General features: G+C 40.3%; 58 protein-coding genes (1 of these 58 running past the window's edge). 28 read left to right on the top strand and 30 right to left on the bottom strand.

From position 1 onward, the window contains the following. Window positions 1-427 precede the first annotated feature (427 nt). The 4 genes from ACX17N_RS11385 to ftsY all read right to left on the bottom strand — a co-directional run bounded on the left by ACX17N_RS11385 (window position 428) and on the right by ftsY (window position 4,078). On the bottom strand, window positions 428-1,093 hold the full coding sequence (locus ACX17N_RS11385) for a YccT family protein (RefSeq protein ID WP_458892689.1): 666 nt from the start codon (window positions 1,091-1,093) through the stop codon (window positions 428-430). Window positions 1,094-1,330: 237 nt separating this feature from the next. Further along, entirely contained in the window at window positions 1,331-1,924 is a 594-nt protein-coding gene (locus ACX17N_RS11390) for a nitroreductase family protein (protein WP_458892690.1), read from the bottom strand. Between the two features lie 184 nt (window positions 1,925-2,108). Beyond that, window positions 2,109-2,795 (bottom strand): nitroreductase family protein, encoded by a 687-nt coding sequence (locus ACX17N_RS11395; protein WP_458892691.1) that lies wholly within the window; start codon window positions 2,793-2,795, stop codon window positions 2,109-2,111. A 179-nt stretch (window positions 2,796-2,974) separates the two neighbouring features. Beyond that, entirely contained in the window at window positions 2,975-4,078 is a 1,104-nt protein-coding gene (ftsY, locus tag ACX17N_RS11400; RefSeq protein WP_458892692.1) for a signal recognition particle-docking protein FtsY, read from the bottom strand. 217 nt (window positions 4,079-4,295) lie between these two features. Here ftsY and ACX17N_RS11405 point away from each other — a divergent pair, with 217 nt between their 5' ends. Next, the gene (locus ACX17N_RS11405; protein ID WP_458892693.1) at window positions 4,296-5,636 is read left to right on the top strand and encodes a M16 family metallopeptidase; all 1,341 of its coding nucleotides are present in this window, start codon (window positions 4,296-4,298) and stop codon (window positions 5,634-5,636) included. A gap of 21 nt (window positions 5,637-5,657) precedes the next feature. Further along, window positions 5,658-7,244 (top strand): M16 family metallopeptidase, encoded by a 1,587-nt coding sequence (locus tag ACX17N_RS11410; protein ID WP_458892694.1) that lies wholly within the window; start codon window positions 5,658-5,660, stop codon window positions 7,242-7,244. A 333-nt stretch (window positions 7,245-7,577) separates the two neighbouring features. Here the strand turns inward: ACX17N_RS11410 and ACX17N_RS11415 are convergent, their stop codons facing one another. After that, window positions 7,578-7,940 (bottom strand): hypothetical protein, encoded by a 363-nt coding sequence (locus ACX17N_RS11415; protein ID WP_458892695.1) that lies wholly within the window; start codon window positions 7,938-7,940, stop codon window positions 7,578-7,580. 218 nt (window positions 7,941-8,158) lie between these two features. On the opposite strand from ACX17N_RS11415, the gene ACX17N_RS11420 reads away from it, so the two are divergent. From ACX17N_RS11420 to ACX17N_RS11430, 3 genes are all read left to right on the top strand, one after another. Then, on the top strand, window positions 8,159-8,392 hold the full coding sequence (locus ACX17N_RS11420; protein WP_458892696.1) for a hypothetical protein: 234 nt from the start codon (window positions 8,159-8,161) through the stop codon (window positions 8,390-8,392). Window positions 8,393-8,529: 137 nt separating this feature from the next. Next, complete coding sequence (locus tag ACX17N_RS11425; RefSeq protein ID WP_458892697.1) at window positions 8,530-8,904, top strand: DUF2750 domain-containing protein; 375 nt, start codon at window positions 8,530-8,532, stop codon at window positions 8,902-8,904. Window positions 8,905-9,047: 143 nt separating this feature from the next. Continuing rightward, the gene (locus ACX17N_RS11430) at window positions 9,048-9,479 is read left to right on the top strand and encodes a CBS domain-containing protein (protein WP_458892698.1); all 432 of its coding nucleotides are present in this window, start codon (window positions 9,048-9,050) and stop codon (window positions 9,477-9,479) included. 62 nt (window positions 9,480-9,541) lie between these two features. Here ACX17N_RS11430 and trpB read toward each other — a convergent pair whose 3' ends face one another. The 9 genes from trpB to ACX17N_RS11475 form a co-directional block, all read right to left on the bottom strand. Then, window positions 9,542-10,750, bottom strand: a complete 1,209-nt coding sequence (trpB, locus tag ACX17N_RS11435) for a tryptophan synthase subunit beta (protein WP_458892699.1) — start codon at window positions 10,748-10,750, stop codon at window positions 9,542-9,544. A 64-nt stretch (window positions 10,751-10,814) separates the two neighbouring features. After that, the gene (locus tag ACX17N_RS11440) at window positions 10,815-12,002 is read right to left on the bottom strand and encodes a vWA domain-containing protein (RefSeq protein WP_458892700.1); all 1,188 of its coding nucleotides are present in this window, start codon (window positions 12,000-12,002) and stop codon (window positions 10,815-10,817) included. A 12-nt stretch (window positions 12,003-12,014) separates the two neighbouring features. After that, window positions 12,015-12,866 (bottom strand): AAA family ATPase, encoded by an 852-nt coding sequence (locus ACX17N_RS11445; RefSeq protein WP_458892701.1) that lies wholly within the window; start codon window positions 12,864-12,866, stop codon window positions 12,015-12,017. 20 nt (window positions 12,867-12,886) lie between these two features. Continuing rightward, complete coding sequence (locus ACX17N_RS11450; RefSeq protein ID WP_458892702.1) at window positions 12,887-13,270, bottom strand: hypothetical protein; 384 nt, start codon at window positions 13,268-13,270, stop codon at window positions 12,887-12,889. A 20-nt stretch (window positions 13,271-13,290) separates the two neighbouring features. After that, on the bottom strand, window positions 13,291-13,593 hold the full coding sequence (locus ACX17N_RS11455; RefSeq protein WP_458892703.1) for a YcgL domain-containing protein: 303 nt from the start codon (window positions 13,591-13,593) through the stop codon (window positions 13,291-13,293). A gap of 130 nt (window positions 13,594-13,723) precedes the next feature. After that, entirely contained in the window at window positions 13,724-14,863 is a 1,140-nt protein-coding gene (locus ACX17N_RS11460) for a ribonuclease D (protein ID WP_458892704.1), read from the bottom strand. Window positions 14,864-15,103: 240 nt separating this feature from the next. Further along, on the bottom strand, window positions 15,104-15,700 hold the full coding sequence (recR, locus tag ACX17N_RS11465) for a recombination mediator RecR (protein WP_458892705.1): 597 nt from the start codon (window positions 15,698-15,700) through the stop codon (window positions 15,104-15,106). Between the two features lie 56 nt (window positions 15,701-15,756). Continuing rightward, entirely contained in the window at window positions 15,757-16,086 is a 330-nt protein-coding gene (locus ACX17N_RS11470; RefSeq protein WP_458892706.1) for a YbaB/EbfC family nucleoid-associated protein, read from the bottom strand. 38 nt (window positions 16,087-16,124) lie between these two features. Then, window positions 16,125-17,312, bottom strand: a complete 1,188-nt coding sequence (locus ACX17N_RS11475; RefSeq protein WP_458892707.1) for an O-succinylhomoserine sulfhydrylase — start codon at window positions 17,310-17,312, stop codon at window positions 16,125-16,127. 143 nt (window positions 17,313-17,455) lie between these two features. Between ACX17N_RS11475 and ACX17N_RS11480 the strand changes: the two genes are divergently transcribed. The 5 genes from ACX17N_RS11480 to ACX17N_RS11500 all read left to right on the top strand — a co-directional run bounded on the left by ACX17N_RS11480 (window position 17,456) and on the right by ACX17N_RS11500 (window position 21,619). Further along, window positions 17,456-18,547 (top strand): alpha/beta fold hydrolase, encoded by a 1,092-nt coding sequence (locus ACX17N_RS11480; protein ID WP_458892869.1) that lies wholly within the window; start codon window positions 17,456-17,458, stop codon window positions 18,545-18,547. A 10-nt stretch (window positions 18,548-18,557) separates the two neighbouring features. Then, on the top strand, window positions 18,558-19,430 hold the full coding sequence (locus tag ACX17N_RS11485) for an NAD(P)-dependent oxidoreductase (protein ID WP_458892708.1): 873 nt from the start codon (window positions 18,558-18,560) through the stop codon (window positions 19,428-19,430). Between the two features lie 86 nt (window positions 19,431-19,516). Next, window positions 19,517-19,786, top strand: a complete 270-nt coding sequence (locus tag ACX17N_RS11490) for a YARHG domain-containing protein (RefSeq protein WP_458892709.1) — start codon at window positions 19,517-19,519, stop codon at window positions 19,784-19,786. A gap of 44 nt (window positions 19,787-19,830) precedes the next feature. Beyond that, complete coding sequence (locus tag ACX17N_RS11495) at window positions 19,831-20,250, top strand: HIT family protein (RefSeq protein WP_458892710.1); 420 nt, start codon at window positions 19,831-19,833, stop codon at window positions 20,248-20,250. Between the two features lie 253 nt (window positions 20,251-20,503). Next, entirely contained in the window at window positions 20,504-21,619 is a 1,116-nt protein-coding gene (locus tag ACX17N_RS11500) for a porin (RefSeq protein ID WP_458892711.1), read from the top strand. Between the two features lie 42 nt (window positions 21,620-21,661). On the opposite strand, the gene ACX17N_RS11505 is transcribed toward ACX17N_RS11500, so the two are convergent. Together ACX17N_RS11505 and ACX17N_RS11510 are read right to left on the bottom strand one after the other, a co-directional pair. Then, window positions 21,662-23,062 (bottom strand): methylenetetrahydrofolate reductase C-terminal domain-containing protein, encoded by a 1,401-nt coding sequence (locus tag ACX17N_RS11505; RefSeq protein ID WP_458892712.1) that lies wholly within the window; start codon window positions 23,060-23,062, stop codon window positions 21,662-21,664. A 130-nt stretch (window positions 23,063-23,192) separates the two neighbouring features. Further along, window positions 23,193-23,663: a DUF6231 family protein gene (locus tag ACX17N_RS11510; RefSeq protein WP_458892713.1), complete on the bottom strand. Its 471-nt coding sequence runs from the start codon at window positions 23,661-23,663 to the stop codon at window positions 23,193-23,195. Between the two features lie 32 nt (window positions 23,664-23,695). On the opposite strand from ACX17N_RS11510, the gene ACX17N_RS11515 reads away from it, so the two are divergent. After that, window positions 23,696-24,568, top strand: coding sequence for a DUF2797 domain-containing protein (locus tag ACX17N_RS11515; RefSeq protein ID WP_458892714.1), 873 nt, complete (start codon window positions 23,696-23,698; stop codon window positions 24,566-24,568). 59 nt (window positions 24,569-24,627) lie between these two features. Here the strand turns inward: ACX17N_RS11515 and ACX17N_RS11520 are convergent, their stop codons facing one another. The 3 genes from ACX17N_RS11520 to ACX17N_RS11530 all read right to left on the bottom strand — a co-directional run bounded on the left by ACX17N_RS11520 (window position 24,628) and on the right by ACX17N_RS11530 (window position 27,500). Continuing rightward, window positions 24,628-26,496 (bottom strand): SurA N-terminal domain-containing protein, encoded by a 1,869-nt coding sequence (locus tag ACX17N_RS11520; RefSeq protein WP_458892715.1) that lies wholly within the window; start codon window positions 26,494-26,496, stop codon window positions 24,628-24,630. Between the two features lie 131 nt (window positions 26,497-26,627). Next, window positions 26,628-26,900 (bottom strand): HU family DNA-binding protein, encoded by a 273-nt coding sequence (locus ACX17N_RS11525; protein ID WP_004976639.1) that lies wholly within the window; start codon window positions 26,898-26,900, stop codon window positions 26,628-26,630. Window positions 26,901-27,068: 168 nt separating this feature from the next. Then, on the bottom strand, window positions 27,069-27,500 hold the full coding sequence (locus ACX17N_RS11530; RefSeq protein ID WP_458892870.1) for a phasin family protein: 432 nt from the start codon (window positions 27,498-27,500) through the stop codon (window positions 27,069-27,071). 230 nt (window positions 27,501-27,730) lie between these two features. Here ACX17N_RS11530 and ACX17N_RS11535 point away from each other — a divergent pair, with 230 nt between their 5' ends. The 8 genes from ACX17N_RS11535 (at window position 27,731) to fdx (ending at window position 33,887) form a co-directional block, all read left to right on the top strand. After that, window positions 27,731-28,381, top strand: coding sequence for a hypothetical protein (locus tag ACX17N_RS11535; protein WP_458892716.1), 651 nt, complete (start codon window positions 27,731-27,733; stop codon window positions 28,379-28,381). Between the two features lie 112 nt (window positions 28,382-28,493). Then, on the top strand, window positions 28,494-28,970 hold the full coding sequence (locus ACX17N_RS11540; protein WP_458892717.1) for an Rrf2 family transcriptional regulator: 477 nt from the start codon (window positions 28,494-28,496) through the stop codon (window positions 28,968-28,970). 1 nt (window position 28,971) lies between these two features. After that, a complete protein-coding gene (locus tag ACX17N_RS11545; protein ID WP_458892718.1) occupies window positions 28,972-30,189 on the top strand; it encodes an IscS subfamily cysteine desulfurase in 1,218 nt (405 codons plus the stop codon). A 101-nt stretch (window positions 30,190-30,290) separates the two neighbouring features. Continuing rightward, entirely contained in the window at window positions 30,291-30,677 is a 387-nt protein-coding gene (gene iscU / locus ACX17N_RS11550) for a Fe-S cluster assembly scaffold IscU (protein ID WP_458892719.1), read from the top strand. A gap of 36 nt (window positions 30,678-30,713) precedes the next feature. Beyond that, window positions 30,714-31,034, top strand: coding sequence for an iron-sulfur cluster assembly protein IscA (gene iscA / locus ACX17N_RS11555; protein ID WP_458892720.1), 321 nt, complete (start codon window positions 30,714-30,716; stop codon window positions 31,032-31,034). An 89-nt stretch (window positions 31,035-31,123) separates the two neighbouring features. After that, entirely contained in the window at window positions 31,124-31,639 is a 516-nt protein-coding gene (gene hscB / locus ACX17N_RS11560) for a Fe-S protein assembly co-chaperone HscB (protein WP_458892721.1), read from the top strand. A 34-nt stretch (window positions 31,640-31,673) separates the two neighbouring features. Further along, window positions 31,674-33,533: a Fe-S protein assembly chaperone HscA gene (hscA, locus tag ACX17N_RS11565; protein WP_458892722.1), complete on the top strand. Its 1,860-nt coding sequence runs from the start codon at window positions 31,674-31,676 to the stop codon at window positions 33,531-33,533. A gap of 15 nt (window positions 33,534-33,548) precedes the next feature. Continuing rightward, window positions 33,549-33,887, top strand: coding sequence for an ISC system 2Fe-2S type ferredoxin (gene fdx / locus ACX17N_RS11570; RefSeq protein ID WP_458892723.1), 339 nt, complete (start codon window positions 33,549-33,551; stop codon window positions 33,885-33,887). Window positions 33,888-33,959: 72 nt separating this feature from the next. Here the strand turns inward: fdx and ACX17N_RS11575 are convergent, their stop codons facing one another. From ACX17N_RS11575 to ACX17N_RS11590, 4 genes are all read right to left on the bottom strand, one after another. Then, window positions 33,960-35,366, bottom strand: coding sequence for an adenylate/guanylate cyclase domain-containing protein (locus ACX17N_RS11575; RefSeq protein WP_458892871.1), 1,407 nt, complete (start codon window positions 35,364-35,366; stop codon window positions 33,960-33,962). Window positions 35,367-35,489: 123 nt separating this feature from the next. After that, entirely contained in the window at window positions 35,490-35,924 is a 435-nt protein-coding gene (locus tag ACX17N_RS11580; RefSeq protein WP_142768650.1) for an HIT domain-containing protein, read from the bottom strand. 223 nt (window positions 35,925-36,147) lie between these two features. Beyond that, window positions 36,148-39,606 (bottom strand): transcription-repair coupling factor, encoded by a 3,459-nt coding sequence (mfd, locus tag ACX17N_RS11585; RefSeq protein WP_458892724.1) that lies wholly within the window; start codon window positions 39,604-39,606, stop codon window positions 36,148-36,150. Window positions 39,607-39,773: 167 nt separating this feature from the next. Then, on the bottom strand, window positions 39,774-40,130 hold the full coding sequence (locus ACX17N_RS11590) for a hypothetical protein (protein ID WP_458892725.1): 357 nt from the start codon (window positions 40,128-40,130) through the stop codon (window positions 39,774-39,776). 741 nt (window positions 40,131-40,871) lie between these two features. On the opposite strand from ACX17N_RS11590, the gene putP reads away from it, so the two are divergent. Next, window positions 40,872-42,383: a sodium/proline symporter PutP gene (gene putP / locus ACX17N_RS11595; protein WP_458892726.1), complete on the top strand. Its 1,512-nt coding sequence runs from the start codon at window positions 40,872-40,874 to the stop codon at window positions 42,381-42,383. A 49-nt stretch (window positions 42,384-42,432) separates the two neighbouring features. Here putP and ACX17N_RS11600 read toward each other — a convergent pair whose 3' ends face one another. Next, window positions 42,433-42,924, bottom strand: a complete 492-nt coding sequence (locus ACX17N_RS11600; RefSeq protein WP_458892727.1) for an Lrp/AsnC ligand binding domain-containing protein — start codon at window positions 42,922-42,924, stop codon at window positions 42,433-42,435. A gap of 118 nt (window positions 42,925-43,042) precedes the next feature. On the opposite strand from ACX17N_RS11600, the gene putA reads away from it, so the two are divergent. The 3 genes from putA to ACX17N_RS11615 all read left to right on the top strand — a co-directional run bounded on the left by putA (window position 43,043) and on the right by ACX17N_RS11615 (window position 48,570). Further along, window positions 43,043-46,792, top strand: a complete 3,750-nt coding sequence (putA, locus tag ACX17N_RS11605; protein ID WP_458892728.1) for a trifunctional transcriptional regulator/proline dehydrogenase/L-glutamate gamma-semialdehyde dehydrogenase — start codon at window positions 43,043-43,045, stop codon at window positions 46,790-46,792. 226 nt (window positions 46,793-47,018) lie between these two features. Continuing rightward, entirely contained in the window at window positions 47,019-48,101 is a 1,083-nt protein-coding gene (trmA, locus tag ACX17N_RS11610) for a tRNA (uridine(54)-C5)-methyltransferase TrmA (protein ID WP_458892729.1), read from the top strand. A 241-nt stretch (window positions 48,102-48,342) separates the two neighbouring features. Next, complete coding sequence (locus ACX17N_RS11615) at window positions 48,343-48,570, top strand: hypothetical protein (RefSeq protein ID WP_458892730.1); 228 nt, start codon at window positions 48,343-48,345, stop codon at window positions 48,568-48,570. A 62-nt stretch (window positions 48,571-48,632) separates the two neighbouring features. Here the strand turns inward: ACX17N_RS11615 and ACX17N_RS11620 are convergent, their stop codons facing one another. Next, on the bottom strand, window positions 48,633-49,400 hold the full coding sequence (locus ACX17N_RS11620; RefSeq protein ID WP_458892731.1) for a phosphodiester glycosidase family protein: 768 nt from the start codon (window positions 49,398-49,400) through the stop codon (window positions 48,633-48,635). 137 nt (window positions 49,401-49,537) lie between these two features. Between ACX17N_RS11620 and ACX17N_RS11625 the strand changes: the two genes are divergently transcribed. Further along, window positions 49,538-50,074: a lecithin retinol acyltransferase family protein gene (locus ACX17N_RS11625; protein ID WP_458892732.1), complete on the top strand. Its 537-nt coding sequence runs from the start codon at window positions 49,538-49,540 to the stop codon at window positions 50,072-50,074. A 132-nt stretch (window positions 50,075-50,206) separates the two neighbouring features. Here ACX17N_RS11625 and ACX17N_RS11630 read toward each other — a convergent pair whose 3' ends face one another. Continuing rightward, the gene (locus tag ACX17N_RS11630; RefSeq protein WP_458892734.1) at window positions 50,207-51,931 is read right to left on the bottom strand and encodes a glutamine--tRNA ligase/YqeY domain fusion protein; all 1,725 of its coding nucleotides are present in this window, start codon (window positions 51,929-51,931) and stop codon (window positions 50,207-50,209) included. A gap of 167 nt (window positions 51,932-52,098) precedes the next feature. Between ACX17N_RS11630 and ACX17N_RS11635 the strand changes: the two genes are divergently transcribed. Next, the gene (locus tag ACX17N_RS11635; protein WP_016166314.1) at window positions 52,099-52,608 is read left to right on the top strand and encodes a peptidylprolyl isomerase; all 510 of its coding nucleotides are present in this window, start codon (window positions 52,099-52,101) and stop codon (window positions 52,606-52,608) included. 83 nt (window positions 52,609-52,691) lie between these two features. Continuing rightward, a complete protein-coding gene (locus ACX17N_RS11640) occupies window positions 52,692-53,411 on the top strand; it encodes a UDP-2,3-diacylglucosamine diphosphatase (RefSeq protein ID WP_458892735.1) in 720 nt (239 codons plus the stop codon). Between the two features lie 65 nt (window positions 53,412-53,476). Here the strand turns inward: ACX17N_RS11640 and hpaI are convergent, their stop codons facing one another. Then, on the bottom strand, window positions 53,477-54,274 hold the full coding sequence (gene hpaI / locus ACX17N_RS11645; protein ID WP_458892872.1) for a 4-hydroxy-2-oxoheptanedioate aldolase: 798 nt from the start codon (window positions 54,272-54,274) through the stop codon (window positions 53,477-53,479). 241 nt (window positions 54,275-54,515) lie between these two features. Here hpaI and nfsB point away from each other — a divergent pair, with 241 nt between their 5' ends. Beyond that, window positions 54,516-55,169 carry an oxygen-insensitive NAD(P)H nitroreductase gene (nfsB, locus tag ACX17N_RS11650; protein ID WP_458892736.1) on the top strand — a complete coding sequence of 218 codons (654 nt, stop codon included), beginning with the start codon at window positions 54,516-54,518 and terminating at the stop codon, window positions 55,167-55,169. A 100-nt stretch (window positions 55,170-55,269) separates the two neighbouring features. Further along, window positions 55,270-55,500 (top strand): hypothetical protein, encoded by a 231-nt coding sequence (locus ACX17N_RS11655; RefSeq protein WP_458892737.1) that lies wholly within the window; start codon window positions 55,270-55,272, stop codon window positions 55,498-55,500. Here the strand turns inward: ACX17N_RS11655 and ACX17N_RS11660 are convergent. The 3 genes from ACX17N_RS11660 to ACX17N_RS11670 all read right to left on the bottom strand — a co-directional run. Next, complete coding sequence (locus ACX17N_RS11660) at window positions 55,457-56,323, bottom strand: EamA family transporter (RefSeq protein ID WP_458892738.1); 867 nt, start codon at window positions 56,321-56,323, stop codon at window positions 55,457-55,459. The genes ACX17N_RS11655 and ACX17N_RS11660 overlap by 44 nt on opposite strands. A gap of 90 nt (window positions 56,324-56,413) precedes the next feature. Further along, window positions 56,414-57,451 carry a class II fructose-bisphosphate aldolase gene (gene fba / locus ACX17N_RS11665; protein ID WP_458892739.1) on the bottom strand — a complete coding sequence of 346 codons (1,038 nt, stop codon included), beginning with the start codon at window positions 57,449-57,451 and terminating at the stop codon, window positions 56,414-56,416. A gap of 121 nt (window positions 57,452-57,572) precedes the next feature. After that, window positions 57,573-57,671 carry the end of a hypothetical protein gene (locus ACX17N_RS11670; protein WP_458892740.1) on the bottom strand. It continues 162 nt past the right edge of the window, so only the last 99 of its 261 coding nucleotides appear in the window; its start codon lies beyond the right edge, outside the window — the gene reads right to left on this strand; it ends in the stop codon at window positions 57,573-57,575.

Raw genomic sequence — 57,671 nt, forward strand, 5'->3', positions numbered from 1 at the left:
TTGGCTCATCAATTACTGACAAAAATTTGCTCAAATAAACTTCGAGTAATTTCTACCATCAATCAATGAAAATATATTCGATCAATCAATCAGTAAAAATCCACACAAGTTGTTCTTCATAATCTCTTAATGATCTATTCACCACCTCGTCAGTGGCAAATATAACGCAATCAACTCAATAACTAGCACTTCGTGCTTCGTTCATCTCGCTGTATCGCGTCGGGATGCTGCGTATTCTATACAGTTTTGATTCGAGCGCAAGCCCATTTTATAAATTATTTATAAAATGCGACTCAACTGATCAATTAACCATCTAAATTTCTATTTTTATCATTAAAAAGTGAAGAATTGAATCTTTTTTACACATTGGAACACTAAAAAAGCCCAGTCTTTGATTCAGTCCTGGGCTTTAAATAGAATATTTGAATTAATTAGCTTGTTCTGCAAGCCAACTCATAAATTTCTGTTTTTCTGCCTTATCTGCTTTTTTCCAAAGCTCAATTAACTGTTGATCCACTGCATTTGATTTTGTAGTGGTTACAACTTGCACTGGTACTATTGGAGTGCTGGTAGTTGATTGTGCATAAACCGCAGGAGGTTGATTCACTGGCGCTGTCTTTTTTTGCGTTAAATCCATTGCCCCACCAAACATGCTGCGACTAAGCCAAGGTTTCTGCTCTGTATTGGCACCAGTTTGCTGAACTAACACTTGTTGTTTTTTATCATATAGAGCCACTGTAGGCTGTTCGGCATATTTTTTAGCTTGTTCAAATGTTTTTGGCGCATTAACCAAAGCAAGTTGATACGTTTCATTATCTTGTAAATTTGGGGTTTTTAGTGTCACCACACCAGATTTCACAATATCATGCTCACCTGACATATGTTCGAAATATTGAATATAGCGAAGACTAATACTTGAACTACCCGCATCTAACTTATAGACATTATTCTCTGATCGGAAAAGACCTGTATTTACTTCTTGATCATTGACTGCAAGAATTTTGATTTCTTCTGGTGCTGTGACTGTAACCGCTGAAAATACTGAACCACTCATCAATAATGCTGCTGTAGCAAATGTTAAACGTAAAGCCATTTCGCCTTCTCTTCATTCATTGTTAAATTTTAGTTGCACTATGCAAGTTATAAATGACAGTTTTATGACAGAAAGGTTTGCGTTACACAACCTTCTTTTAGTCTTACTTTTATAGGTTTTGATTGATTTAATTTTAGCATTCAACAGCAGAGTTAACCGCAATAATGACAAATTCTACTAGGCTATAGTTGGCAGTATGAAAAAAGTCACAGCTCTAGAAGCTGTGACTACATGCACTTAATTAAATGTTTTAAAGCGTACATTGTCATCCATATAGGTTTTTTCACCCGCAGCAGCTTCAATTGAACCCAATACCAACTGCGCCCGTAGTTTCCAATTTTCAGGGATTGCAAAAGTGGTCGCCACCTCTTCATCAATTACAGGGTTATAGTGCTGTAAAGATGCGCCGATATGATGTTCAGCTAAAATTGTCCAAACTGCATATTGCGCAATCGCCGATGAATGTTCAGACCAAACTGGAAAGTTATCTGCATATAGTGCGAATTGTTCCTGCAAAGATTTAACTACCGCTTGATCTTCATAAAAAAGAACAGTGGCATAACCTGCAGCAAAACTATCTAATTTCTTATTTGTATTTTCAAAGGCTTCAGCAGGAACCATTTTACGTAAAGTTTCACGCACGATATCCCAAAATTTATGATGAGACTCTGCAAACAACATCACGACACGGGAGGTTTGCGAATTAAATGCAGATGGGCTTTCACGTACTGCATCTTTCACCAGTTGCTCAATTTCACTTTGGTGAAGAGTGACATTTTTTCCTATTGAATAAATTGTACGGCGTTTTTTCATATGATCTAAGAATGCCATTTTTTTGTCCTCAATCTTATACAAGTTAAAAGCGTATGGTTTCGCCTATGACATTGTTCCATCTTAAGCACTTTGTAAATTTAATAAATGTATCTCATAGTGACAGTGTGTCTTATATTTAGAACGCTAAATAATTGAATCACGCATATTCATTAGCAATTCAATTTGATCTTAGATGGTTTGCTTAGCTTAAAACCATAAATTCAGCCTCACTCATCAACATTGCTGTATTTTCAATGGCTTGTTCTATAGAACCAAAAACCATTTGGGTTTGCAGCTTCCAGTGAGGGTTTATTTGCAAATGCTGCGAGACTCGATAGTCGATAGCAGGATTATAGTAATTGAAATGAGCTCCTATCCCCTCATCAGCAAGCGCAGTCCAAACTGCATATTGAGCCATGCCTGCACTATGTGCTGACCATGATGGTAACTGCTCTGCATTTATCGCTAAATTCTTTTGTAAGTTTTGTAGAATTGATTGATCTTCAAAAAAAAGTACCGTGCCATACGCTGCCAACGATTGATCGATTTTATGCTCAATGGCAGAAAAAAATTGCTCTGGGACTTGTGTTCTTTGTATCTCTTTGACCAAATTCCAAAAATCTGCATGTGCTTTCTCAAGCAGAATCACTATGCGAGTAGTTTGTGAGTTTATGACTGATGGACTGCTTTTTACTGCGGATTGAATCAGCTCAATGAGATACGCGGGCTCATGTGGCAATTTTTTCCCTAATTTTTGAACACTCTTTCTTTGTTTTATTTGTTGTATATGGGCCGATTCACTAAGCTCAGCCTGATTTTTTCGATTAAAAATAAAATCTGCGGTAATTTCAGTCGTTAGTACTTGACCTAGTTTATTTAACAATGCCATTGGTGTCCCCATCTAAGCCAGAATAAACACTTATTTTTTTTAAGTGTTTATTATTCTAACGCCAAGACTTGAGTAAAATGTCATTTCATATTTTTTAATTGTTCTCTTTTAAATCAATTAATTAGCCAAAAAACAATAAACTCCGCATTTGGCGGAGTTTATGTGAAATCTACAACATTTTACTTTTCAGTTTCAAACAGTGCAGCAACGAATGATTTAGCAGAGAATGGACGTAAATCGTCAATTTTCTCACCCACACCAATAAAGCGAATTGGCACATGGGTACGACTCGCAATATTAAACAGTACCCCACCTTTAGCAGTACCATCTAATTTTGTAATCGTGATACCGGTTAAACCAACCGCCTCATCAAATAATTCAACTTGGTTAATTGCATTCTGACCTGTACCCGCATCAACAACCAACATAATCTCATGCGGTGCAGTCGCATCAATTTTTTGCATGACACGTTTGACTTTAGTCAGCTCTTGCATCAAGTTACTTTTGTTATGTAAACGCCCAGCGGTATCTGCAATAAGTACATCAACCCCTTTTGCTCTAGCACTTTCAAAAGCATCAAAAATGACGGAAGCACTATCCGCACCATGACCTTGAGCCACGACAGAGATATTGTTACGCTCGCCCCAAATTTGCAATTGCTCAGTGGCTGCCGCACGGAATGTATCACCCGCAGCCAACATGACTTTTTTACCTTCACCTTGCAATCGTTTCGCCAACTTTCCGATTGTGGTGGTTTTACCCACACCATTCACACCAACAACCAAAATCACAAATGGGTTTTTATTGGGGTCGATATGTAGCGGTTTTACACGAGGTGCCAGTAGATCAACCAGTTCTTCTTGTAGCGCTTTATACAATGAATGTGAATAAATCAGATCGCCACGAGCCGTACGTTCAGTCAAATTCGCAATGATGGCTTTGGTCGCCTCAACACCGATATCTGCAACCAATAACTGTTCTTCAACTTCTTCAAGAAGCTCATCATCGATTTCTTTACCACCGATTAGTATATTGACCATACCATCGGCAAAGTTTTTACGGGTTTTCGTCAACCCTTCTTTCATACGACTAAAAAAGCCGCCTTTTGACTTTTCTTCTGACTGTTCGTTGGAAGTTTCTACTGTCGAAGCAATGACCTCTTCAGGCTTTGGTGATTCAACAATAGGAACATTGACCGCAGGTAAGCTGGGTAAAGTTACATCATCATCACCAATATCAGCATCAATCAAAAATTTATTTTGCCCTGTAGATTGTTGTTGCATGCCGAATCCTTTGAAAAGCAGCGCGTTAAAAGTAAATAATCTTAGCATAAAAGATCAAGATTTTCTTTATCTTGGCTTTCTCACAAAATCTCAGCACAAAAAAGACCAAGCTGTGGTTGCATTTCATCCATAATTTCTGAAAAATGAACTTTAATCCCAGCATTTCAGAGTAAGACAAGTGTTTGGTGAAAATAATAAGAATATCCAGCCCCAATTCATGCTTTTTCTCAGCATTCTTGGTTTTTTTTGCCTCATTCAACCTTCTACCAGTGCTGCTAAACCACAACCTAAACAAGCGCGCACCACCATTGAATCTACCCTCGAAAATGGTCTTAAAGTCATTATCCGGGAAGATCACCGCTCACCGATGGTCATGACACAAATTTGGTATGGCGTAGGCAGCAGTGATGAAGTTGGAAATCATCTAGGGATTTCACATGTCCTTGAACATATGATGTTTAAAGGCACAACAAAAGTCCCAAATGATGAATTTACTCGCTTAAGCCGAATTTATGGCGGTAGTGTCAATGCTGCAACATCGAATAACTCCACCTATTATTATCAACTCTATCAGAAAAACTATTTAGCCCTTGCATTAGAGCTTGAAGCGGATCGCATGAATCATTTGGTGCTGCGTCAAGCAGATTTTGACACCGAAATTAAAGTGGTCAAGGAAGAACGCAGGCAAAGAACAGATGATAATCCGCGTGCATTAGCATTAGAACGATTTAAATGGATCAGCTATCCGACGAGTACTTATAGACAACCTGTGATTGGTTATATGAAAAATCTGGATCAGCTTCAGCTCGATCAAGTGAAGCAATGGTATGCCAAATGGTATGTTCCCAACAACGCTGTTTTAGTGATTGTGGGCGATGTAGATGCTGATCAAACCCTTAACTTGGTTAAGCAATATTTTTCGTCGATTCCCTCAAAACCCATTCCTCTACGCAATAATGTCATGGAATATTCAGATCTCGGTTATAGACACTTGGAAGCTGAATTAGCCGTACAAGTACCTAACCTCTACCTGGCATGGAATGTCCCATCCATCGCTACAGCCTCAAATCCTCAAGATGCATATACTTTAGCCATTATCAAAAATATTTTAGATAGCGGCATCACATCCAGATTGCAACGTAATCTAGTGCGAGAGCAAAAATTACTCGCATCTGCCAGTGTTTCCTATGAATTATACAATCGCGGCGATAGTCTATTTATTATCTCTGCGCTACCTGTAAATGGTATCTCGTTAGACACTATAAAATCCGCTTTATTAGCAGAAATAGAGCAACTCAAAACAACACCCGTATCAACTGAAGAAATTAATCGTGTGATGACTCGTCATATTGCGGATTTAATTTACAATCAAGATGATATTGCGGGACAAGCCAAAATAATTGGCACACTCGAAATCAATGGCTTAAGCTTTCAGTTGATTAATCAAATTCCACAATATTATCAATCTGTTACTCCTGATGATATTCAGCGCGTTGCCACTACATATTTGATTCACTCTAATCTTGCCAGCATGTACATACAACCCAAGCAAAAATAAAACATGAAAGAAGGTGTAGAGATGCGAATAATACTGCCATGCTTCATAACCTGTCTGTTACTTTCAACACAAAGCTCAGCCGAATTAATTGATCTTACATTGAGTTCGTCTGATGAGCAGTTAACCGCATTTAACCAATTACAGAGTCTCAGAAACATTCATCATCCAGAATTGGTCGCTGTACCCGATGTACACGAACTCAAAAACAAATTTTTGGTCCGTAGTTTGTTTGTGGAATCCAACGATTTACCCATGATTGATATCCAGCTGACATTCAATGCAGGATCATCGCGGGATCAAGAAATTGGTGCAGGACTGTATGGATTAGCCAATATGGCGGCACAACTCATGGATGAAGGCACTACAAAATATTCCGCCGAAGAAATCATCTCTACTTTTGAAAGTGTCGGAGCAAAATTGAGTGTCACCGCTTATAAAGATATGTTTGTAGTCAAACTACGTGTACTCTCTGATCCAGAAAAATATGAACCCGCAATTGCCATGATGCTTGAAGTTCTGAAGCAGGCTACATTTAGATCTTCGGGTATTCAACTGGTGTTAAGTAATACGGAAATAGGGCAAAAGCAACTGAAAGAGAATCCTGGACGAATGAAAAACATCGTCTTTTACCGCAGCCTTTATGCCAAGCATCCCTATGCAGAACCCACCACAGGCACACAAGCCAGTATTCGAAAAATTAGACCTGAAGATTTAGTACAATTTCGAAAGCAATTTCTAGTTCGAAGTAATTTAAATATTGCGATTACCGGCAATCTAACCGTGAAACAAGCCCAGAGATTAGCTGAAAAAATTATCGACAAGCTTCCTGCTGGTATAAAAGCACCGCCCCTTCCTGCTCCTATCGTCCAATCACAATTCAATATTCGGCATATTCCCTATGCATCAAGCCAAGCTCATGTGGTGATGGGAGAAATCGTAACCACTCGTCATGATCCCGACTATTTAGCCTTACAACTTGCAAATCGAATATTTGGAAGCGGTGGTTTTAATTCCATCCTAAGTAAAGAACTGCGTGTTAAACGTGGATTAACATATGGTGCATATAGCAATTTTAGTTTTATGCAAGTAGCTGGACCATTTAGCTTAGGCTATTCTACAGAGCAGCAACACTTATTAGAAACGATACAAATCGCACATAAAGCATTGGTCGACTTTGTCAATCAACCAATGGATCCTAAACAATTTGAAGAAGCAAAACAGGGTTTATTGCTTTCATTTCCGAATAGCTACAGCAGCAATGCTGCAATGAATGCACAACTCGGATCAATGGGCTTTTATGGATTGCCTAGCAATTATTTAAATCAATATTCGGAACAACTCAGCAAGTTGACCATTGAACAGGTACAACATGCTGTTCGCAAACATTTACATCCTGATCGATTAACCTTAGTCATTTTTAGCAGCACATTAGATAAAACCAAGCTAAATCAGATTTTAAACCATAATTTAACTTCTAATTCAGCCCTTCCTGAAGTACGACAAGCCCCCGTTATCGACGAGTTTCATCCGCCAAAGCCGGAAACTCCTTCGCCCGAGACTGCTCCGCATGATAGGCCCGCATTAATTTCAAATAATGACCAATTGTGACCTGTTGCTTTTTCATAAGCTCAGTCGCCATATCTTGTGTGGAAGGATAATAGGCTTGATGGGCCAATTGTCTCACTTGTTGATATTGAGAAAAACTGACTGGTCGAAACAAGGCAAAACTAGCAATAAAAAGAATTGCGACAATAATACTGAAAACCAGTAAATAGTAGAAATTTTCTAATTTGAATTGATGGAAAAAATGAAGAACTTTCTGTTTTGCACTATGCATACACTACCTCTAATGATGAGGTAGTGTAGGATGGCTGATCTAGAATCTCAAGTTGATTTACCCATTCTTCAGCTTAACGGATTGAAAATGAGCAAATATCAACATTAACTACTTGTGATATTACGTACTACTGCAAAATAGAGAATAAAAGCAATTAAAGCCAAAGCTAAAATAATGGCAAATACCCCCACGCCATGTTCAGCATCAGCAGGATGTAGGTCTTCATCATCTGCTATACGGCGCAATTCCCCATCATAAGTTTTATAAAATTCGACTCTCTGTTGTGGTTCCAGTGTGCGTGTAAAATCATAAACACGCTTACGCTGTGCCAAACAGTAATCCCCTAAATGAATTTCATTATGAAAAATTGCTTCATCTAATTGTTGACGATGATAATGTGCCAACTCAACAATTTTCTCAGCATTCAGCGGTAATTCAAAAGTAAAGCCGTCTATTGTATTTGTCATATTATTCTCCTTTTATTTACAGTATCCTGTAGTTCCATATTAATAAAAAAAGTTTTCGTCTATTGTTTAATCATGTAACTTGTTTTTATTAAAGTATGCCCCATATCTTATTTGACTTTTCACCCAATTTGTAATATTAGTTTAATAATACTTATGTAAATTAGTATGAAGACTAAAAAGTCGAGCTGTGCAATCATAATTACAATAAGGAGTTACCTATGATTCAACAAATCTCTCAACATGACTTAGAGCATGTATATGCAACTGCGGTAAATACTATTCAATCGCAAAAAAACTTCGTTGACGCTGTTCAACAATTGGAAGAAGTTGCTCGTGCAGGGCATGGTAAAGCTGCAATGTTCTTAGCAGAACTTTATTTCCAAGGTTTCCGTGTAGAACGTGATTCACTTAAAGCGCAATACTGGCAAAAAATGGCCACCATGCAAGCATAATCAAACGTCACCTAGGTGGCGTTTTTTTTCCTCTGATTTTTTTGAAATATATTTACTTACGATTTTTCGCAAAGCTTACACTGAAATTTAATGTGTTTTTTTTACAATAACCCATGACTTCACAATGTCTGCTCAATATGAAACAAATTAGTCAATTACAACCGATAGCAAAAGACTTATTTTTTAAAATTACTGTTTTAAAATCCATGATGTACTGCGGTGTGTTATGGGGTTTATATGATCAAGGCTGGGCAATCATGTCCGATCAAGACGATTATATTTTTCCATTCTGGATGAATAGTGTGCAAGCGCATAAGTATGCGAAAATTCACTGGCCAAGTTACACGCCGCGTAAAATTACTCCTGCTGATTTTCAAAAATCACTATTACCGACTCTGACTCGCCTAAAAGTGATTCCCGCTCTGTGTAATTCATCTAGCCAGAAGTTTAAACTGACCACTCAACAAATGCGTCATTTTTTCTTTTCAGATTTGCACCTACAACCCGCCTAAAGCCATGTAAAGCTTAAGGGACTTGAACCAAAGTCCCTTTATTCTTGTATTAAATGCAATTTATGACTGAATAGGTATTTGCAATTTTTTCGTTTCAAGTTAAGTTAAATATCAAACAATAAACAACAACAGAGATGCTAAGTATGACCAAAGTTGCACAAGTCCTTCAAGATAAATCAGAACAAACTATTTTCACCATTCGTCCAGATTCAACCGTATATGAAGCCATTAGGCTGATGGCTGATAAAGGTATTGGCGCACTGGTTGTCACCCAAAATGAACAAGTGGTTGGCATTCTTTCTGAACGCGATTACACCCGTAAAGTCGCCTTAATGGAACGCTCTTCTTTCACAACCAATGTCAGTGAAATCATGACCGCCAGTGTCCTCACTGTCACCACAAGCAGTAGTGTCGAAGACTGTCTAGATTTAATGACTGAGCGCCATCTTCGTCATTTACCTGTGGTGGAAAATGATCGACTCATTGGACTCATTTCGATTGGTGACTTGGTTAAAGCCGCGATGGCTGACCAAAAAAACCTCATTGAACAACTACAGCAATATATTTCTGGTTAAGTTTTATAATTGCATAAAAAAGGTCAGCCCAATCGAGCTGACCTTTTTCTATTGCTGACTGATTAATTTAGTCCCAATTTCTCTGCAACATAGTCCGAATCCTTGTCACCACGACCAGACAAGTTCACGACGATTTTAATGTCTTTTGCTAGCTTTGGTGCTTCGCGCAAGGCCCATGCAACAGCATGAGAACTCTCAAGCGCAGGTACAATACCTTCTACACGCGACAAGGTCATAAACGCATCTAAGCACTCTTGGTCTGTAGCCGAGGTGTATTCAACTCGTCCCAAATCTTTCAGAAAGCTGTGTTGCGGTCCTACACCTGGATAATCCAATCCCGAAGCAATCGAATGTACAGGCAGTGGTTCACCTTGCTCATCTTCAAGCACATAACACGCCATACCATGAATTTGGCTTGGCTTACCCAAAGTCAAGGTCGCTGAATGCATGCTTGTATCCAAACCATGTCCCGCAGGCTCAACACCCACCAGTTTCACATCCGCTTCATTCAGAAATGCTGTGAAAGCTCCTATCGCATTTGAGCCACCACCGACACAAGCCACGAGGTAATCAGGATTTTGACCAAATCGGTCATGACTTTGAACTTTAATTTCATTGCCAATAATACTTTGGAAATCTCGAACCATTTTTGGAAATGGGTGTGGACCAACGACTGAACCAATCGCATAAATATAGTTTTCAGGGTCATTTAAATATTCTTCAAAAGCACTGTCTACCGCATCTTTTAAGGTTGCAGTCCCGCGTGTAACCGAAATAAGCGTCGCGCCTAAAATTTTCATTTTAACGACATTAGGGTGCTCTTTTTCGATATCTACCTGCCCCATATGAATTTCACAAGGGATGCCGACCAAGGCACACGCTGTTGCTAATGCTACGCCATGCTGCCCTGCGCCTGTTTCTGCAATCACTTTGCTTTTGCCCATATACTTGGCAAGTAACGCTTCACCTAAGCAATGGTTAATTTTATGCGCACCAGTATGGTTTAAATCTTCGCGCTTTAAATAAATTTGCGCCCCACCCAACTGTTCAGATAAACGCTTGGCATGGAATAAGGGACTCGGACGCCCGACATAATTGGCAAACAAATCAGCGAGTTCATTTTGAAATTCTGGGGTATGACGAATTTCCTCATAAGCCTGATTAATTTCATCCATTGCTTGTTTTAAATGCGGAGGAATATACTGACCACCATAAGGTCCAAAGAAACCCTCTTCATTCGGTAAATCAATACCATTAATTTGTTGATTCATCGTTTATTCCCCTCTTATAAACTTATTCAATGATGTCTAAACCGGTAGCCCAAAGTCAGTAAATTTAACGGGCTAAATATTTCGTTAAATCCTCAATACCCTTGAGTGTCATCGGATACATATGCTGTTCAAAGATCTGTTTAATCGCACCAATAGTTTGTGTGTAATGCCAGTAACTCTCTTCTTCAGGATTCAACCAAGCGGTCTTATCAAAATGATGTCGTAAGCGCTGTAACCAGACTTGCCCAGACTCATCATTCATATATTCAACTGAGCCACCCACCGAATTCAGCTCATAAGGTGCCATACTGGCATCCCCAACCACAATTACACGATAGTCACGGCCATAGGTATGAAACAAATCCCAGGTATTCATACGGGTATTCGAGCGACGGACATTGTCTTTCCAGACATAGTCATATAAACAGTTATGAAAATAGAAATATTCAAGCGTTTTAAATTCGGTTTTTGCTGCGCTAAAAAGTTTTTCACACTGTGCAATATGGGAGTCCATCGACCCCCCTACATCAAATAACATCAATACTTTGACGCGATTACGGCGCTCAGGTACCAACTGAACATCCAAAATACCTTGTTTTGCGGTTTCTTTGATGGTGCCGTCAATATCTAGTTCTTCTGCTGCACCCTGACGTGCAAACTTACGTAAACGGCGCAATGCCAGTTGCATCTGCCGCGTACCCAAAATCTGCTCATCATCTAGATTACGATATTTGCGCTGTTCCCAAACTTTGACGGCAGAGCGCTTGCGCCCTGGACCACCAATACGCACCCCTTCAGGATGATCGCCATAAGCACCAAATGGCGATGTGCCACCCGTACCAATCATGCGATTTCCCCCTTGATGTTTTTTATGTTGTTCGCGTAAGCGCTCTTCCAACATTTTCATCAATTCTTCCAGCGAACCTGCTTTTTTAAGCTCTTCACGCTGTTCAGGGCTTAGGTGCTTTTCTAACAACTCTAAATCAAACCAATCTTTTGGTAGTTGCTGAACTTGATTTAACAACTCATCCAGATCAAACGTAGCAATACCATCAAAATAGTCTTTCATGCCACGGTCAAACTTATCGAAAAACCGTTCATCTTTCACCATAATGGTTTTGGCGAGTTGATAGAATTCTTCTTGATCGGCAAATACCAAGCCTGATGCAACCGCCTCATTCAAATCAATAAGTTCGCGTGTGGATACAGGCACACCATATTTGCGTAAGGTATAAAACAAGCGCACAAACATGCGTGTTTCTCCTTAACGACGTGACATAAAGGCTAGTCGCTCAAGCAACTGTACATCTTGCTCATTTTTAATGAGTGCACCGTACAGCGGCGGAATGGCTTTGGACTTGTCGTGATTACGCAGCACATCTTCAGGCATGTCATCCGCCATCAATAAACTCAGCCAATCGATCAACTCTGAAGTTGAAGGTGGTTTTTTAAGACCTGGGATTTGACGTAATTTAAAGAAGACTTGAAGTGCTTCATTCACCAAGGCAGCTGAAACCTGAGGGAAATGCACATCAATGATTTCACGCATGGTGGCTTCATCTGGGAACTCAATATAATGGAAGAAACAACGACGCAAGAATGCATCTGGTAGTTCTTTTTCATTATTTGAGGTAATAATCACAATTGGACGCTGAGTTGCCGTAATGGTTTCGCCTGTTTCGTACACAAAGAAAGACATTTTGTCCAACTCATGCAACAAGTCATTCGGAAACTCAATATCTGCCTTATCAATCTCATCAATTAACAGTACACAGCGTTCTTCGCTGGTAAAAGCTTCCCACAATTTGCCGGGTTTAATATAATTCTTAATGTCATAGACACGATCATCACCCAACTGGCTATCTCGTAAGCGGGAGACAGCGTCATACTCATATAAGCCTTGCTGAGCCTTAGTGGTCGACTTGATATGCCAAGTAATAAGCTTTAAGCCTAAACTCTGTGCAACTTGCTCCGCCAGTAAAGTCTTACCTGTTCCCGGCTCGCCTTTAACCAATAATGGTTTCTGCAATGCACGAGCAGCTTTAACGGCTAACTTCAAACTATCAGTGGCGATGTACTGGCTTGTACCTGTAAATTGTTGAGATTCAACAGACATAAGATAACCTTATTTTTTATTTAAAGTGGTGAACTTTTCTTGTTAACAATATGAGTTTGGCGTTTATCCGCATATTTAGACCAACAATAGCCAACGATTAAACCCAAACCAAGCACACATAAAATTGCAGATAAATTAAACCAAATCAGCGAGTGTTCTTTGGTCAATACACCAAACATTAAACCGAAAAATGCGGGTGCAATCGAAGCATTCGTACCTTCAGAAACCGTAGGTGTGAGCATGACTGCAAAAATAATCACCCAACTAATTCCACCAAAGGGTTTCGGCAACCGCTTTGCGATTGCATACCAGCACCATAAGATAATGATGCTGCCGATCAAATACACACTGACTGCAATCGTATCTTCAGGAATTGAGTCTAAAATTGAAAGTAAACTATCCACACTACAACTCCTGAAAAAAATTATGCACCACGTAAGCCTTCTGGAGCTACTGCATTCGGATTAATTAAACCCTCTGGTGGCATTTGAATAAAGAAGCCTTTCGTTTGAATGGAATCCATCACATGCAGTACGTTTGCGCGTGCTAGCTTACGCGTTTCTGTTAATTCAATATGCATGACAAACGTCGCACGGCCAAAAGCATTACGTAATACTTCAGGCACAACGTCTAATGGATTTGATGTTTCAGCTTCATTTTCAGAAGGTCGAGAGACGTAAAGATACATCTCGTCTTTTTTACTCGATTTATAAATTGAACAATGCATGCTTAGAACATTACTTTAGAAAACACAGCGCCAAGCATACAACAAAAAATACTCGGATACATTAATGATTATTAACGCAGCAGTCGTGATGCGGCTTAAACGCAAATTCTTTAAACAAATTTTACCAGCGTTATACCGCTTGCATTTGCGTGGTTAAATATTGTTGATCTTGCTGCAACACTTGAATTAACGGTGTCGTCAGCATTTCGTAACGCCATCCGAGCAAATAATTTGGTAAATCTTGCTCATCACGACCAAAGACCACATGTTGATACAAGGCATTCAGCCATTTTTTACGTAACAATACTTCTTTAGGAATAGTGGTTTCATTGACTACCGCTTGAATCACCGCTTCAACTTTATTACCAATCTCTTTCGATGAATGACGAATTGGTCGAGCCATACGCAGTGGCCATTCTTCCTGTGCAGGTAAGAATTTGAGTAAATCGAGAATAGTTTTACCATATTCACGAAGTGTGTTTTGACGAATATCTTTGATACCACTGAGTTGAAAATGATTCTTTGGATTCTTCTCAACCAAATCAATAATACTGGAGTTTTTTAAGATAAAACTACGCGGCTGATTCAAGGCTTTGACCATCTGCTCACGCCAAACAGCCAATTGCTGAATCTGCATTAATTGACGACGAGAATGTCGATAATTTCCAATATCTTGATATAACTGAGGAATAGGCGTTTCTTGCCCAATTTCAAAAGTCAGATTTTGGCAATCTTCTTGAGCAAATGCCAATAAATGTTTTTCATCCAGACTACTGCGCACTTTGTCTGCCAGAGACATTAAGTACAGTACATCATTGGCAGCATACGTTAATTGTTCAGGAGAAAGTGGACGAGCTAACCAGTCAGAACGCGTTTGATCTTTATCAATATCCACATTTAACATATGTTTTAATGCATTTTGATAACTGACTTGCAAACCATGTCCTAAAAATGACATGCCGACTTGCGTATCAAATACATTATTCAGCGATTTGTCTTGTGCATAATGGTAAATTAAATCGATATCTTCACCGCAAGCATGGAATACATTCAATTGGGCGGCAAAAATCTTTTTCCAGAACTGACTTAAATCCAGCGTGGTGCCATCCAACAAATAAACTTGCTCAGCAACATTAATTTGGAACACACCCAGTTTTGGCCATAAGGTGTCCACTTTAATAAATTCTGTATCCAATCCGTATATGGAGTTCTGATCCATAATGGACAAAAAGTTATCTAAATCTGTCTGATGCTGAATAAACTGAAACATACTGCCGAGTCTAGGAATAGATTCTCTAAAAATATATCTTACCTGATATATAACAATTAGCTATAAAAATTTTAATTTTATCTAAAAGAATTACTTAATTTTTAGGGTATAAGCTCTATTTATCTGTTTATTTATACTTTTTTCCTATTAGCTTATTATTTAAAAATATACCAATCGTTAAAATATTACATTTTAAATCAGCCAACAAATCCTCAAAAAAAAACATGAAATAAGTCGGGCTTATTTCATGCGCATACGGTTATGAACGGCCTGACTTAATGTATGACTATCAACATATTCAAGCTCACCACCTTGTGGCACCCCTTGAGCAATTCGGGTCATGTGTACGGGCAAATGCTTGCACGCTTCCACCAAGTAATGTGCGGTCGCTTGTCCCTCTACTGTGGCATTGGTCGCAAGAATAACCTCTTTAATTTTCCCATCGCTTAAACGCTGAATCAAATGTGGAATGCCTATTTCATCAGGCCCAATCCCATCCAACGGCGATAAGTGCCCACCCAAGACATGATATTTACCGCGAAAACTGCCACTTTGTTCAATCGCCATGACATCTGCTGGTGACTCGACTACACACAGCTGTTGTTCATCGCGCTCTGTAGACAAACAAATATCACAGACTTCATCTTCGGTCAGTGAATGACAAATACAGCATTCATGAATATGATTGGTGGCCTCATTTAATGCATGCGCCAAACCCACTGCCCCTTCGCGATTCTTCATAATTAAATGTAGAGCCATACGTTGTGCAGACTTTGGACCTACACTTGGCAAAATTCTTAAAGCTTGAACTAACTGTTCAAATCGATCACTAAACACTGAAATTCCTAAATAAAAATACCTCCCTAATAAGGGAGGTAAAACACCACTAGGGATTAGAACATACCTGCAAGGCCTGGTGGTAAGCCCATACCTGAACTCGCCCCTTTAAGACGCTCTTCAGAAATAACTTCCGCCTGACGAGCAGCATCATTCATGGCTGCAGCGATTAAGTCTTCAATCATATCTGGATCATCTTGCAACAATTCAGGACTAATCTCGATACGTTTTACCACATTACGGCAAGTCATGGTCACTTTCACCAAACCACCGCCCGCTTCTGCGTGTACTTCAGTTTGTGCAAGCTCTTCTTTGGCTTTTTTAAGATTGCCTTCCATCTCTTTTTGCATGCGCTGTGCTTGCTGCATCAACATATTAATGTTCATAAAAATCTCCGAACAATATTTAAAACTTAAAGCTGTATTTAAATCAGATCTAAACCACGGTTTAAATCGCGAATAATATCATCAATATCTTCAATACCGACTGAAACACGGATTAAACCTTCACGAATACCCGCAGCTTCTTTTGCTTCAGGCGAAAGCTTACCATGAGTCGTGGTAGCTGGATGTGTAATTGTTGATTTCACATCACCCAAATTACCTGTAATCGAGATAAATTGGGTATTGTCGATGACTTTCCAAGCCCCTTCACGACCACCTTTGACCTCAAAGGAAACAATGCCACCAAATCCTGTTTGTTGTTTCGCTGCCAATTCATGCCCCACATGTTCAGGCAAGCCCGCGTAATAAACTTTTTCTACTTTTTCATGTTGGTTTAAATACTCAGCCAGCTTTTGCGCACCTTCAGAATGTGCTTTCATTCTTAAGCGTAACGTTTCCAAGCCTTTAAGGAATACCCAAGCATTAAATGGGCTCATAGATGGCCCTGTGGTACGTACATAACCAAACACTTCTTCTAGAAGTTTATGGCTCCCAACGACCGCGCCGCCTAAAGCACGACCTTGCCCATCCAAATATTTGGTTGCAGAGTAAACAATCAAATCCGCACCAAAATCGATGGGACGTTGTAATACTGGTGTACAGAAGCTGTTATCAATCGCTAACAATGCACCATTTGCATGTGCAATATCAGCCAAGGCCTGAATATCCGCCACTTCAGCCAAAGGATTCGAGGGTGACTCGACAAATAACAACTTCGTTTCAGGCTTAACTGCATTTTTCCATGCGCTTAGATCGGTTAAATCAACAAAATCAACCGCAACACCAAATTTAGCCACATATTTTTCAAACAATGAAACCGTCGAACCAAAAACAGCACGTGAACAAATCACATGATCGCCCATTTTTAAAAACGACATTGCAACAGCCATAATGGCTGCCATACCCGAACTGGTTGCAACTGCTCGTTCAGCGCCTTCTAAGGCCGCTAAACGCTTTTCAAACATAGATACTGTCGGATTGGTAAAGCGCGAGTAAATATTACCTGGCTCTTGTCCAGAAAACTTCGCTGCAGCTTCTGCCGCATTTTCATAAACAAATGAAGAAGTTAAAAAGATTGGCTCGCCATGCTCACCCTCAAAACTACGCGTATGACCAGTACGAATCGCTAATGTATCGAGTTGATATTCAATGTCGTCTTGTTGGCTCATTTCTACGATTCAGTTCTCAGAACTGCCTTTGTGAATAATTGCCAACATTTTGAGCGCCTAGCGCATTTCAGGTCAAGGTAAAATGTAAAATTATCGTTTAGACTTCGAGCAAATCTTTAGGCAGGTCAACAAAAATGTCCGCGATGTCAAAACTAAAACAACGGATCGCTCAGAAAAAAGTGCAAGTCTCTAATTTATCAACACGTATTTTAAAGCAGCACGCTCTGATTCTATCCGAATCAACGCCCTATGACATCATAGCGTTCAACGATTACGCTAAAGTCCGTTATTACCCCGCCAATCAAAGAAAATATCTTGAGCCTCTGGTTTTCGTTGCACCTTTTGCCATCAATATGGCGATTTATGACCTCTTTCCTTATCGCTCTTTGGTTCAGCATTTTCAAGGTCAGGGCTTTGAAGTGTATTTGATTGAATGGAAACATTTTGGATTTCGTGATCGACATATTGATTTCATGACAATTATTAACTATAGCCTACCAGACTGTATTCATCAGATTCGAGAACATGCCCACTCAGAACAGCTTTCCTTACATGGCTGGAGTATGGCGGGGATTTTTGTCCTGCTGTATAGCGCCTTACAACAACCAAATTTTGTTAAAAATCTGATTGTGTTAGGCAGTCCAATCGACAGTTATGCTTCGGGCTTTATTGGCAAACTCAATCAAGCAATGTACGATTTTATTCAGCACAATAAAAGCTTAGAGCAATGGTTATTCTCCAATAACATTCCTAAAAAATTTACCCATACGCCAGGCAAGCTCAATTCGATTGGTTTTAAAATTTTAGACCCCAAAGGATGGTATGCCAGTTATAAAACCTTACTCGGTAATCTAGATGATTTAGAAATCGTGAAGGAGAATGCCACGATCAGCAAGTTTCTCAACAATATGATTGATTATCCTGGTGGGATCAATCAAGACATGATTTTTAAAATCTGGCTTAAAAATGGTCTTAAACATGGCAATATTCAATTAGATCATAAGCATATACAATTAAATTCAATCACTTCCTCTCTGTTGATTGGTGCAGGTCAAACCGATCAACTTGTCACTGCAAATGCAATTAAACCCTTATGTGAATTGACAAATAGCCAAGATGTCACGTTTACTCTTATACCAGGTGGACATTTAGGCCTAATGTCCAGCAAAGCGAGTGCCGAACAATTTTGGCCTCAACTCACGGCTTGGCTAGCACAAAGATCAACAAAGATATAAAGGAAATAGCATGATTCATTCAGTTGCATTTATTGGTTTAGGCGCTATGGGTTATCGTATGGCAGCGCACCTTCCTAAACACTTCGAAACCGTATTCGTTTGGAATCGTAATTTCGCCAAAGCTGAGCAACATGCAACTGAATATGGAACGCTTGCCGTATCGCTACAAGAAGCGGTACAAGCCGATATCGTTTTTTCCTGCCTTCCAACCAGCCAAGATGTCGAAACACTGATTGCTGGACTTGAACTCAAAGCTGGTAGTATTTGGATTGACTGCACCAGCGGAGTTCCTGAATCAGCCAAAAGACTTGCCGAAGCTTTAAACATTCAACAGGTGGCTTTCCTCGATGCACCAGTCAGTGGGCAAACCATTGGTGCTGAAAATGCAACCCTTACGGTCATGGTCGGTGGTGATGCGGATGCTTTTAGCAAGGCATTACCAGCCCTGAACGCTATAGGCAAACTGATTAAACACGTTGGTGATTCTGGTGCAGGTTTTGCCGTGAAAGCCGTGAACAACATGCTGCTTGCTGTTAATTTATGCGCTGCTGCAGAAGGGTTTACAACCTTAAAAGCACATGGCGTAAATCTTAATGAGGCGCTGGATTGTATTAATGCATCTAGTGGCAAAAGTGGTGTAACTGAAACCGTATTACCACAACGCGTATTAAATCGCAGTTTTCCTCTGACATTTGCATTACCTTTATTGGCTAAGGACACTGGAATTGCGCTAGATTTGGTCAGAGATGCCAAACTTTCAGCCCCTGTAATTGCACTAACACAAAGTCTTATACAGGCAGCAAGTGATCTTGCAATAGAAGAAAGTGATTTTTCTACTGCGGTAAAACTCTATGAATCTTGGAGCAAAATTACACTTGAGTAATAACTTGCCATTGAACTACTCGATTTAAACCCAATATTGTAATAAGGTGTTTAACATATACTGTTACAAACAATGAGGAAACTCTTATGAATAAGTTGCTGATTGCCTGTCTTACAGGTTTATCAACTTTAGTTGCGGCAAGTGTGTTTGCTGCAACACCAGAGCAAGAGTGCCAAAAGTTGAAAAATGATCATGATGTCATTTATGCATCAAAAGGTTTCTGCTTTAAAGACCCGGAAGCAAAAGCAAAGTTTGGTAATGAAAACTGCTACACCACCAAGCCGAAGTTTTCTGAGAAAGAGCAACAACGTCTTGACGAAATCAAAGCACGCCAGAAAGAACTTAATTGTAAATAATGACTAAATTCCCCGATATAAGGGAAAATGATAAAGGATGCATCATGGCTTACGATGATCAAAATATTTTTGCAAGAATTCTACGTGGCGAACTTCCTGCCATTAAAGTATATGAAGACGATCAAGTTCTTGCTTTTATGGACATTATGCCACAAGCGGAAGGTCACACTTTAGTCATTCCAAAAACGCCTGCGGTGAGTCTACTGGATCTTCCAGCAGACGCTGCAGCCTATACCATTCAGATTACGCAGAAAATTGCTCGTGCAATGGAAAAAGGTTTAGGGGTTGATGGCATTGTATTAATGCAACTCACCGGAGCATCTGCTGGACAGACGGTTCCACATGTCCATTTTCATCTTATTCCAACCAATGTGCATCAATTAGGTAAACATGCAGCACAAATGGGCGATCAAGAAAAGATTAAAGCGCAGGCAGAAAAAATTAAGGCTGCTCTAGAAGAGTAAACAAGTAATAGCAATACTTAATGGAGCTTCGGCTCCATTTTTTATTTTATAAAAATTAAAAATAAAATTAAATCTGAGAGTTATCTATTCATGATTCGTCATCAAACTGTCATCTATTTTTCACTTTGCTGTCACAAAGTTTGCAGATACTGCATAGCAAGTTGGTGAGCTATGTAACGAATTGTACAGAAGCGAACTAAAAATAAGAGTTTGTTGGCACTTGCCATAAAAATTGTGTTTTGGAGAAATCTCAATGAAAAAATTGCTTCTTGCTGCAGCAGTAACAACGTTAAGCTTAAACGCAGCACAAGCAGCGCCAACTTTGTACGGTAAATTAAACGTATCTATCGACAATGTTGACAACAAAAGTTTTGATGGCAAGAGTGATGTCACAGAAATCAACTCTAACTCTTCACGCTTCGGTATTAAAGGTGAAGAGAAGTTAACAGAAAAATTATCTGCAATTTATTTAGCTGAATGGGCTATTGCAACTGATGGTTCTGGTTCAGATACAGACCTTAGTGCTCGCAACCGTTTTATTGGCTTAAAAAGTGATGGTATTGGCTCTCTAAAAGTAGGTAAATTTGACTCTTACTTCAAAACAGCTGCTGGTAACAACCAAGATATCTTCAACGACCACACTATTCTAGATATCACCAACATGATGTATGGTGAGGAACGTTCAAACAACGTCCTTGGCTTTGAATCTGACCCTAAATTACTAGCTGGTTTATCATTCAACGTCATGTTCCAACAAGGTGAAAGCTCAACTGACCCTGTTAAAGGTGCAACTGGTAACGATGATACCCGTAATAACTTCGGTGATGCTGTTTCAGCTTCTGTAAACTATGACAATAAAGATTTAGGTCTTGCCCTCGCAGTTGCTGGAAATTCTGGCATTCAAGGTAAATATAACGCTTACAGTTTAAAAGATATTTATTCTGATGCTTACCGCGTGACTGGCTCTTATGATTTCAGCACGATTGGTCTTAAAGGCCTAGTACTTGGCGGTTTATGGCAACATGCTGAGCCTACAGATGATCTAACCAACTATAATACTGGTAAAACTGACTCTACTGGTGCTGCAATTACTGCAAACTATAAAGGCTTAGAAGAAGATTCTTGGATTGCTGCGGTTACATACAAAATCGGCAGCACACCTTTTGCTGTAAAAGGACAATACCAATCAGCACAAACTACACGTGATGGTTATGATGATCGCACAATTGATCAATATGGTATCGGTTTAGACTACAAAATGAATAAACAAGCACGTTTCTACGCAGTTGTAGCGCAACAAAAACGTGACTGGATTAAAGAAGATGATAGCCGTACTGTAATTGGTACAGGTATGGAATACAACTTCTAAGCCAATCCTTAAAAAAACACGCTTCGGCGTGTTTTTTTTGCTTTAAGTTTCTAAAAACCAATTTTTCCAAGAGCTAGTACCACGCACCTCGATTGATACCGTTTCAATAATTCGCTCTTTAAGCACTACAGTTTGGTTAACCTGTTGTGCTAATCGAGCCTTAATAGAGTGGATACATTCACGGTCTCCGAACTCACAGCGATCTAGAGTGGTTCCACCACAAGGACCATTTGCCAAGCCTTTTGGACATGTTTCTGGACAAATATAGAGTGTCTCTGCCAAACGGCATTGCCCACAACTTTCGCACCCCACCACACCATGTTTAGAAATATATTCTGACTTGAGTAACAACTTGTTTGCAAACTGACCTGACCAAAACTTGGAACTAAAGACCTTACTTCCAATGTTACGAGCCACCTTCGAATCAAACATTGCGTCATGCATGAATTGCATTGACTTATATTTCAATAACTGCTCACCCGAAACCGTCATTTCCTGAACTGCCAGTTGAGGCTTTAATTCATCCCCTTGTTCTATGTGATGCAACTCAGCCCATTTTTGTTCACATTGCTCTAGTGTTAGATTTTGAAATTCCTTTAGAACCTTCGCTAAAGCCTCCTGCTCATCACTTTTATGACAAGCCGATAAATGTACGCCAGCAAAGCCTAAATGCTGACAAATCAGAATTTGTAACGCACAACGGGCATAAACATTTTGCGCTGCGAGCTCTAGGCTGCTTGCTTTTTCTCGTCGCAACAGGTCGATTAAATGATCGGTCAAAACAATACCCGCAACTTGGTGTTGGTGCATAAATTCTGCACGTGGCAAAGTTAAAGGCATGACACATGCATAGAGCTCAATTTCAGCATGGTGTGTTTCTAAATATGTTTTTATTTCTTTTAATGCATCCAAATCAAATCCCAATTGTGTAACCACATAATCCGCACCAGCTAAAATTTTCTTTTCTAGCTTAAAGTACTGGGCATCATGTTCGGCCTTTGCATATTTAAAAGGATTAAATGCCACACCAATTTTTAAATCTGGCAGAAGCTGCCTAGCATGTATCACAGCATTCACAGATTCTAAATAACGCGTACGAGGTTGATCTGAATCCAATCCATCTTGATGTTGCTTGAGCTTATCCCCTGTCAACAATAGAACATTTTCATGTCCTTCTTTTTTAACGACCTGCAGGAATTGTTGAAAATCTGATATATCTCGACCCTTACCCGAGAAATGTAAAATCTTGCGAAGCTGCGATGGATAGCTTTGTGCAATCGTTAATGGTGCAGGGTCATGATCTTTACGCACCCGATCTGCAATTGTCATGGTTACAGGATAACCCGCCAAATCCGCAGGCACAGGCAAGACGTGTTTTGTGGGTAAATATTCTAGAAAAATAGAAAAGTGCTGATGAAGCAAACAATTGGAGGGCTTAGACATATCGCTCGGGAGATTTTGACTAATGTCAGAAATAGAGCGCCATATTATAAAAGATGAGAATGTTTATATGCAAAATAAATAATAAGCTTGCAAAAAATTCACAAGCTTTTGCCGTGCTAAATACGTTTAATTACCAACGGAATTTATTCCAATTTTCAGGATTAGCCCAATATTTCGAATTAAACCAATCTGGAACATGCTTATAAGTTAAAATATTAAATTGCCAAATCGCTATATCACCTTGCTGATCAGACTTCTCTATTAACTGGGTAAACCCCAAAGCACGCATCATTTTTTCATCTTGAGTTCGGGTAACCACCACCAATTTTTTTGCCATCAAATCACGCAGTTTCACTAAAAACTGGGATTTATACCCTTCCGATAATTCACACATCTCAGGGCTATCTAGTAACACAAAACCCAAATCATAACGCTGCGTAAAAGGCAGACTTAGCAGCTCAGTTACGCTAAAATGACTCCAACGAATTGATTGATTCTGGTCATATTGCTCTAAATTTTGACCAATACACAATGCAGTTTGAATAGGCTGTTCCTGAGATAAATCGTCTAGCATAGAAGTGATGACATTCTGTTCAGCCATAACTGCATCCTTATTATTTGAGTGAGCTTTTCATGGAACTACAAGGCATTTGTCATAAAATGCATGCAGGTCTCAAGGACCTTAGTGTAACTGATCAACAGACTCGCAAGGCAAATGTTGAATACAAATTTATCTTAGATCGTGCAGAAATTGAGCTTCCATTCAGTTTAGGTCAAGAAATCGAGCTTGAATGGACAGGAAAAATTTCCTGCGTTTCTTGTGGTAGCAAGACGCCTAAGTCCTATTCGCAAGGACATTGTTTTAAATGTTTCAAAACCAAAGCTTCTTGTGACATGTGCATCATGAAGCCTGAAACATGCCATTATCATCTCGGTACTTGCCGTGAAGATAATTTTGCTCATGAAGTTTGCTTCCAACCGCACATTGTTTACCTCGCCAACTCCAGTGCACTGAAAGTTGGAATTACTCGCCTTGGTCAGATGCCTACCCGCTGGCTAGATCAGGGGGCTACGCAAGCACTGCCGATTATGAAAGTTGGGTCACGTCGTTTATCCGGTCAGCTTGAAGTGATGTTTGGCACGCAAGTGGCGGATAAAACAGATTGGCGTAAACTGCTCAAAGGCGAAGCAGAACCGCTAAACCTTATCGACGTCAGAGAACAACTGATTGAAGAATTCGCACCTAAAATTCAGACCATTCGAGATGAATTCAGCCAAAATCTTGAATTTAATGAAACAGTCGAATTGCTTGAAAATGAACAACCGCGTGAGTTTATTTATCCTGTAGCTGAATACCCTGAAAAAATTAAGTCCCATAATTTAGACAAGACTCCTGTAATACGTGGCAGATTACAAGGGATTAAGGGTCAGTACCTGATCTTAGATACTGGGGTAATCAATATTCGTAAATATACCGGCTATGAAATTATTCTTCGCTCTGAATAATTTTTAAATGCGTGAGATATAAAAAAACCAGCCGAGGCTGGTTTTTTTATGAGGACTGATTATTTAATCTTCGCTTGACTCTTGAGGTACTGCGTATAGTCATCAAGTTCTTGCTGTCCACGTAATTGCTGATAAAGCTTAGACAACTCAGTTAATTGTTCTGGTGTTAAAGCATTCGCAGCAGTCTTATTCACATTTGAAATAGCCACAACAACAAACTCATTAGGTAAAGAAGCGGTAGTCACTGACCACATTCCAGCTTTTGGTGCTGGAACACTAAAGGCTGCACGCTCGATTTGACGTTTCAAACCCTGTGAACGAGTGAATACACCAACATCTTCAAAAACCAATGGGTTTTTCGCTAACACAGCTGAAGCAGGTTGAGTTTTAAACTCGTCCAATGCTTTTTGGATTTTAGCTTTAGCGGCAGCGGTTGCTTTCACTTCAATCAATTTAGCTTTTACACGTGAATTTGCTTCAGCCAATGATTGCTCACCTGCCGCATGATAATCACGAACTTTAACCCAAACGACATCACCGTTTGCCAATTGTATGTTACTCGATGCATTACGATCGCCATTTTTCACATCATCATTAAACAGTTTCGCTTTAACATTTGCATCACTTAAAACTGGGTGTTGCATACCTAAGGTCAAACCTTTAACCGACTGTACTTGTACACCCTTCACTTCTTGAGCGACGGTATCTAATGCATCGCTACCCACCACCATTTCATTCAGATTATTCACCGTATCTGAGAATGCATTCGCAGTTTTTGCTTTTTTCGCTTCCACAATTAAGCGCGGCTTTTCTGCTTCAAACGAAGGCAATTTCAGCGCAGGCGCTTCCGCAGCAATTAAATGATAACCATATTGGGTTTTAACTGGCGCAGAAACCTGACCCGATTTTAATCCCGCAACAGCTGTATCAAATGCATCGCCAAACACGCCTTTATCATAAACAGCAACTACACCGCCATTCGCTTTAGATGCTGTATCATCTGAATATTGTTTAGCTGCATCTGCAAAGCTCATACCTGCTTTTATTTTTGCAGCGACAGCATCCGCTAATTTTTTAGCTTCAGCATCAGAGCGAGCATCTGTAGTAATTAAAATATGTTTCACAAGAGGCTTCACTTTTGCTTTTTCAGCTTCTACAAATTTTGTATACGCTTGTTGCAATTCTGCATCTGAAATTTGTACATTTGCAGCAGGTAGATTGCTCGGGCTCAACACCACAAAATCAACATCTACGCTAGCCACTTGTCGAAACGCATTTTTGTGCTTGTTATAATAGTCAGTGATTTCTTGCTGAGTCACTTGAATATTTTTCTTATAATCATCTAATTTGATGCTTGCCAAATGAATCGTACGCTGCTCAGTTTGTAAATTGGCAATTTGCTGAATATCAACCTTGCTCACCAAAGCATAATCCATCACTGTCGAGGTCATCATTTTTAATGCATGATCTTGACGTAAGTTTTCAATTAAAGCCTGGCTCGTTAATCCGACTGATTTTAAGTAATTCGCATAAAGTGCTTCTGAAAATTTGCCATTTTCTTGCAAGCTAGGTTGTTGCGCAATCATTTGCTCAATTTGAGCATCGCTCAATGAAATACCCAGTTTCTCAGCTTGTTGCAATAATAAAGTTCGTGCAATTAGCGACTCCAATGCCTTATCTTTAATAAATGACTGATTCAACATCGTTTCATCACCATTTACATAAGACAAATATTGCTGGCTATAGGACTTAGTCGCATTTTCCAGCTCTTTATTACTGATTGCTTGCCCATTTACTGTTTTTGCCGCATCTTTCGAAGTTCCACTACTAAAATATCCTTCAATACCTACAAGTGCTAAAGGGGTCAAAAACAAAATGAGCAAAACTTTGCCCAACCAGCCCTTAATAACTTTACGAAAAGATTCCATAAGTATTCCAATATTTTATTTGTGCCGCATTTTAACCGAAAAGATAAAATGAATGAATGCGTTTAGATATCAAATCAGCATTATTAATAAAAAACGCGCCAAAAAGGCGCGTTTAGCAAACTGTTAAAAGATTAAGCTACAGAATCTTTTAAACCTTTACCCGCTTTGAAGCTAGGTACTTTGCTTGCTTTAATTTCAAGAGTCGCACCAGTTTGTGGGTTACGACCAGTACGTGCAGCACGCTCTTTCACATTGAAAGTACCGAAGCCTACAAGTGTAACTGTATCACCAGCTTTAAGCGCTTCAGTGATTGAAGCAATTGTCGCGTCTAAGGCTTTACCTGCGTCAGTCTTAGACAATCCCCCTTTTTCTGCAATTGCATCAATTAATTCTGATTTATTCATGAAGATGAAGTCCTCTAATATCGTTTATTTAAGGTTCAAGGATATAGTTTAAATTACCATAACGCCTTTATAGCAATGCTTTAGGGGAGAACGCAATACTCCTCTTGAGCTTTTATGCAAATTTAATCGCAAATTAGTCTGGAAAAAATATCAATCTCTCCAAAACTGTCACTTTTTTTCTATTTTCGCTTTCAGTTGTTCATTTTCTATAATCAAAGCATCAACTTTACTGTGCAATTGTAAAATTAGATTTTCCAAATGTTGAATATCCTTTGCCGTAATCAAACCTATGCGGTTTAAGGAATGATGCACACTATGATCAATGAGTCGCTCAACTTTATCTTTAGTATCAACTACAGACTCTTTGGCTTTTTCTGAAACTTTTTCTACCGTTTGGTCAGCTATTTCAGAGGTTTTTAACTCTAGCTCCTCACCTACCTTAACCAATGAGTCAAATAATTTATTGCCTTCTTCTTCTGCACGAGAAAATGCCCCCAACCCTGCAAGCCAGATCTGTTTGGTATATTTCCTAAAATCTAGACCAGACTTTGACCGCGTACGCATTTTGTGTTTTTGAACTTTTTCACTAGAGGAAAGCATTTCATCATCATTATTTTCTGTTTTTGTCGTTTTATTCATACACGCCACTCCTGCCTATTTATTGTCCTATCCTGCACTTAAACCGTACAAATAAACTCATCATAGCAAACTTAACACTTGATCGATTTGTAAAACTGTTCTACAAAGCTGGTCTAAAGTGCAATTTATTTCAGTCCTCACACCAATACAATGAGACAGGACACTCAGTTTACCCGTAAGGATTAGATTTTATGAGCGATTCGCAACAAAGACAAAATCAACCACATTTGTTGCTGACAACATCCATGATTGTTTTAGAAACGATTTTCACTTTTATAATTAAGCGCGATCCTGTTGTAGCATTACAGGCAAAAAAATTCGTCGAACAAAAAATAGCAATCAAAATTAATAGCTATGTCCCTTACTTTGACTTTTATGTTCAATTTAATGAACATGGTATTCTGTTCGATAGCAAAGCCCCTGAAAAGCCTGTAGAGCTGGATGTTAGAACCACATTGATGGATCTAATCAAAATTTTTATCTTTGCTAATCGACGTAGCATCAAAACCATGCGCATTGATGGTGATATCACCTTAAAAGATGAGTTTCGTGATCTAGTGCTTTTGTTTAGTGCGCCTAAAGTACTGGCGGATTGGAAACAATGGTTCTTACAACCCGTGGATGATGAGCAAAACATTACCTCTTCAAATAAGCGCGTGGCGCCATTGTTAGAGAAAATTGATCAGCAACGTTCTAAAATTAATTCACTAGAAGTAGAAGTAAAACAATACAAAAACCGAATTCGTCGTTTAGAGCAAAATCAAAAGCGGATCAATATCGCCTTTTTTGTAACCACAGTTATACTTATTATTTTATTTGTGTATAATGTTTGGCTTGCATAAATCACTCTTTTTATTATTAATTAAAACAAACTAAATCGTCTTAAAAAAACTTGACTATTTTAGTCAGGATTCATAGAATCTACACATCTAGTCTAAACATGTGTATCGAATCATGCGCTTAACAACTCGCGGTCGCTACGCGGTGACTGCTCTACTTGATCTAGCTTTGCAGCCTACTGAACAAACGATCACTCTAGCCGAAATTGCAGCTCGCCAAACTATCTCCGTTGCGTATCTTGAGCAGCTTTTTGCCAAGTTAAAACGCCATGGTCTAGTTTCTAGTGTTCGCGGTGCAAATGGTGGTTATCACCTTGCGCGTAATGCCGAAAGCATCACTGTGTTAGAAATTATTGAAGCTGTAAATGAAACTGTAGACGCAACGCGCTGTGACCATAAAGGCAATTGCCAAAATGGTGCCATGTGTCTGACTCATGATTTATGGCAAGAACTCTCTCACCACATTGCCGATTATCTCGCTAAAATCTCACTTGCTGATCTTGTAGCTCGCGACAACGTACAAACTGTTGCCATCCGCCAAAACACAGCATCTTTTGATTCAGCCCTTTTATCGGTTACAGGTAGTATTTGAAATGAAACGTCCGATTTATCTTGATTATGCCGCAACAACTCCTGTCGACCCTCAAGTTGCAGAGCGCATGATGGAATGTTTAACTTTCGATGGTACTTTCGGTAATCCTGCATCTCGTTCTCATGCGTATGGCTGGCAAGCTGAAGAAAAAGTTGAATACGCACGTGAACAAGTTGCAAACCTTATCAAAGCAGATCCTCGCGAAATCGTTTGGACTTCTGGTGCAACCGAGTCTGACAACCTAGCATTAAAAGGTGTAGCTCAGTTTTATGCTTCTAAAGGCAAGCATATCATCACCAGTAAAATCGAACACAAAGCTATTTTAGATACTTGTCGCGAATTAGAATCTGAAGGTTTCGAAATTACATATCTTGAACCACTTCCACAAACGGGTTTAATTACTCCTGAAATGGTTCAAGCAGCTATTCGCCCAGATACCATTCTTGTTTCCCTAATGATGGTAAACAATGAAATTGGAACAATCACTGATGTAGCTGCAATTGGCGAAATCACACGTGCAAACAAAATTTTCTTCCATGTAGATGCTGCACAAGCTGCAGGTAAAGTAGAGATTGATCTTTCGACTTTAAAAGTTGATTTAATGAGCTTCTCTGCCCACAAAATCTATGGCCCTAAAGGCATCGGTGCTTTATTTGTCCGTCGTAGCCCGCGTGTTCGTTTAAAAGCACAAATGCACGGTGGCGGTCATGAGCGTGGCATGCGTTCTGGTACTTTACCAACACATCAAATTGTGGGTATGGGTGAAGCATTTGAACTTGCAGGAAAAAACCTGGTTGCTGAACAAGCTCGCTTACGTGGACTCCGTGACAAACTTTGGAACGGTTTACAAGATCTTGAGCAAGTATTCCTTAACGGCCACCCAACCCAAAACGTTGCTAACTACCTGAATGTCAGCTTCAACTTTGTGGAAGGTGAATCATTAATGATGTCACTTAAAGACGCAGCGGTTTCTTCAGGTTCTGCATGTACATCTGCAACCTTAGAGCCATCTTATGTACTTCGTGCATTAGGTCTTTCTGATGAGTTGGCTCATAGTTCAATCCGCTTCAGCTTTGGTAAATACACCACTGAAGAAGATATTGATCATGTGTTAAGCGTGACCCGAGCTGCTGTTGATAAGTTACGTGAACTTTCTCCGCTTTGGGATATGTATAAAGAAGGTATTGACCTTTCTACAGTCGAATGGGCTGAACACTAATTCTCAGCTTTCAATGAGATCATGCCAAATGATCTCATTGATTAAAACGAATTTAACCCCATATTAATATTAACGCTGACCCCGAGGTTTGGAGAAGCATCATGGCATATAGTGAAAAAGTAATTGATCATTACGAAAACCCTCGTAATGTAGGTGTTTTAGACAAAAACGCTGAAAATGTTGGTACTGGTATGGTCGGCGCGCCTGCTTGTGGCGACGTTATGCGCCTACAAATTCAAGTGAACGACGAAGGTGTAATTGAAGAAGCGCGCTTCAAAACTTATGGTTGCGGTTCTGCAATTGCTTCAAGCTCGTTGGTAACTGAGTGGTTAAAAGGTAAAACTTTAGACGAAGCTCAAGCCATCAAGAATATTGATATTGCAACCGAGCTTGCACTTCCACCAGTAAAAGTACACTGCTCTGTACTTGCAGAAGATGCAATTAAAGCTGCTGTTGAAGATTATCGCAACAAGCGAACTAAAGCTTAATTGTTTCCAGACCAGTGAAAGAATAACGGAGTTTTCATGATCAATTTAACTGAAAATGCTGCAACTCATATCAGCAATTATTTAAAAAATCGCGGTAAGGGTGAAGGTATTCGCGTTGGTGTGAAAACTTCAGGCTGTTCTGGTTTGGCTTATGTGCTCGAATTTGTTGATGATGTTGATGCGCATGACCAAGTTTTTGAACAGTTTGGTGTTAAAGTTTTTGTTGATCCAAAAAGCTTAGTCTATCTCGATGGTATGGAAATGGACTATGTCAAAAATGGCTTAAACGAAGGCTTCGAGTTTAACAACCCAAATAAAAAAGGCGAATGTGGTTGCGGTGAGTCTTTCACTGTCTAACACCATATTGTCCTCACCTATTAAAACAGTGTCTTTACACTGTTTTAATTCTATTTATTTACATGAAATAATTGCGGATCCCATCTCCCATGAATCATTTTGAGTTGTTTAACCTTCCAGTAGCGCTCGATATTGATTTAGCCAGTTTAAAAAATGAATTTTTAAAACTGCAGCAACAATATCACCCTGATAAAGCTGAAGATAAAGATCAAGCCCTGATTAAATCAAGTGAAATTAATCATGCATTCAAAATCTTATCTCAGGTTGACAGCCGTGCTGGATATTTATTGGCGCTCAAAAAACAAGATTATCATCTCGACCAATCCATCAATGATTTTGAGTTTTTACAATCCGCGCTTGAAATTCGTGAACAATTAGATGAAGCATCATCTGCGGATGATCTGATCTCCCTTAAAAAAGAAGTTTCACAATGGATTGATGGCTTAGTCCGCGAATTCAAAATCGATTATCAAGATGAAGACTGGGCTGAGGCTCGAGATACCGTCCGTAAATTACGTTTTTTCCAAAAAGTCATGAATGATATCGACAAAGCTGAAGATCGTTTCTTAGATGATGACAGTTTTGATCTTGACGATGATTTTTAAGTTTTCAAATTTTACTGCTCAAAGGATGTAACGCATGGCACTTTTGCAAATTGCAGAACCGGGGCAATCAAGTGCACCACATGAACACCGTATTGCGATTGGTATTGATTTAGGCACAACCCACTCTTTAGTCGCAACTGTGCTTTCTGGTAAAGCCAAAGTTCTACATGATGAACAAGGTCGAGTGTTACTTCCTAGTATCGTTCATTACACCGAAAATCAAACCCACTACGGGGATGATGCGAAACCCTTTATTACAGCCGACCCTAAAAACACCATTGTTTCCGTGAAGCGTTTTATGGGTCGCTCTAAAGCCGACATTAAATTCCAACACCCATACACACTAGTGGGTGAAGATCATCAGATGCCGGCCTTTGAGACCGCTCAAGGACGTAAAACTCCAGTCGAAATTTCGGCAGAGATTTTAAAACAACTCAAAGACCGTGCTGAAGCAAGCTTGCAAAATCCAGTAAATGGCGCAGTAATTACCGTACCAGCCTATTTTGATGAAGCCCAACGCCAAGCGACTCGCGATGCAGCTCAACTGGCTGGATTAAATGTGCTGCGCTTACTGAATGAACCTACAGCTGCTGCTGTGGCTTATGGTTTAGATCAAGATACCAATTTAGCAACTGATCACAACTATGTCATCTATGACTTGGGTGGCGGTACTTTTGATGTCTCGATTCTTCGCTTCTCGCAAGGTGTATTTGAAGTTTTAGCCACTGGCGGTCACACTGCTTTAGGTGGCGACGACCTTGATCGTCTGATTGTAAAATGGGCAAAAAAACAGCTCAACATTGAACACCTAGATGATGCCGAATACGCACATTTTGTAGTTGCTGCACGCAAAGCCAAAGAAGCACTGAGCGATCAAACCACGGTTGAATTAAAGCTTTTAGATCAAAGCTTAGAGCTTGATCGCCCTACCTTTGAAAGTATTATTCAAATTGCTTTAGACAAGACCATCAGTGTATGTAAGCGTGTTATGCGCGATGCCAAACTTGAATTATCCGATATTCAAAATGTCGTTTTAGTGGGTGGCTCTACACGCTCTTATGCGGTACAAAAAGCAGTCCGTGATGTGTTCAATCAAGAACCTCTTTGTACTATCAATCCAGATGAAGTTGTTGCGATTGGAGCCTCAATTACCGCAAATCAATTGATTGGCAACTCTACAGATGGCTCTTTGCTGCTAGATGTTACTCCACTGTCGTTGGGTTTAGAGACAATGGGTGGATTGGTTGAACGCCTCATTTCTCGCAACACGGCTATCCCTGTTGCACGTCGTCAGGAATTCACGACTTATCAAGATGGCCAAACCGCGATGTTGATTCATGTCGTGCAAGGTGAACGTGATCTGGTTGAGCATTGCCGTAGTTTGGGCCGTTTTGTTTTACATGGCATCCCTCCGATGACAGCTGGTCAGGCCCGAATTGAAGTAACGTTCCAAGTCGATGCAGATGGCTTACTTACCGTTGCTGCCAAAGAAACTACATCGGGTGTTCATGCTCAAATCGACATTAAACCGTCATATGGTTTATCAGAAGCAGATACTGAACGACTGTTACTCGACGGTTTTAAATATGCCGAAGAAGATAAAAGCCTTCGTCATCTACAAGAAACCAAAGTTGAAGCCCAACGTGAACTTGAAGCGCTAACACAGGCTTTAAAAGTTGATACTCAACTGCTTAGCCCTGTACAGCTTGATGCGTTGAATCAAGCCAAGCTAAATCTTAAAACCAAACTTCAAGGCGATGATATTCAAGCCATTGAACAAGCAGTAGAGCAGCTTAAAATACATAGTGATCAATTTGCTGCATTACGTATGAATCAACATATTGATGCAGCGTTAAAAGGCACTAAACTCGAAGACTGGTCAAACTCAAACTAAATTAAGGTAAAGACTATGCCACGTATTAAAGTACTTCCACATGCGCAATTCTGCCCAGAAGGTGCTGAGTTTGAAGTTGAGAAAAATGCAAACTTATGCGAAAGCTTGCTTAAAAACAACATCAAGATTGAACATGCTTGCGACATGTCATGTGCATGTACCACTTGCCACGTGATTGTACGCAAAGGCTTTGACAGCCTAGAAGAAATGAATGATGTGGAAGCTGATTTGCTTGACCGCGCGTGGGGCTTAGAACCAGATTCTCGCCTCTCTTGCCAAGTTGAGATTGTAGATGAAGATTTAGAAATTGAGATTCCTAAATACACCATCAATCACGCATCAGAGAATCACTAAGTTGATTCAAAAAAACCACGCGGATTGCGTGGTTTTTTTTAAATCTATAAAATAAGTAAATAGAATAAAAAATTAGTGAATGCGCGAATCTTCTTCTATAGGCTGAATCACTTCATCCTCAAGCTTCAATTTCACAATCCCTTGTGAGTTGGTTAATTTTTGCTGTGTTTGAATACGCTTAATCATCTTATCCAATACTGAAATCAACTCAGGATATTCAAAGTTTTGCACTTCATCCAAATTGAGCAATAAATGAAAGCCTTTATATTCGTAATCAAACCAGCGCTGATAATCTGTTTTTTGCGAAGTATATTTTTCCATGACCTGCCATGTGCGTACAGGCCCCTGAATCCCTTTTAAATAAATAGGTGACTTAGGCGCACACAAATAGTCATTTTTAATTAAGTTATAGGTATCATCTGAAATTAAAATTTCATCTACCGCAGCAGCACTCTGCAAGCGAGCCGCCAAGTTTGCATCACGACCAACAATAGTATAGGCCATACGATGTGCTGCACCATAGTTACCAACGTGGCAATAACCGGTACTAATCCCCATGCGAATATGCAAAGGTGGATACCCCATTTTAATCCAGCGTTCGCGCAATAATTTCATTTGTTGACGCATGACCATGGCCATTTCTACACAAGTTTTTGCGTCTTGCTCCACCCCTTGTGTATTTGGATCACCAAAGAAAATTAAGATGGCATCGCCCATGAATTTATCGACTGTACCTTCATATTGCTTGGCAATTTCGGTCATATGACTCAAATAGTCATTAAGCAAGTAGGCTAAATCATCTGGAATGAGCGTTTCTGATAGCTCTGTAAAACCCTGAATATCCGAAAAAAAAACGGTCATTTTTTTACGTTTATATTCAATTTTAGCTTCTGACTCACCTTTCATAATCGATTGCCACAACTGCAAGGGCGCATAACGACTTAACTGATTGGCAAACTCCATATAGCGATTCATTTGGTTATAATAGTATTCTCGCTTGGAATGGATGTAACGAATACGACGGGTTTGATAAATAATACCTACACCAAAATAGGTAATTAAACACAAGAATGAGAGTACCGTAAGTTCTGAAGAAGTATGTTCAAAATACTCACCAAAACCAAAAATAAAAATATTACAAAAATAGAAAACAGCAACCCCAAACACACAGGTCAGCATTGCTGAAAAAAATGAAACTTTGGTATTTATTGATGAAAAAAGAACAGCAAAAATTGCGGTAAAAGTCAGCACCAGACTAAGATGAACTGCCGACAGCATGACGGCAATCACAATCACATCTAGCGCAAAAAGTGAATTGCGTTTGGCATGATAGCCATACTTAAATTCCAGCCAATGAGATAATTTGGGCAGAATTAAAGCAACCACTCCCATCAAAACAGGAACATAGATTTGATAGTGGGTTTCTGGTGAGGTGTAGTGATAAACAACTAAAAGTAGAGATAGCATTGCATAACCCATCACGCGATGAAGGTATTCAAAATGCTTAGGATCTCTATCTAACCAATTGCTTAATGATAGCACTACCTACTCCAGAACCCGAATTTAATCACAATTCATCCATAAACAAATGATTTGTTCAGATTAATCCATGCGCCAGTCAAACGGCATATCACCCTGACCACGTAGAGCAAGCATTAAAGTTTGACGCATATGCGCAAGTACTTCGTTTGTATATGGAACTGCTGGTGTGCCCCAAACTGGTTTAGGCCAAGCCACATCGTTTTGATAACGTACAACATGATGAAAATGAAGTTGAGGCACCATATTACCCAATGCCGCAACATTCATTTTATCTGCGCGGAAAACACGTGCAAGCTGACTAGACAACCAGCTTGATTCACGTAAAAACTGTTCCTGATCTGCCTGACTTAATTCGTACAGCTCAGTAACTCCAGGAACACGTGGAATAAGAATGAGCCAAGGAAACTGCATATCATTCATTAAACGACATGTAGAAAGCGGAAAATCGCCTACAAAAAACGTATCTTGAGCAAGTTGTGGATGCAAACTAAACATATCTTTATAAATGATGCAAAATTAGAATGATGGTTAATACTATCACATCAAACTAAGGCTGAGTATTCTATAAAAGGTGTTTCATTACAAATAAAGCACCAATTGACTTGAACTCAATCACATTTATTACTTTAATAATTTTCCCAAATAAATCAACCGCTTCTTTGACTATCCTTCCAATCTAACTTCTCGAAAGTCAAGCCAAAGAAGTGACCACCATGTATCAATTCAGGTCTTTAATCAAGTTTTCCAGTAAATCATTGATAAATTGGATCCTTTTTTCATAATCCTCCAGCATCACCATAACTTTTAAGCGCTGACCACCTTCCATACGGAAGAAGGTTGGATGCTTTTGCATCATATTGATGATGCTCATGGCCTGCACTGGGGTATCTTGGGAAAATTCGATATGCCCGCCATTACTGTTGATATCAATTTTTGTAATGCCTAAAAACTCAGCCTTGAGTCTTAATTGATGCACTGCAAATAATTGCTTTACGGGTTGCGGTGGAATACCAAAACGATCTATCAATTCCATACGGATATTATCTAGCTTGTCTTGGGTATTGGTATTACTGATACGCTTATAGAATAACAAGCGCTGGTGCACATCGCCCAAGTAGTCATCTGGAATTAATGCTGGCATATGCAGGTTAATTTCAGCGGTCAGAGATAATGGCGCATCAAAATTCGGGGTTTTACCCTTTTGGATTGCTTTGGTGGCTTTCTCCAGCATTTCCATATACAAGCTATAGCCAATCGCTTGCATAGAACCACTTTGCTGTTCACCCAGCAATTCACCTGCACCACGGATTTCTAAATCTTCTGTCGCAAGCATAAAGCCTGCACCGAGTGTTGCTGCACGCTGAATGGCATCTAAGCGTTTTTCTGCATCACCCTTTAAGCCTTTCATAGATGGAACCAATAAGTAGGCATAAGCCTGATGATGCGAACGCCCAACCCGCCCACGTAACTGATGCAATTGTGCCAACCCGAGTTTATCCGCGCGCTCAATTAAAATGGTATTGGCATTCGGCACATCAATCCCTGTTTCAATAATCGTTGAGCATACCAAGACATTATATTCTTTATGATAGAACTGTTGCATAACCTGCTCCAGTTCACGTTCACGCATTTGCCCATGTGCTACAGCCACGCGTGCCTCTGGTACTAGCTCACGGATACTTTCGGCAGCACGCTCAATACTTTCTACTTCATTATGCAAGAAATAGACTTGTCCCCCACGGAGTAACTCACGCAGAATCGCCTCTTTGATTGATTCTGAGGTATGCTCCTGCACAAAAGTTTTGACAGCCAAGCGTCGTGCCGGTGGCGTAGCAATAATCGATAGATCACGCATGCCACTAAATGCCATATTTAATGTTCTAGGAATTGGGGTTGCCGTTAGGGTTAACATATCCACGTCTGCACGCAACGCTTTGATACGCTCTTTATCGCGCACACCAAAACGATGTTCTTCATCCACAATCATCAACCCCAGATTTTTAAATTGCACATTTTCTTGCAGAATCTTGTGGGTACCGACAACGATGTCGACTTTGCCATCAGCCAAATCTTCAATGGTTTTTAGATGTGCTTTACTCGAACCAAAACGCGACAACACCTCAATTCGAACTGGCCAATCTGCAAATCGGTCTTTGAATGACTCATAGTGCTGTTGTGCCAGCAATGTTGTCGGCACCAAAACGGCAACTTGTCTATTATTCTGTACAGCTACAAATGCTGCCCGCATGGCAACTTCTGTTTTCCCGAAGCCGACATCACCACAAACCAGACGATCCATTGGTTTTGCCAGTTGCATATCATGTAAGGTTGCTTCAATCGCATTGGCCTGGTCTAAAGTTTCCTCATAGGCAAAGCCACTAGCAAATTGCATATAAAGGCTATGATCAAGCTCAAAACTAATACCCGGTTTAGATTGACGACGTGCTTGTATATGCAATAGCTCAGCCGCAACATCATGAATCTGTTCCAGTGCCTTACGTTTCGCCTTGCTCCAAGTATCGGTACCGAGTTTATGCAGCGGAGCTAAATCAGGATCACCACCACTGTAACGACTAATTAAATGTAAATTGGTGACCGGAACATACACTTTGGCAGCATCAGCATAATCTAGCTGCAAAAACTCATGTTCCTGATCATCAATACTCAGAGTGATTAAACCTGCGTAGCGTCCAACACCATGATCGATATGCACAACAGGTGCACCAATACTGAGCTCAGTTAAACTCTTGATTAAGAATTCTTCAGAGACTTCTTGCTGACGCTTACGACGACGCTGCACAACCCGATGTTCATATAACTGATTTTCAGAAATGACACTCAGTTGATTTTGAATCACCAAACCACGATCTAAAGGCGCATTGGTAATCGCGATCGCTTGTAAAGATTGTTGAAAATCTGCAAAGCCATCAACACTTGGAATTTCACCTAAATATGGACGTAGTGCATCTTTTAGTGTTTCACGTCGACCCGCACTTTCTGCCACCAAAAGTACCGGATGATTGACTGTATCGAGATAGTTTTTGACTGCCGCAAAAGGCTTTTCTTGTTTAGGATCGACAGCTAAACGCGGTGGTGGCTCAGTCGCTAAATTAATTGCACCCGCGCGTTCTTCGACTTCTTCGGTCGAAGCCAGAATTCGGCCAAATTTATTCAGGTGCTCCAAGACCAGATTCTGTGATAAAAAAAGTTCATCCGGCGGCAAGATTGGATGATCGACATTATGTCGACGATCTTCATAACGACGCAGAACTTCTTTCCAAAATCCAGACAAGCCTTCATCTAATCCTAAATCTGTAATGACAATGCCATTCTCTGGTAAGTACGCCATAAGCGTACTTTGACTTTGCATAGCTTGTTTTTCAAAAAACAGCGGTAAATAGAATTCAATACCTGGCGATGCAATCCCATCTAGTACATCTTGGTAAATGGGATTTTTCTTCGGATTGACCGTTGGAAAACTTTCTGCATAACGATCTCTAAATAAAGAACGCGCTTCCTTTAGTGGAAACTCTTTAGCAGGTAGGACACTAAATTGTTGTAAATTTTGAGTGGTACGCTGTGTTTCAGGCTCGAAAAATTTTAGGCTCTCAATTTCATCATCAAACAGGTCAACACGAATCGGTGCATTTTGGCCAGAAGCAAAAACATCCATAATGCTGCCGCGCACTGCAAATTCACCATGGTCGTATACGGTATCAACCAAATGATAGCCAGCCTGAATGAGACGCAATTTTTGCTTTTCAATATCGAATTTTTGCCCCACCTGAATATCGAAATGCTCGCCCAAAACCCAAGATGCTGGCGCTACCCGCTGCGCTAAAGTTGAGGCTGAAACCAGCAATACGCCTTGTTGCGGCATATTCGATAAAATCGCCAAGCGTTCAGACACAATATCTTGATGTGGAGATAAACGGTCATACGGTAGAATTTCCCAATCGGGGAAAATTGTCGGTTTAACGCCGTAAAATTCAAGCTCGCTTTCGAGTTGAGCCAGATGCTGACTGTTCCGAGCTACCAGAATAAAAAGCTGCTTATGTTGTATAGAAATTTCTTTAAATAATAATGCAGCAGCTGAACCTTGTAATTGTCCGATCCAGCGTTTTTCACCTGCTTTCAATTTAGACAGATTGAGTTGAGCAATTTCTTGTTGGAACATGTAGGTCGCTTTTTAGAGATAAGTCACTTGGTTACAATCTTATCACGAGGCCAAAAGCCAATAAAATTTTTATACGATTACTTAACCTAGTATGTGCGAGCACTCTTAGAACACATTACTTATCAACACGCATATGAGTGCTATAAATAGCTATATATAGTTAAGCTTTATTTTTCGCGTATAAAATTGCGATAGTAGTCATTCAGTTTTTGTACGATTTGCTTAAATTGCACTAGATTTTCTTCCGTATTGCCTAATCGTGCGACAAATCTCTGCTGCGCAATTTCCAAATCAATTTTTTCATTGATTAACATGGCCGCATAATAAAGTGCCTGCAAATCATCAAACTGTGTTAAGCGTCGGTTGGAATAGTATTCTAAGCGTTCAGACAATTCCTTATTGAGGATTATCCCATCCACGATATAGCCCTGCTCTGAATCAAACTGAATCGCATGCTCCAGTAAATAAGCTTCTTCTTCTTTCGCTTTCGAACTTTTAAATACATTTTTTAGCTTATTGAGCATCTTCCTACTTCCCTTAACTATTGAAGCCACATTATATAATGCAATCAGAATGAACTTATCCACTGAATACACCATTTAATCCCTCTCTTCTTTTTTGCATCGTTGTTTTGTCCAAGCTTTAACCTTTTATTCCAAGTCGATAAATTTACATAAAACGTATATTTAGCTTGATTGCATTGCGCGCATAATTGAGATGAAATGATTCATCACTTAACGATTTTCACAAGTCATCAATACAATAAAAAAGGAGAATCGAGCCCCTAGGACTTAAATTTAGAGTAATAATACCGCAATAATTAAAACCCCTGCGAGCAGTGCATAAACATGTCATTTTTGACTAATTTTCAAAATGACTGACTCATACTGGAGGTATTTCATCACTATCAAATTGAAATATCGAATTTTATTTTCAATCAACCATATCTAGAAATGTAAACTTATGTAAACAGAACCACACGGATCAATTAAATTGAATGCTTTTTATTCATATTTATTGAAAGTTCACATTATAAAAGGAAATATTCAAGCAAACTGCGTACATCTCTTAAACTGACTAGCCTGTTTTGTCATTTTTAGTTTTGTAAACAAAATTACATTTTGCTACACAAGATCACTACAAACACCCTAGAAATGTAACAGTAAGTAATTTTGCTTTTATGTTTGAATCAGCTCCTCGCTATTGCAGCTCAAAAAATCATCTTGGATAAATGGACAGATGGTTTTAGGACAAAGGATGGGCATATGAGTCAAGTGAACCCCACATTAATTACTTTTATTTTTTACATTGTCGCAATGGTCGGTATTGGCCTATATGCTTATAAGGCAACTTCAGATTTCTCTGACTACATCTTGGGTGGACGTAGTCTTGGAAGCGTTGTGACAGCACTTTCAGCAGGCGCGTCGGACATGAGCGGTTGGTTGCTTATGGGTTTACCCGGAGCAATTTATTTATCTGGTCTTTCTGAAGCTTGGATTGCCATCGGTTTGATTATCGGTGCTTGGTTAAACTGGCTTTTGGTTGCTGGACGTCTTCGTGTTCACACCGAATATCAGAATAATGCGCTTACATTACCAGATTATTTCACTGGTCGTTTTGGCGACAAAAAACGTATTTTACGTATTATCTCTGCATTCGTAATTCTTATTTTCTTCGCTATTTACTGTGCTTCAGGTATGGTTGCTGGCGCGCGTTTGTTTGAAAGCTTATTTGGCTGGGACTACTCAACAGCTCTTTGGATTGGCGCACTTGCGACAATTTCATATGTCTGTATCGGCGGTTTCCTTGCAGTGAGCTGGACAGATACTTTCCAAGCAGGCTTGATGATCTTTGCTTTATTGTTAATGCCAGTGATGGCTTACCTTGCTATTGATGATCATAGTCAACAGTTTGGTGTATTACTTGAAGCTGCTCGCCCACAAGCCATGAATATGCTTGAAGGTTTAAGTACTGTTGCCATTTTATCTTCAATGGCATGGGGCTTAGGCTATTTTGGTCAACCACACATTCTCGTGCGCTTCATGGCCGCAGATTCTGTTAAGACAATCCCTGCTGCTCGCCGTATTGGTATGGCTTGGATGATTCTATGTCTTGGTGGTGCGGTTGGTGCTGGCTTTGTTGGTATTGCTTACTTCCAGCAACATCCTGAACTTGCAGCAGTTGTTTCTCAGAACCCTGAAACAATCTTCATGGAATTAAATAAGATTTTATTTAACCCATGGTTAGCTGGTGTTATTTTGGCTGCGATTCTTTCAGCAGTAATGAGTACTCTAAGCTGTCAGCTTTTGGTTTGTTCAAGTACGCTTACTGAAGATTTATACAAATCATTCATCCGTAAAAATGCATCTCAAAAAGAGTTGGTTTGGATCGGTCGTTTGATGGTTGTTGGTATTGCGATCCTTGCTATTACAATTGCTCAAAACCCAGACAGTAAAGTTTTAGGTTTAGTGTCTTACGCTTGGGCTGGTTTTGGTGCTGCGTTTGGTCCATTGATTATCTTATCTTTGTTCTGGAAACGTATGACACTCAACGGTGCTATCGTGGGTATCCTTGTTGGTGCAATCACTGTAATCGTTTGGAAAAACACCATGGGCTACACAGGCTTGTATGAAATCATCCCTGGCTTCATCTTGTCTTTCATCAGCATTATTGTTGTGAGCCTTCTTGGTAAAGAACCTGCAAAAGATGTGGTTGAGCGTTTTGAAAAAGCAGATGCCTTCTACAAACGCGAAATGGCTGAGTTAAAGAACAAGTAATTGCTCTTTATCGTGGCAAACAATAAAGGGGCTTAATGCCCCTTTATTTTTATCTATGCTTTTTGACTTTGAGATTCAGCTTACCGCTTTCTTTAATCACTTCCATGACTGGATAGCTACGCGTTTCCTTGATCCCTGGCAGTTGCCAGATCACCTGCCCTGAAATTTTGCGAAACTCTTCCATACTGGCGCAGCGAATCTTGACAACAAAGTCAAACCCACCACTGGTCATATGGCATTCGACAATCTCTGGATACTGTAATACTGCCTCGCAGAACTCATCTAATACATTCGGCGTCGTTTTATCGAGTAAAATCTCTACGAAGACCACAAAATTTGAGTTCAACATTGCAGCATTTAACTTGGCCTCATAACCAAGAATAAATCCATCTTTGCTGAGCTTCTGTACCCTTGCAAGCACAGCCGTAGGAGATAGGTTCACCTCTTCAGCCAATTTGATATTAGATATTCGTCCATCGTTTTGCAGAATATCTAAAATTTTAATATCCGTTCGATCAAGCGATAAAATTTGGCTAGACATCTGAATTAATCTCTAAAAATAAGGGAAACAATAGTGAGTTATTCGGGTTTATTTCTGTAATCATTAATTATATACGGCAATTTGCTTAACTCAATCTTTTCAGTCACAGGAAGTTGGCATGAATACGATCATCTCCCCAATTGATGGAACCGAGCCTCATCAAGACTATATTACTCTTTTCAAAGAAAAGAGCGCTTATGAAACAGAGATTAACACTGCATGGCGCCGTGCCGAATCAGAATGTGTTGAAAATCTACTTGAGCATAGCAAAATTTCAGACGAATTGAATACTCGTATTCAAGACCTCGCATTTAACCTTGCGCATACCTTACGTGAGCGTAAAAGCTCTGCGGGTAAAGCAGGTATTGTTCAAGGCTTATTACAAGAGTTCTCTTTATCTTCTCAAGAAGGTATTGCCCTCATGTGTCTTGCTGAAGCGTTATTACGTATTCCAGATACTGCTACACGCGATTTGTTAATCCGTGACAAAATCAACCAAGGTAACTGGAAAGACCACGTTGGTCAAAGCAACCTGATGTTCGTTAATGCCGCTGCGTGGGGCTTAATGTTAACAGGTAAGCTAATGGAAACTCCTCAGCAAGCCAGCCTTTCTAGCATGCTTACGGGCTTAATTGCACGTAGTGGTCGTGGCATCATTCGTAAAGCCGTTGACGTTGCAATGCGTATGATGGGTGAGCAGTTCGTAACTGGCGAAACCATTAAAGAAGCGTTAAGCAATGCTGAACGTCTTGAAGACAAAGGTTTCCGCTATTCATACGATATGTTAGGTGAAGCTGCGTTAACGGATCACGATGCTGAGCGTTATTATGATGATTACACCAACGCTATTCATGCAATTGGTCAAGCATCTAAAGATAAAGACGTTTACAGCGGCCCTGGTATCTCAATCAAGCTTTCTGCTTTACATCCGCGTTACCAACGTTCACAAACTGAACGTGTACACAACGAACTTTACAGCAAAGTACTTGAATTGGCGCGTTTGGCAAAAGGCTATAACATTGGTTTAAACATCGATGCTGAAGAATCTGAACGCTTAGAGCTTTCTCTTGAACTATTAGAGCGTCTTTGCTTTGAGCCTGAATTGGCGGATTGGAAAGGTATTGGCTTTGTCATTCAAGCGTACCAAAAACGTTGTTTCTACGTTGTAGATTATATTGTTGATCTAGCGAAACGCAGCAATAAGCGTCTTATGATCCGTTTGGTTAAAGGTGCATATTGGGACAGCGAAATCAAGAAAGCACAAATTGAAGGTATGACCGACTACCCTGTATTTACACGTAAAGTGCATACAGACTTGTCTTATATCGCATGTGCGCGAAAATTATTGGCTGCGCCAGAACAAATTTATCCGCAATTTGCAACGCATAATGCGCAGACTGTTGCGACAATTTACGAATTGGCAGATCCTGCGAAATATTACGTCGGTCAATACGAATTCCAATGCTTACACGGCATGGGTGAGCCTTTATACGAACAAGTGGTTGGTCCAAAATCTGAAAACAAATTGGATATCCCTTGCCGTATTTATGCACCAGTAGGTACGCATGAAACTTTATTGGCTTACTTGGTACGTCGTTTACTCGAAAATGGTGCAAACACATCATTCGTAAACCGTATTGCTGATAAGAGCTTGAAGATTCAAGACCTGATCGAAAACCCGCGTGAATCGATCTTAACTGCTGCGAAACAAGAAAAAGCGGTTGGCTTAAAACACCCAGCAATTCCATTACCTAAGAATTTGTATGGTGCATTACGCCAAAACTCTTCAGGTGTTGACTTAGCCAATGACAGCGAATTGTTAAGCTTAGACAAAACTGTTCAAGGTCTTATGTCACAGCAATGGTCTGCACAAGCGATGGGGCCTGGTTTAGCAGAAATTACTGCCGCTGCTGAAGTTGCCGTGATTAACCCTGCTGTGCATAGCGATCAAGTCGGTAGCGTGAAAGAAGCTTCTGCTGAACACGTCAACTTGGCACTGAGCAATGCTGCAACTGCACAAGCGGCTTGGGTCAACACCCCGAAAAATGAACGTGCTGCATGTTTAAACCGTGCTGCCGACATCATGGAAAGTCGCATTCAAGAGCTCATGGTATTGTTATGCCGTGAAAGTGGTAAAACTTATGCCAATGCGATTGCTGAAGTGCGTGAAGCCGTTGACTTCTTACGTTACTACGCTGCTCAAAGCACGAATTTACCTGCAAATGCACAAATTGAGTCATTAGGCACTGTTTTATGTATTAGCCCATGGAACTTCCCGCTTGCGATTTTCAGCGGTCAGATCTCTGCTGCACTTGTTGCAGGTAACACGGTGATTGCTAAACCAGCTGAACAAACTCCGCTTATTGCAGCATTGGCCATCCAAATGCTTTGGGAAGCCGGTGTTCCAGAAGCCGTTGTACAGTTAATTCCAGGTCGCGGTGAAACCGTTGGTGCGCAATTAAGTGCTGATCCACGTGTTCAAGGCATTATGTTCACTGGTTCTACTGAAGTTGCCAAAATTCTTCAGAAAACTGTTGCAAAACGCTTAAGCTCAAATGGTCAACCAATTCCGTTAATTGCGGAAACTGGTGGTCAAAATGCCATGATTGTTGACTCATCTGCATTAACTGAACAAGTAATTCTTGATGTTGTGAACTCGGCGTATGACAGTGCTGGTCAACGTTGTTCTGCCCTTCGTATTCTTTGCGTACAAGAAGACAATGCTGAAAGCGTAATTCGCATGCTGAAAGGTGCAATGCAGCAATTAGCTGTAGGTAACCCTGCTCTGTTAAAAACCGACATTGGTCCAGTAATTGATGCTGAAGCACAAACCAATATCCAGAACCACATCCAAAAGATGCGTGGCAAAGGTTATGCGGTTCACCAATTCATGCGCAACGACAATGCTGATGCGAGCTTAACTCAAGGTACATTCATTCCACCTACGTTGATTGAATTGCCGAACTTAAACGACCTAGAGCGTGAAGTATTTGGTCCTGTATTACACATCATCCGTTACCCACAAGGTAATGTGAAATCTGTAGTCGATCAAATCAATGCGAAAGGCTACGGCTTAACCATGGGTCTACATACACGTATTGATGAAACCATCAACACTGTAATTAACACTTCTGAAGTGGGTAACTTGTATATCAACCGCAACATCGTTGGTGCTGTTGTTGGCGTACAACCTTTCGGTGGTGAAGGTCTATCTGGTACGGGTCCTAAAGCGGGTGGTCCATTATACCTTTACCGTTTAATGCAAGAATGTAGCGTGAAACAGTTAAGCACACCTTTTGCGACAGGCAAAGTGTTACAGCCTGCACCGAAAAATGAAGTGTATGAACAGTTTAGCGCTTGGGTGAAAAAGCAGTTCCCACAAGTGAAATTGCCTCAAGTTCCTGCACTTGCTTCTGGTCAAGTGTATGAATTGAATGGTCCTACAGGTGAAAGCAACCAATACACGATTGTTGCTCGTCACTGTGTATTGTCTCTTGCAGAGCAAGAACAAGACCAATTGGTGCAATTAAATGCAATCTTTGCAGTGGGTAGTAAAGCAGCTGTATTGGCAGACAATGTCTTTGCATTGAAGCATATGTCTTCTATGCCTAAAGTCGTTGCTGAGCAATTCAAAGTCATCAACAGCATTGCGACTGGTGAGTTTGATGCGGTACTGCACCACGGTACAACCACACAAGTTCTAGAGTTGCAAACTGCGATTGCACAGCGTCCAGGTGCAATTGTAGGTATTACTCACTTACAACCTGCTGAACAAGACATTCCTGTTGAGCGCCTTGTAATTGAACGTGCCATCAGTATTAACACTGCTGCTGCAGGTGGTAATGCCAGCTTAATGACCTTGAACTAAGGTTTAAAGCATCCTGTTAGGGGCATATATTTCCCTTACCAAGCCATTACTGGTCTAATGGCTTGGTTTCTTTTTTTATAAGCCATCATTTTTGCTTTGCTAGATTCATCTCGCAATCACCCTGTATTTTCTATATTTTCATGCAGAGTTGCTGAATTCACTTAGTCTTCTCCTGCAAACTTTGTTACCATCCCTGTTTTCTACGTTTTATGATTTTTGACTGCATATGACTTCATCTTATCAGCAACAACTTGATGCCAAAGTTGAACGTATTTCTGCGCAATTTGCCGAATTCAATCCCCCATCTCTTTCTGTATTCGCATCCCCTGAACAGCATTATCGTATGCGCGCAGAGTTTCGTATTTGGCATACTGATGACGATATGTTCTATGCCATGTTTGAACGCGATGAACAACAACAAAAACAAGTCATTCGTATTGATGAGTTCCCAGTTGCCGATGCGCATATTAATCAACTCATGCCTGTACTTTTGGCAGAATTAAAAAGTGATGAGGCCCTGTCCAAGCGCCTGTTTGAAGTGCATTTCTTAGCGACCTTAAAAGGTGAAATGCTGGTTTCACTGATTTATCGCTGCCCACTCGATGAACAATGGCAAGTCTTGGCCAAACAACTTGCAGAAAAACTCAAGATTAAAATTATTGGTCGTAGCCGCGGTCAAAAGCTCGTGCTTTCTGATGAGTTTGTAGTTGAAGAACTGCAAGTTTTTGAGCGTAAATATCAGTACAAACAAATCGAAAGTAGCTTTACCCAGCCGAATGCCCAAGTTTGCCAAAAAATGTTGGAATGGGCTTGTGATGCCGCGGGTCACTCAAACAAAGACCTGCTTGAACTCTACTGTGGTAACGGGAACTTCACCCTGCCTTTGTCGACCCGCTTTAAGCGTGTGTTAGCCACTGAACTTGCCAAATCTTCTGTATATGCAGCGCAATGGAACATCGGGCAAAATAACATTGATAACATTCAGGTCGCTCGCCTTTCTGCCGAAGAGTTTACTCAGGCCTACAATGGTGAACGTGAATTTAGACGTCTGCAAGAAGCTGAAATTGAAATTAGCAGTTATGATTTTGATACCGTTTTCGTTGATCCACCACGTGCAGGGATTGATGATGAAACCTTGAAGCTGCTGCAACGCTTTGAACGGATCATTTATATCTCGTGTAATCCCGATACCCTCTATGACAATTTGAAGCTTTTGACACAAACCCACAAAGTCACAAAGTTCGCATTATTTGATCAGTTCCCTTATACCCACCATGTTGAATCTGGGGTATTACTGGAAAAATTGTAAACAATTTTCTAATGTTAAAAACAGGGTCCTCAAGCCATTAAAATCAATCGCTTGAGGATTTTTTTATAGAAATAAATCAGTTAATTTCACCACTTTTTTGTATGTGTCATAAAAACGTTAAACTGCGCCATTATGATTGAAATTTTGCGTGTTTAACTGCTGCTTTTATCACTCATGTAGACTTGCATTATTTATAGAATTGGCTATATTTCGTTCTATGTTATTCATGAATGAAGGCTCTATGAGTTTTTGGCAAAAATTGTTTACTGCACCTCAGCAGTTGAATGAGCATAAAAATCAAATCGCTTGTATCGAAAATGATTGCTCATGCAAAACCGACGAACAACTGTTGAATGCTCTTGCAAAAGCGACTGATGATGATGTCATTATTGGTATTAAGCGCGTACTCACTTCACGTGGCTATAGTCGTAAAGAGCTGAATGAAATTACCCGCTCACCATTACAGTAAGCGCAGATTTCACAGATACAAAAAAGCATTGGCCGAAAACCAATGCTTTTTTATTATGGCGATTATTGTGAATTTGAATGACATGCTTGATCATCAATATAAGCCAGCATTGGACCTAGGCGATGGGTTTGCGTATTTTGCGGTGGTTCAGACAAATAGACAGCTGAAACAGATCCATCTAAATATAAAGCCTGCTCCAGTTCCAAATCATCTCGCATAAAACTGGCTAAGGTATAAAAATTCACAGGTTGCTCTGTCAGCACAAAATACAATGTTTGGGATTTAATCCCCACGGCATTGCGTAATTTAAGTGAATCTGACTGCGGTATAAATATAGGATTAATCTGCTTATTTCTAATGAGCATTGGACCCGATTGAGTAGCATAGTCCGCTTTAAATTTGCGTTTCGTATATTGAGAAGTACTTAAGATTATTGCGTGCGTAGCATTCCAAGCGAAAACACCATTAGGCTGTAAATAGAAATTTCCCCAACCATGATCTCGATTGATAGGAAATAGCTTTTTCTTGTTTTCAATATATAGGCCTACTGGATGGTAGGTTGAGTGGAACATGCCTGCATTCATGGCAAATGTCATCTGCTCGCAGGGTTTGAGTTGCGTGGAGATCTGATCAAAATAATGAAGTGCGGTTGAGCTATTTCTTTGATTTAAAAACAGCCGTAAATGCGCAAACTTCCGCACTTCAATAACTGTAAAGCCATAACCCTTAAATTGCTGCTTATAGACATTAATTTCTGCCCACGATGCCGCGGAGAATACACTACAGCACAGCAGTATAATCTTACATAACACGCCAAATCTGGTCTGCATAAAGATTGAATTCCGTTCATCCCATATTGCATTTTAGGCTTTTTGTAGCATTCCTACCCAACTATTAATCCATCTCCATCATTCGGCTTACACTACATGCTAATATACATGTGTAACTTTATTAGTTAAACGTCGCAATGCATCAGCAAAAAAAACGGTTTCCTATTGGAGCACATCTTGTTGTTAAACATTTCGCCTACTCCCATCACGGGATTTATATTGGGCGTGGACGTGTTATCCATTATTCAGGTTTTGCTCACTTTTTTAAAAAGCGACCGATTGAAATCACCACGCTAGAACAATTCTGTCATGGCAAAAAAATTAACGTCATTGACTATCAGCAGCCTAAATATTCAGGTCGCAAAGTGGTTCGTCGCATGCGTTCTCGCATGAAAGAAAATCACTATCATTTAATTATGAACAACTGCGAACATCTCTGTACTTGGGCAATTACCGGCGTAGAAAGCAGCCCGCAAGTGGTCAGAATGATGAATCGACTCACAACAATCGGTTATGTGAGTTCTATTATGAGCTATATGAACAGCATGCTATTAACCGTGACCACAACTTGCTTTGCGCTTGCGCTGTATATTAAAAAGAAACTCCGCGACAAGGCAAAAATGCATACCCAAACTTATTTGTTCTTTAAAGATCAAGAGCATAAAAACCGTTAATACCTTGAGAACATTTCAGTCGCTCAATAAATTCAAGATAACTTAGCCAGCCGTATTCATAAATTTTGGCATAGCAATAAAAAAAGCCCCGAATCTAAATCTCGAGGCTTTTTTATATGGTGAATAAATGAATTATTTACCTGGTTTAAAACTGTCTTTTAAGTCCAAAATACGGTTGAAGACAGGCTTTTCTGCGCTATGGTCATAACGATCAGCCACGAAATAACCTTCACGTTCAAACTGGAACCGTTGTTCAGGTTCAGCTTGCGCTAGTGCAGGCTCAATAACCGCTTGAACAACTTGTAATGATTCAGGATTCAAATTCGCCAGGAAATCATCGGTTGCATCTGGTGCAGATTCGGTGAATAAACGGTCATAAATACGTACTTCAGCAGGAATACCTTGCGTTGCAGATACCCAGTGAATTACCCCTTTGACTTTACGCCCTTCAGGGTTTTTACCCAAAGTTTCAGGATCGATCGAACATTTCAATTCAACCACTTCACCGTTTTCATCCTTAATGATTTCATCACATTTAATCACATAAGCATGACGTAAACGCACTTCACCTTCAGGTACTAAACGCTTGAAGCCTTTTGGTGGAATTTCTTCAAAATCTTTACGGTCAATATAGATTTCAGACGTTAATGGAATCACTCGCTCACCCATATCGACATTTGGATGACGCGCATGTACCAAGTCCAATGCTTTAGGTAAGTTGGTTAAAGTCACTTTCAGTGGATTCAACACCGCCATACCACGACCAGCAGCATTTTCTAGCGATTGACGGATACAGAATTCAAGCATGGCCACATCAACAATACCATCGGTCTTCGACACACCTACACGCTTACAGAAATCACGTAAACCTTCAGGGGTAAAGCCACGACGGCGCATACCGACTACAGTTGGCATACGTGGGTCATCCCAACCATTCACATAACAACCTTCAACCAATTTACGCAATTTACGCTTTGAAGTGATGGTGTAATCAATGTTTAAACGGCTCGATTCGTACTGACGTGGAACTGCTACTGAATGAACTTTCTCAATCACCCAGTCATAGAATGGACGGTGGTCTTGGAATTCCAAAGTACATAAAGAGTGCGTAATCCCTTCAATCGCATCAGACAATGGATGCGCATAGTCATACATTGGATACATTTTCCACTTATCACCTGTTTGGTGATGTTCAGAATGTAAAACACGGTAAAGAATTGGATCACGCATATGCACATTTGGCGATGCCATATCAATTTTGGCACGTAACACCGCTTGCCCTTCACCCAACTCACCATTACGCATTTTTTCAAAGCGTTCAAGGTTTTCAGCAACTGTAGCATCACGATAAGGCGAGTTTTTGCCCGGCTCAACAAAGTTACCACGGTTTAATTTAATTTCTTCAGGTGATTGTAAATCGACATAAGCATCCCCCTGTTCAATCAATTGCACAGCCCAAGCGTATAACTGATCAAAATAGCCCGATGCATAACGTGGTTCGTCTTTCCACTGAAAACCTAACCACTTCACATCGTTGGCAATACCATCTACATATTCTTGTTCTTCGGCATCTGGGTTGGTATCGTCAAAACGTAGGTTACAATACCCACCAAATTCTTCAGCAATACCAAAATTTAAGCAAATTGCTTTGACATGGCCAATATGTAAATAACCATTCGGCTCTGGCGGGAAACGCGTGACTACTGTTTGCGTACGTCCTGACGCTAAATCATCAGTAATGACTTGACGTACAAAATCCAAGCCAGGCTGTTGTTCTTGCTGCGCAGCATCGACAGAGGCATGATTACTTGGTGTCGGGTTATTTGGCAGAGATGCAACAACATCATTTGGCTTCATAGTAGATAGATCACTTCTAAAAATAAAAAACAGGATATTTTAAACGCAATTTCAGTATTTTTAACAAAGAAATGTACGTTTTTACTTGCCTTGTAGTTTACAGTTTGCTTATGCTTCTCTCAACCAAAAACCCATGGCTTTTATGTCCATGTTAAGGAGATTACACAATGAGTTTTCCTCAAGTCGAATTAAACACCAATAAAGGTCGTATTGTTCTTGAGCTTAACGCTGAAAAAGCACCTAAAACAGTGGCTAACTTTTTAGAATATGTTCGTGACGGTTTCTATGACGGCGTAATTTTCCACCGTGTGATTGATGGTTTCATGATCCAAGGTGGCGGCATGGATGAAAACTTCAAAGAAAAAGCAACTCGTGACTCAATTGAGAACGAAGCAGACAACGGTTTGAGCAACGATGTGGGTACAATCGCAATGGCGCGTACTCAAGCTCCTCACTCTGCATCTGCACAGTTCTTCATTAACGTGAAAAACAACTCTTTCCTTAACCACACTGGTAAAACAGCGCAAGGTTGGGGCTATGCCGTATTTGGTAAAGTGACTGACGGTATGGACGTTGTAGAAGCAATCAAAGGCGTTCGTACAGGTAACCGTGGCTACCACGCTGACGTTCCTTTAGAAAACGTTGTAATCGAATCTGCAAAAATCATTTCTGAATAATAATCCCTCCTAACCTCCCTTTTATAAGGGAGGAAAGTCCCTCTTTTTAAAGAGGGATTTAGGGAGATTAAAAGGAATACAGCGTGACCTATCTGTTTATTTCAGATTTACATTTGTCACCCGATCACCCTCGACTCGTTCGAGGGTTTTTCGCTTTGCTGAAAGAATATCAACATCAACAAACTCAGCTCTACATTTTAGGGGATTGGTTTAATGCTTGGATTGGTGATGACTATTCTGCCCCTTGGTTAGATGAAATAGTTGCTGCCTTACAACAATTTCATGCCGCTGGAAATCAAGTCTATTTCCAAGTAGGTAATCGTGACTTTGCTTTAGGACAAAAGTTTCTCAATCAATTTAAGGGCATCTTGTTGCCAGATGATTATGTCTTGGAGATAAAGCAGCAAAAGTTCCGCCTTGAACATGGCGATGCCTTATGTACCGATGACATCGGCTATCAGCGTTTTAAAAAGATTATCCGCAACCCTTTGGTGCTGGGATTCTTACGTAAAACACCATTAAGTTTCCGTACCAAACTCGCAAATGGCTTCCGTAAAAAAAGCCATGCCGCACAGCAGTTTAAAAGCTATGAAGTGATGGATGTGAACCAACATGCTGTCGAGCAAGCGCTTGCAGATGTTGATATTCTTATTCATGGTCACACTCATCGTGCTGCAATACATGACATACAGGATAAAAAACGCATTGTTTTGGGCGACTGGAAGCAGGACTCTGCGCAAATTTTGGTGATTGACCCGACACAACAAGATGCTGAATTGCAGTTAACCACCTTTAGCTATTAAGCATTGACGCTTTCCCTGTGCATGTTGCTTCATTGCTAGCTTTTTATTTTAATAGCTCTTTAGAATTAATAGCCGCCTTTTACCTGCACATCTTCAGCACCCTTTTTATATCTAGACAATAAACTTCTGAGTCCATTCATCAATACGCTCGTGTCTACCCCAACAGCGACAAATTCTGTACCCAAATCGAGATATTGTTCTGTCACCTCATCGGTAGTCGACAAAATACCGGCTGCTTTACCGGCTGCACGAATCTTCTGTATTGCAGCAATAACTGCCTTTTGCACTTCAGGATGATTCGGGTCACCCTGAAACCCCATGGTTGCCGACAAATCAACAGCCCCAATAAACACACCATCAATGCCGTCGATTTGAAGAATTTCATCCAAATTATTTAAGCCTTGTACCGACTCAATTTGAATCAATAGGCAGATTTGCTCATGCGCATGTGCATAATAATCTGGAATACTATTCCAACGCGTTGCTCGCGCCAATGCAGCCCCCACTCCACGAATCCCTTCAGGCGGATAGCGTACAGCTTTCACCATCAGCGTCGCCTGTTCTACAGTTTCCACCATCGGAATAAGTAAGGTCTGCGCCCCAATATCCAATAATTGTTTAATTAATTGCACACTGCCAATGGGTGGACGAACAACTGCTTGCGAAGCGTAGGCTGCCATGCTTTGTAATTGCAATAACGTTGTTCTAAGGTCACTCGGGGCATGTTCACCATCTATTAAAAGCCAGTCATAACCCGCATTTGCTACAAGCTCGGTCGCATAGGCATCGGCTAAACCAACCCAAAGTCCGATTTGCTGTTGGCTTTTTAATCTTTGCTTAAAATGGTTAATGGTGTCAGGCATCATGATGAACGTGATTTAAAGGGCATGATGATTAGTAAATCGGTTCCTCGCACAAATTACCAATATTGATTTTCGATCTTATGATCGCATTCAACACTTAATCCAACATCATAGGGCTGAAATCTAATGATCGAACACACTTTGACATAACTTAGTTGCACTATGCTTGAATCTGAACCATGAAAAGATTAATGTGAATATTCCGCTAAAAACAGCACTTCTTTAACTCGGAGCTATTTTCATGGATCTTTTGAATATTTCAAAAACTCGTTATACCACTAAGGCTTACGACCCTTCCAAGAAAATTCCGCAACCACAGTTTGATCGCCTACTTGAAATTTTACGCTTAACGCCATCGTCCATTAATATTCAGCCATGGCATTTTTTTATTGCAGATAACGATGCAGCCAAAGCACGTATTGCTAAAGCTTTGGTCGGGAAATATGCCTACAATGCACCAAAGGTGTCAGATTCCTCCCACACCATTTTGTTTTGCACCAAAGCAGATATCACCGAAGAGCATCTTGAGAATTTATTGCATCGCGATGATCTGAGTGGTCGTTTTAAAGATGCAACGGCCAAACAGGGGCAAAAAGACAGCCGTACGGGGTATGTCAATTACTATCGCAATGAAAAAGGCGATATTCAGCGCTGGGCAGAGAATCAAACCTTTATTGCACTGGGACAAATTTTACTTGCTGCGGGGATTGAAAATATTGACGCTACACCAATTGGTGGTTTTGATGAAGACTTACTCGCGGAAGAGCTACAACTCACCGAACAAGGACTGATCCCTTCTGTTCTTTTAACTCTGGGCTATCGTAGTGACGCTGACTTTAATGCCAAACTACCGAAATCACGCCTCAATAAAGAAGAAATTTTCACCCGATTGTAAGATTTAACCTGCACACTCATAGGGACAATCCATTTGTCCCTTTTTTAGGTCCAAAATTTGCTTGTTTAAAATACATTTTCACTTTTTACAGAGGTCGGTCATGTCGAATTTAGTACAACTTCCGATTAAATTTGAGTGTAACCATTGTCAGCGCATCTATCTCTATCATTATGCCCAGACTCCTTTACATGATCCGCACTGTCCTGATTGTCAGCACACTGGCTTGTTAATGGGCGTTGCCGATAAAGTCGATTTATTCCGCTATCCAATGATGTTGCTCAACAGAATTATGAAACAGTCATGGCATAAGCTAAACAAAGCACACTCATAATTCCTAAGCCTAGACCAATACTAGTACTGGTTTTGAGTTTTTCCTTAAAGAATAGCAAACCACTCAATACCCCCAATATCACCACCATGATATTCATCCCTGCAAATACAATTGCAGGGGTATCTTTCAGCAACATATGCGCTTTAACGTAAAGTGCAATATTGGCAAAATTAAGTAGCCCTAAAAGTAAACCCAATGCAATATTTGGAATAGAACCCACACGTTTTGTGGTTAAAAGGATATATAACAGCGAAAATATAAAGGCACAAATAAACATCAGGTTTAAAGCTACGGCAAATTGCACACCCAAACCCGTGGTATATTTCAGCAAAATATCCACCAAGGCATAACCAACCCATACACTCGCCAAGTACAACATACCTGAAGCACTCGATCCGGATTGAGCATGATTATTACGATGGGAATACAGAATACATAGAACTGCTGTTATTCCGAGCCCAATACCGAATAGTTTCAGTACTCCAAACTGCTCATTAAAAATAAAATATGCTGCTCCGAGGGACAATACCACCGAAAGACGCTGCGCAACTTCTGTTTTGACAATCCCCGCTGTTTGTAAAGACTTAGACAAGCACAAGAACACACTGGGCAACAGCAGACCGAGCATCAAAATCAGCCACCACGGGGTATTTACTGGAGAGATATGCACAAGGTCTGGCTTAAACCAAAAGAAGCATAAAAAACTCGCCACGGCATAATTCCAGCAAATCATTTGCATGGGATCAAAACCTTTACGCTTACAGATTTTTAGTAAGATTGACACCAGTACACTACATAGCGCAGCAGCAAGGATGAGTTGCATAACACCTTTTCCATTCTTATTATCAGTACAGCTATAAAAAAGCCCACATAGGTTATGTGGGCTTCAAATTATAAATAATTTGTGGAGCGATTATTTATAACGATCAACCATTTTCTCTAAAGAAATTGGACGAATTTTGTCTGCATTGCCCGCAGTACCAAATGCTTCGTAACGATCAACACAGATTTGTTTCATTGCATCTACAGTTTTAGCAAAGAATTTACGTGGATCGAATTCGCTTGGTTGCTCTGCCATCATACGACGCATCGCACCTGTAGAGGCTAAACGTAAGTCTGTATCAATGTTGATTTTACGCACACCATGTTTGATCGCTTCAACCAATTGCTCAACAGGAACACCGTAAGTTTCTTTGATGTCGCCGCCGTATTGGTTAATTACCGCCAACCATTCTTGTGGTACAGAGCTTGAGCCGTGCATTACAAGGTGGGTATTTGGAAGTGCCGCATGAATTTCTTTAATACGGTCAATCGCCAAAATATCCCCTGTCGGTGGGCGAGTAAATTTGTACGCACCATGAGAAGTACCTACAGCAATCGCCAAAGCATCCACATTGGTATCAGCAACGAAGCTACGCGCTTCTTCAACCGAAGTCAGCAACTGAGAATGGTCAAGAACGCCTTCAGCGCCTACGCCATCTTCTTCACCCGCCATACCTGTTTCAAGGCTACCTAAACAGCCAATTTCACCTTCTACAGAAACGCCACACGCATGCGCCATAGCAACTGTACGACGAGTGACTTCAACGTTATAGTCGTAAGACGTTGGGGTTTTACCGTCTTCACCTAAAGAACCGTCCATCATAACTGATGAAAAGCCCAATTGAATTGAACGTTGACATACGTCTGGGCTTGTACCGTGATCTTGGTGCATAACCACTGGAATGTGCGGCCATTCTTCAATAGCAGCCAAAATTAAATGGCGTAAGAAAGGAGCGCCTGCATATTTGCGTGCACCTGCTGAAGCCTGAACGATTACAGGTGAGTTAGTTGCATCTGCAGCTAACATAATTGCGCGCATTTGTTCTAAGTTGTTTACGTTAAATGCTGGTACGCCGTAGCCATGCTCTGCAGCGTGGTCCAACAGCTGGCGCATAGAAATAAGTGCCATAGTGTCCTCCCAGGTAATGCGCCATATTCTACATGCTCATTAATTTCAATTCAGCAACTAAACACACTATTTAAAAAAAAATCCCTGCTTTTGCAGGGACTTTTCAACAAATTATGGCAATTTATTGTGCGGCAGCCTGAGAAGCTTCTGCTTCTGTCGCAGGAGTGGCTGCATCTGCATCAACATTCGCAATTTCTGCTGGTACGTCTGTGTTCTTTTC

The organism is Acinetobacter sp. GXMZU3951 (assembly GCF_054457875.1).

Bases quoted from the DNA above. Each gene is read 5' to 3' on its own strand.
- ACX17N_RS11390 (WP_458892690.1), bottom strand. From the start codon at position 1,924: ATGGCATTCTTAGATCATATGAAAAAACGCCGTACAATTTATTCAATA.
- ACX17N_RS11525 (WP_004976639.1), bottom strand. From the start codon at position 26,900: ATGAATAAATCAGAATTAATTGATGCAATTGCAGAAAAAGGGGGATTG.
- ACX17N_RS11425 (WP_458892697.1), top strand. From the start codon at position 8,530: ATGAAACAAATTAGTCAATTACAACCGATAGCAAAAGACTTATTTTTT.
- ftsY (WP_458892692.1), bottom strand. From the start codon at position 4,078: ATGCAACAACAATCTACAGGGCAAAATAAATTTTTGATTGATGCTGAT.
- ACX17N_RS11580 (WP_142768650.1), bottom strand. From the start codon at position 35,924: ATGTTTAGTTTGCATCCACAACTTGCTCAAGATACGTTTTTTGTAGGC.
- fdx (WP_458892723.1), top strand. From the start codon at position 33,549: ATGCCACGTATTAAAGTACTTCCACATGCGCAATTCTGCCCAGAAGGT.
- hpaI (WP_458892872.1), bottom strand. From the start codon at position 54,274: ATGCCTGACACCATTAACCATTTTAAGCAAAGATTAAAAAGCCAACAG.
- ACX17N_RS11630 (WP_458892734.1), bottom strand. From the start codon at position 51,931: ATGAAGCCAAATGATGTTGTTGCATCTCTGCCAAATAACCCGACACCA.
- ACX17N_RS11480 (WP_458892869.1), top strand. From the start codon at position 17,456: ATGTCAAAACTAAAACAACGGATCGCTCAGAAAAAAGTGCAAGTCTCT.
- trpB (WP_458892699.1), bottom strand. From the start codon at position 10,750: ATGAATCAACAAATTAATGGTATTGATTTACCGAATGAAGAGGGTTTC.
- fba (WP_458892739.1), bottom strand. From the start codon at position 57,451: ATGGCACTTATTTCTATGCGCCAGCTGTTGGACCACGCTGCAGAGCAT.
- hscB (WP_458892721.1), top strand. From the start codon at position 31,124: ATGAATCATTTTGAGTTGTTTAACCTTCCAGTAGCGCTCGATATTGAT.
- ACX17N_RS11535 (WP_458892716.1), top strand. From the start codon at position 27,731: ATGAGCGATTCGCAACAAAGACAAAATCAACCACATTTGTTGCTGACA.
- putA (WP_458892728.1), top strand. From the start codon at position 43,043: ATGAATACGATCATCTCCCCAATTGATGGAACCGAGCCTCATCAAGAC.
- ACX17N_RS11660 (WP_458892738.1), bottom strand. From the start codon at position 56,323: ATGCAACTCATCCTTGCTGCTGCGCTATGTAGTGTACTGGTGTCAATC.
- ACX17N_RS11520 (WP_458892715.1), bottom strand. From the start codon at position 26,496: ATGGAATCTTTTCGTAAAGTTATTAAGGGCTGGTTGGGCAAAGTTTTG.
- ACX17N_RS11620 (WP_458892731.1), bottom strand. From the start codon at position 49,400: ATGCAGACCAGATTTGGCGTGTTATGTAAGATTATACTGCTGTGCTGT.
- ACX17N_RS11405 (WP_458892693.1), top strand. From the start codon at position 4,296: ATGCTTTTTCTCAGCATTCTTGGTTTTTTTTGCCTCATTCAACCTTCT.
- mfd (WP_458892724.1), bottom strand. From the start codon at position 39,606: ATGTTCCAACAAGAAATTGCTCAACTCAATCTGTCTAAATTGAAAGCA.
- ACX17N_RS11590 (WP_458892725.1), bottom strand. From the start codon at position 40,130: ATGCTCAATAAGCTAAAAAATGTATTTAAAAGTTCGAAAGCGAAAGAA.
- ACX17N_RS11655 (WP_458892737.1), top strand. From the start codon at position 55,270: ATGTCGAATTTAGTACAACTTCCGATTAAATTTGAGTGTAACCATTGT.
- ACX17N_RS11575 (WP_458892871.1), bottom strand. From the start codon at position 35,366: ATGGGTTATGCAATGCTATCTCTACTTTTAGTTGTTTATCACTACACC.
- ACX17N_RS11385 (WP_458892689.1), bottom strand. From the start codon at position 1,093: ATGGCTTTACGTTTAACATTTGCTACAGCAGCATTATTGATGAGTGGT.
- ACX17N_RS11500 (WP_458892711.1), top strand. From the start codon at position 20,504: ATGAAAAAATTGCTTCTTGCTGCAGCAGTAACAACGTTAAGCTTAAAC.
- ACX17N_RS11540 (WP_458892717.1), top strand. From the start codon at position 28,494: ATGCGCTTAACAACTCGCGGTCGCTACGCGGTGACTGCTCTACTTGAT.
- ACX17N_RS11455 (WP_458892703.1), bottom strand. From the start codon at position 13,593: ATGCATTGTTCAATTTATAAATCGAGTAAAAAAGACGAGATGTATCTT.
- ACX17N_RS11460 (WP_458892704.1), bottom strand. From the start codon at position 14,863: ATGTTTCAGTTTATTCAGCATCAGACAGATTTAGATAACTTTTTGTCC.
- iscA (WP_458892720.1), top strand. From the start codon at position 30,714: ATGATCAATTTAACTGAAAATGCTGCAACTCATATCAGCAATTATTTA.
- trmA (WP_458892729.1), top strand. From the start codon at position 47,019: ATGACTTCATCTTATCAGCAACAACTTGATGCCAAAGTTGAACGTATT.
- ACX17N_RS11485 (WP_458892708.1), top strand. From the start codon at position 18,558: ATGATTCATTCAGTTGCATTTATTGGTTTAGGCGCTATGGGTTATCGT.
- ACX17N_RS11495 (WP_458892710.1), top strand. From the start codon at position 19,831: ATGGCTTACGATGATCAAAATATTTTTGCAAGAATTCTACGTGGCGAA.
- ACX17N_RS11625 (WP_458892732.1), top strand. From the start codon at position 49,538: ATGCATCAGCAAAAAAAACGGTTTCCTATTGGAGCACATCTTGTTGTT.
- ACX17N_RS11545 (WP_458892718.1), top strand. From the start codon at position 28,972: ATGAAACGTCCGATTTATCTTGATTATGCCGCAACAACTCCTGTCGAC.
- ACX17N_RS11505 (WP_458892712.1), bottom strand. From the start codon at position 23,062: ATGTCTAAGCCCTCCAATTGTTTGCTTCATCAGCACTTTTCTATTTTT.
- ACX17N_RS11530 (WP_458892870.1), bottom strand. From the start codon at position 27,500: ATGCTTTCCTCTAGTGAAAAAGTTCAAAAACACAAAATGCGTACGCGG.
- ACX17N_RS11490 (WP_458892709.1), top strand. From the start codon at position 19,517: ATGAATAAGTTGCTGATTGCCTGTCTTACAGGTTTATCAACTTTAGTT.
- iscU (WP_458892719.1), top strand. From the start codon at position 30,291: ATGGCATATAGTGAAAAAGTAATTGATCATTACGAAAACCCTCGTAAT.
- putP (WP_458892726.1), top strand. From the start codon at position 40,872: ATGAGTCAAGTGAACCCCACATTAATTACTTTTATTTTTTACATTGTC.
- ACX17N_RS11415 (WP_458892695.1), bottom strand. From the start codon at position 7,940: ATGACAAATACAATAGACGGCTTTACTTTTGAATTACCGCTGAATGCT.
- ACX17N_RS11445 (WP_458892701.1), bottom strand. From the start codon at position 12,866: ATGTCTGTTGAATCTCAACAATTTACAGGTACAAGCCAGTACATCGCC.
- ACX17N_RS11510 (WP_458892713.1), bottom strand. From the start codon at position 23,663: ATGGCTGAACAGAATGTCATCACTTCTATGCTAGACGATTTATCTCAG.
- ACX17N_RS11440 (WP_458892700.1), bottom strand. From the start codon at position 12,002: ATGTTTGTGCGCTTGTTTTATACCTTACGCAAATATGGTGTGCCTGTA.
- ACX17N_RS11430 (WP_458892698.1), top strand. From the start codon at position 9,048: ATGACCAAAGTTGCACAAGTCCTTCAAGATAAATCAGAACAAACTATT.
- ACX17N_RS11615 (WP_458892730.1), top strand. From the start codon at position 48,343: ATGAGTTTTTGGCAAAAATTGTTTACTGCACCTCAGCAGTTGAATGAG.
- hscA (WP_458892722.1), top strand. From the start codon at position 31,674: ATGGCACTTTTGCAAATTGCAGAACCGGGGCAATCAAGTGCACCACAT.
- ACX17N_RS11635 (WP_016166314.1), top strand. From the start codon at position 52,099: ATGAGTTTTCCTCAAGTCGAATTAAACACCAATAAAGGTCGTATTGTT.
- ACX17N_RS11470 (WP_458892706.1), bottom strand. From the start codon at position 16,086: ATGAACATTAATATGTTGATGCAGCAAGCACAGCGCATGCAAAAAGAG.
- ACX17N_RS11395 (WP_458892691.1), bottom strand. From the start codon at position 2,795: ATGGCATTGTTAAATAAACTAGGTCAAGTACTAACGACTGAAATTACC.
- ACX17N_RS11410 (WP_458892694.1), top strand. From the start codon at position 5,658: ATGCGAATAATACTGCCATGCTTCATAACCTGTCTGTTACTTTCAACA.
- nfsB (WP_458892736.1), top strand. From the start codon at position 54,516: ATGGATCTTTTGAATATTTCAAAAACTCGTTATACCACTAAGGCTTAC.
- ACX17N_RS11420 (WP_458892696.1), top strand. From the start codon at position 8,159: ATGATTCAACAAATCTCTCAACATGACTTAGAGCATGTATATGCAACT.
- ACX17N_RS11600 (WP_458892727.1), bottom strand. From the start codon at position 42,924: ATGTCTAGCCAAATTTTATCGCTTGATCGAACGGATATTAAAATTTTA.
- ACX17N_RS11475 (WP_458892707.1), bottom strand. From the start codon at position 17,312: ATGAGCCAACAAGACGACATTGAATATCAACTCGATACATTAGCGATT.
- ACX17N_RS11515 (WP_458892714.1), top strand. From the start codon at position 23,696: ATGGAACTACAAGGCATTTGTCATAAAATGCATGCAGGTCTCAAGGAC.